This is a genomic window from Paenibacillus rubinfantis (genome assembly GCF_001486505.1).
In the GTDB taxonomy this organism is placed as follows: domain Bacteria; phylum Bacillota; class Bacilli; order Paenibacillales; family Paenibacillaceae; genus Fontibacillus; species Fontibacillus rubinfantis.
Map to the genome: position 1 here is coordinate 75,795 of NZ_LN909066.1, position 56,758 is coordinate 132,552.

Here is a 56,758-nt window from a genome sequence, read left to right on the forward strand (position 1 = left end):
GTAATCCACATCTAAGGGTGTATAAGAGGCAGGCCTTGCGGCCCTGACGGCCCTACCGGGCCAGCCGTTCCCCGCGTTTCGCCCGGGCTTGGCGCTGGTCCGTCGGTACGGGCCAGGCGCTCCAGCCGCCGCAGCTCCTTACGATAGCGCTCCAGAAGGCATACCGCTCGCCGGAGCTGGTTCCGTAAAGGAGTCCTGCTCCCCTTCTTCCTCCGTCGGCGCTGTCCTTTAGCCGCACACCTCTTATTCCTTACGGCTGAAGCCCGCCGTTGAGGCAAGCGGATCGCCCCGCTTAGCCCGCCTTTTTCCATCCCCATCCGCCTCATCCTCCTAACCAACAGGTCCCGCTCTCGTACCTTCCTCTCGTAACTTATGATCAGCCTGCCGGGAGCGCATGGGCTAATCCCCCACCGAAACCCGTCCTAAAATTCCATGTTCAACAGAGGCTGTACGCCGTTTCTAATAACGCATTTTCAACATTAAATATGTTGTATCGAATCTCTCGATACCATCCAAGAATAGGAGGTGAAGATATGCCTGTAATTAAACCCGTGTTTACGGCCGTGGCTTCGGCTCCAGTCTCCTCCGGAGGCGCCGTCACAACGACGGTAACGCCGGCGGTCACTCGTTACTTCGCCACCTTGACAGCGGACATGATCGGCGGTACTGAAACCACCATCCCGGCCGCCAGCTTCGTGGACGACGCCGATGCCGCGATTACGGACCTGCCGGAGCTCACCGGAAGTGATTACTTTAACGTGTACATTAACGGCGTGATTCAGCAGGCCTCTTTGTCGACTCTAACGACGGCGAGTCTGGTGCTGAGCACTGTGGAGTTAATCGCTGGAATCCCTGTCCAGCTTGAAGTCGGCAGCTTTGGCGGCGTTGCCTCCACCATCACAACCCAGCCGACAATCTCCGCGCCAACGATCACGATCATCACGTAATCGCATATTGACGAGCAATCCCCCCATCGCATAAAATGGTGCCAACGCAACAAGGCGATGGAGTTCGCCTGAACCGCTCGATCGAGCTGATGACTCCTACCAGATGTTCTGGTAGGAGTCTGTCTATTTTCAGGAGGTTGATCATCTTGAACATCCTTGCACTCATTCTTGGAGGCTTTTTGGGAACGATATTCCGTTACGGGCTTTCCCTCTGGATTCCGTCGGCGGGAGCCTTTCCTCTGTCGATCCTGCTCATCAATTGGGCTGGATGCCTGTTCCTCGGCTGGTTATTTACCGTCGCTGGCATCCGAAAGCTCAACCCAAGCGTACGCATTGGCGCAGGAACGGGCTTTACCGGTGCGTTTACGACATTCTCGACCTTCACGGTGCAAACCGTAGACGCCATACATACCGGCCACCTTGCGTTAGCACTCGCCTACCTGTTGGCCAGCCTGATCGGCGGTCTCTTGATGGCTTGGGTCGGCGTGGCTTTGGGCCATAAGACGTGCTCTTCTAAGGCGGGTGAACCCGTATGATCGGCATCGTTGGATTAGGCGGCGTTATCGGCACGCTTCTGCGTTATTATTTGGGACAATGGGTATCGTCCCGTGCGGCCCTGAGCGGCACGCGATTTCCCTGGGGAACTTGGATTATCAATCTCAGCGGCTCCCTGCTGCTTGGTGTCTTATCCGGACTCCATGCGCGGGGCTCCCTGCCTGACTGGACCTGGTTGATGTTAGGGACCGGATTCTGCGGGGCGTATACGACCTTCTCCACCTTTGGTTATGAGACAGTGACGCTCATCGGGAAGGGGCATAAAGTCCAAGCCATCCTATATGTGCTCACCTCGGCCTTTCTTGGTGTGGCCTTCGCTTGGTTAGGTGGCTGGCTGGCCGCCTAAATCCCATGCCTAACTCAGCGGGGACATATGCCCTAATAACGATCACCCGTACCGGCGTCTGCATACAATACAGCAAATCCGCAAACATGCGAGAAAAGGTGATTTCTTTTGGCCAGTTTTCGTAAAGCTTATTTGCTGAAACAGCGTATTGCCGGAAACATGCTAAAGAAGAACGGAGTCCATGGCGTTGGCGTTGGCTTGCGTGACCCCAGGCACCCCAAACGCGGCGCGGCGATCATCGTGTATGCCGATGCCTTGTCCACCGCCGCCTCCTCTAAAAAAAAAGCAACCTCAAAGCGCACCACCGCTCTGCCTCGCTATTTGAAGCCCCGAGCCGGGGTACCGTTTCGCGTCGTTCGATCTCCTCGCTTCTGCAAACGAGGCGGGAGCGGAAACGGCAGTAAGTTCACCCGCCGAATCCGACCGGTCGTGGCCGGATACAGCGTGGGCACGGCGGATTCCTCCGGCACCGTTGGTTTGATCGTGAGCAGTGATCCCTCCGGATGCAGCCGTCTCATCCTCAGCAACAACCACGTCCTTGTCGATAATAATACCCGACGTTTCTCGGCCACGCTCCAGCCGGGCGGCGCCGATGGAGGGACAGCCGCCCATGACCGGATCGGTCAGTTAGAACGTTTTACCAAGTTAAGCCAAAAACGTGCGAACTATCTGGATGCAGCTACCGCCAGACCTTTTAGACGTTCTTTACTGAAACCCGCTTACGCCGTCTTTGGTATCGTCCCCGGCCATGTCCGCACCTACAAAGTGGGGGACCAATTTAAGAAAGTTGGCCGGACGACAGGGGTTGTCACCGGTCAGGTGGAATCGATCCATACCGACGTCCAGGTCGATTACGGAGATTACGGCAATTTGGGAACGATCACCTTCAAGGACCAGAGCGTGATCCGCGGCAAACGGCCGGTTTCCCTGGAAGGCGACTCCGGTTCCGTATGGCTGACGAGGAAAGGCAATCTCGCGGCAGCGGTGAATTTTGCCGGGTCGGAGAACGGCATGCTGTCCATCTCTTATCCCATCGAGTGGTTTATGCAGGTCTTTGGCGCGCGTGTAGCTCGCCCCGGATCGAGGGGGCTGCAACGAGCCCAGCGAGGCAAAAATGGCAAATACATGTGTATTCGGCCATTGCCTGCGAAGCTGGTCAAATCCCTTCGCCCGATTACCGCTCCCTCCCGTCCTCTCCGTCAGCGTCCATAATCAAAAAGCTCCCTAAGGGGAATCCTTAGGGAGCTTACGATGTTATTCCATAAAATCCTTCAGCCGCTTACTGCGGCTTGGATGCCGCAATTTGCGCAGCGCCTTGGCTTCAATTTGGCGGATCCGTTCCCGGGTGACGCCAAATTCCTTGCCGACCTCTTCCAAGGTCCGCGTCCGGCCGTCATCCATGCCGAAACGCAGCCGCAACACGTTCTCCTCACGCTCGGTCAGCGTATCCAATACTTCTTCCAATTGCTCCTTCAACAGCTCATACGCCGCGGCTTCCGCTGGGGCTGGAGCATCGTGATCCTCGATGAAATCACCTAAGTTCGAATCGTTCTCTTCCCCGATCGGTGTTTCCAGTGAGACCGGTTCTTGTGCGATCTTCATGATCTCCCGTACCTTATCCGGTGTCAGATCCATCTCCTTGGCGATTTCCTCCGGAGTTGGTTCACGTCCGATTTCCTGAAGCAGTTGCCGAGAGATGCGGATCAGCTTGTTGATGGTTTCCACCATATGCACCGGAATGCGGATCGTTCTAGCCTGGTCGGCGATCGCCCGGGTGATGGCTTGGCGAATCCACCATGTGGCGTAGGTACTGAACTTAAATCCTTTTGAATAATCGAACTTCTCCACCGCTTTGATAAGGCCCATGTTGCCTTCCTGAATCAAGTCCAGAAAGACCATCCCGCGCCCGACATAACGGCGAGCGATACTCACAACCAGACGGAGGTTCGCTTCAGCAAGACGGCGCTTGGCTTCCTCGTCGCCGTTCTCGATACGTTGCGCAAGTTGGATTTCCTCTTCAGCGGATAACAGAGGCACCCGTCCGATTTCTTTCAAATACATTCTTACCGGGTCGTCGATCTTAATTCCTGGCGGTAACGTCAGATCATCGGTGTATTCCATTTCGTTATGCTTCAAGTCCTCTGTCATCTTCCAGACCCCCACCCTAAAAAATGAAAAAATTGCGAAAACCATTCTATATCTCTAAGACCTGTATATCCATTTGACAAATGATTGGTATTATGCTATTATTGAGGAGATTATTGCGTGAATGCTTGATGAGTGGCTATCCGTCATTTTACCACAGTTTATTAGGTTATACAAGTTTTATTTTTTTATTATGTTCATGGAACGAGACGCTGATCCCCGAGGATCAGCGTTTTTTGCGTTCCTCTATTCTTCTTATTCGACGGAGGCTACTCCCGATCCTCCCAAGCCCGCAATAATGCCCCTTGAAAAATTTCCAAAGGCTGAGCTCCGGACACTGCATACTTGCCCCGAAGCACGAAGAAGGGTACACCGCGGATCCCCAGCCGTCTTGCCTCATTTTCATCCTCGCGGACCGCGTCGGCATACGCATTTTGCTCCAGTATCTCCCGAACGGCAGAGCCTTCCAGGCCCACCTCTTCGGCTAAACGCACTAATGTTTCCCGTTCACCGATGTGCTGGGAATCCGTAAAATAAGCCTTGAACAAACGCTCATTCATTTCCTTGGCTTTCCCCTGTTCCCCGGCATAGTGCGCCAACCGATGGGCATCAAATGTATTTGTCGGCACGATCGTATCAAAGTGATACGTCAGCCCTTCCGCTTGAGCCTGCTGAGCCACATTATGATTCGACTCCTGCGCCTGCTGCAAGCTGAGGCCGTATTTGACCGCCAACAGTTCATGGATACTCGATTCCGTATCCTTAGGGGCTCCTGGATCCAACTCAAAGCTGCGGTATACGATTTCGATTTCATTCCGGTGATCAAATAATTCCAACGCCTTCTCCAAACGGCGCTTGCCGATGTAACAAAACGGACAGACAAAATCCGACCATATCTCGATTTTCAAGTTAAACTCCTCCTTTTGCCAAAAGCTCCTTTACCGGATTAGTCCCCATTCACGAGCCTGCTCCTCAGTAAGGATAAATTGTTCCTTCTCCCAAACCTCGTCCTCTTTCGTCAAACCAAACGCAGCGCTGACTTGCGGCCAGATGCCCTTTTCCACCGCTTCACATTGCGTAATGATAATTTTCACCTCGGGCCCTTCCCTCCGAATCCAAGTTTGTCACTTAAGATTACCCGAATGAATCAGCTTCAAACGTTTCCGCGAACGGTTACCTCATCCCAATCTATATGGAAATTCTATGCGTTTATGCAGCGCTTCATTTTGCAAGATGTGACTTGCCCGTCCAAGGCGGCTATAATAAACGGGAAGGATATCTTTTCCATAAGAGGTGATTGGAATGAAAATTACTTATTGGGGACACTCCTGCATCCAGATTGACACGGGAAAGCATCGGCTCATCATCGATCCTTATCTTACCGAGAACCCGTTGGCCGCAGCTGCAGCCGATGACATTCAAGCCGATTATGTCCTTCTGACCCACGGCCACTCCGACCATATCGCCGATGCGGAAAGCATCGCCCGGCGGAACAACGCGCCGATCCTCGCCATCGTCGAGCTGGCGGACTTCTTCGCCGGCGCCGGCCTGCAAACCGTAGGCATGAACCTCGGCGGATCCCGTACGTTCCCCTTTGGGAAAATAAAATGGGTACCAGCGCTTCACAGCTCGTCCGTAAACCAGGATGGCGTGAACCTGTATCTTGGCGTGGCGGCGGGCATTCTGCTCGACTTGGACGGATTTACGGTGTACCATGCCGGGGATACCGCTTTGTTCAGCGATATGAAGCTGGTAAGCTCCCGGCGTCCGGTCGATTTGGCCTTTCTGCCGATCGGCGACCATTTTACGATGGGACCGGAGGATGCGCTGACCGCAGCCGAATGGATCGGTGCCAAGCACGTTGTTCCCGTGCACTACAATACGTTTGACGCCATCGCTCAAGACGGCGAACAATTCGCGGCTGAGCTTAAGCGCATCGGCATTCAAGGCCACGCCCTGAAGCCGGGGGATTCCCTAGATAGCTTCTAGGCAATAAACGAATGAATGACAGCAAATTGTTGCACTTTGCAACAATTTGCTGTTTTTTAATCCGCCAGTTCTTTCCCTCGCGTCTCCGTCCCTAACCAGAACACGGCGATAGCACCGATTAGAATCGTCACGAAAAACATCCAGAAGATGCCACCAATAGCGAATTCCCGCGCAACCATCATTCCGACCAGATACGGGGCAATAATCCCGCCAACTCGGCCAAACGAAGCCGCCAGGCCAACGCCGGTCGAACGCACCCGGGTTGGGTACAATTCCGGCGTATAGGCGTACATGCCGCCCCAAGCTCCAAGATTAAAGAAGGACAAGCAGATCCCCGCCGCGATCAGCATACCTTCGCTGGTGGCGTTCCCAAACCAAGCGGCACTTGCCGCGGTCAGCAGCAAGTACAACACCAGCACGAATTTCCGGCCAAACTTCTCAATGAAATAAGCAGCCGTGAAGTACCCCGGCAACTGCGCCAACGTCATGATCAGCACATACTCGAAGCTTTTGACCAGGCTGAAACCTTTCAGCACCATCACCGAAGGCAGCCACAAGAACATGCCGTAGTACGAGAAAACGACCGTAAACCACAAAATCCAAAGCATCACGGTCGAGCGGCGATGCGGGGCCGCCCACACCGACTTGAACCTTTCGCCAAAGGAAGGCCCTTGCTCTTTCCCCCGCCCGGCTTGCTCCTTAAACCGAACCGGGTCCTGGATCGACTTGCGCAAATACAAGGCGTATAACGCAGGCACGGCGCCGATAATAAATGCCGCTTGCCATCCATAATCCGGGATGACGAAATAGGAGATCAGTGCAGAGGCAATCCAGCCTGCGGCCCAGAAGCTCTCCAGCAAAACAACGGCTCGCCCGCGTTCCCGGGCCGGCACCGATTCGGATACCAGCGTGGAAGCGACCGGCAATTCTCCACCTAGCCCAAAGCCGGCAATAAACCGCAGGATGCACAGCACTGCAAAGCTCGTCGCGGCGGCCGACAAGCCGCTGGCAACGGAGAAAATCAGCAAGGTCCACAGCAATACCGATTTGCGGCCAAACTTGTCCGCCATATAACCGGCGATCGCTGCACCAAACGCCATCCCCACCGAATTAATCGCCGTAAAAAAACCGGTCTGCTGCGGCGTTAAGCTCCACTCCACCGCTAGGGCAGCGGCAATAAACGAAATGATCCCAACATCCATCGCGTCAAACATCCAGCTGAGTCCGGCACTAAACAGCAGTTTCCGCCGTGTTGAAGCGGGTTTTCCAGATACGGCCTGTTCCTGAGCGTTCAAACGTTTCGCCCCCAATCCAAACTTGTTCTCTCTGTAGCTTAACCAACATCACGGTTGATCCATGCTAGGGCGTCATACCGCTATTGTTCTTGGATATCGTGCGGTTCCGAAGGACAAAAGCGATTCCCAGCAGGAGCAGAAACACCGCATAGGAAAAGATCAGATCTCGCAGGTTCATCCGCGGAAAAACGATCGATGCGCTTAAGATACCAAACAGCCAAATACTCGACAGATTTCCAACCAAATTGGACCAAGTGTAGGCTCGGAGCTTCAGATTGGAAATCGCCGACATAAACGATATCAGATTATTAGGCATGATCGGAACCGTGCGAAGAAAAATGACCGCCCAAACGCCATAGCGGTCCAGCCCTTTTTGCCATTTTTCGTATTTTTGCAGTTTCCCCATCCACCTGCGGTTGAACCAGTCCGCAAAGAAATACCTGCACATCAGGTACACAACCATCCCCGCCGCTGTTCCGGCAATCCAACTCGCCAGTAAACCGTTCATGATCCCAAGCACGGAAATATGCAGCATGACGATGGTGGCAAACGGAAAAAATCCAAAGATCCCCTGCACGACGGCGAGAGGGATCGTAAGCAGGAGGATGGAGTAACCGCCTAGTTGGGTGGTCTCCATAAACCAATCCGTGATTTGTTTGATCCATTCGTTCAACTGATTCGTTCCCCATTCCCCAAATGCATTTTACGCCTCGACCCGTTTTCCCAGGATCACAAGATCCCGTTCCACACCGTCCAAAATGGCCACGCGGGGCAGATGCGCCCAACGTTCAAAGCCAAATTTGCCAAGCAGCTTGAGACTCGGTTCGTTGTGACCAAACACGAAACCAAGCAGGGTATGGACCCCGATGGTTGGACAAGTGGCAATCGCTTGGTTGACTAGGAGCGCACCGATCCCGCGAGAACGGTAAGCTTCGGTGATATATATGCTGATCTCCGCGGTGCCGTTGTAGGCCGGGCGTCCGTAAAATGACTGGAAGCTCAGCCAGGCGATCACACTCCCCTCGGATTTCATGACCCAAAGCGGCCGGAAATTAGGGGAATGCTCGTCAAACCATGCTCGTCTTGCTTCGACGGTCACCGGCTCCAAATCTGCCGTAACCATACGGCTGGCAATCGTTTCATTATAAATCGCGACGATAGCTGGCAAATCCTCGAGGGTCGCATTTTCAATCGTATAATCGAATTGTTCCGTCATATGTACCTGCTCTCGTTCCCTAGATGATTTGATTGTACAGTTTGATTACGCTAAAATGCATGCCTTCGTGATACGTCGTAAAGTTAATTAACTGCCCTACAGTTTCAAGCCGGTAGCCGCTGGAAGTGGTATAAGGCTCCACCGATACCTCAAGCTGACCGGAAAGCGCGGCCTTCACCTGTTTTGGCTGCTCCTCCAGCACCTTCAAAAGCTCGCTCCATTGCGGACTTTCCGAGGTCCAATTCAGCGGAGACGTCCCGTTGGCGAACAGCTCTTGATAGATCGCCGGAAGCTCGGAGCTCCTCCCTGTATAGTTGTAAGCATATTTATCCAGAACCAAAGCTAGATGTCCCATGTTCCATAAAATATGATTGCGAAAACCTGCGGGAATCACCGTCGCCTTCGCTTCCGGAATCGATCCTACCAGCTTCAGGGTTTGGGAGCGAACGAATTCCAGTTGCCGCCAAATAAATTGTTCCATGAGCCTTCCCTCCTAGTCCGTTTCATGTTTGATTTGAACATAGTGTTCCACGGTTGGGAACGGGTCGTAAAAATGATGAAGCAGCGCTTTCCATTCCTGGTATTCAGGAGACTGACGGAAACCGACCTCATGTGCCGTAATCGACTGCCATTTCACTAGAAGAATATATTTGTTCTCCGTCTCCACGCACTTGTGGAGCTCATGTCCAAGATAACCATTCATCCGGCTGATAATCTTGGAAGCCTTGCGGAAGTGGCTTTCGAAATCATTGATCATTCCTGGCTTTACCTGCAGCTGTGCGACTTCAAGAATCATCCTCAGCATCCCCTCCGTTCAACTGATTATAGCACGGTCTTAACGCTTTATGAATCCAAATTGCGGCAATTGAGCCTTCCCCCATCGCTACACTGACTTGTTCGGCATGCAGCCCGAGGTCCCCCGCCGCCCAAACGCCGGGCACGCTTGTTTGCTTCGTACGAGGATCGGTTTCCACATGCCGATTGCCGGACAGGGTGGCTCCTAACTGAGCGGCTAACCCGGAATGAACCTCGTTTCCGCCAAATGCAATAAACCCTCGTTCAGCAGCAAAGCTTCGGCCATCCTTCAGCATCACGCTACGGATATCGCCTTCCGATTGCTGAACCTCGGCGATTTCCCCCTCCTCATAACGAATTCCCCGTTCCGCCATTTGCTGCAGCAGCTGCGGTGCGACGTCTGACCGTTCATGATTAATATAAGTTAATTCTCTTGTACGCTCCGCCAATAGCAAGGCCATCTCTGCGCCGGGACGTCCTGCGCCCATCAGGACGGTTTTCCGACCTTGAATTTCATACCCGTCGCAATCCGGACAGACGTACACACTTAGTCCCAGCGTTGGGATCATGCCGGGGACTTCGGGAAAACGATCCAGTACGCCGGTCGCTAAAAGCAACGTTTTGGCCGTGTATTTGTCTCCGCTGGATGTGCTCACTTGAAACCGGCCCTCCAGCTTTACAGCACTCGTGACCCTAGCCAAGATAAACTCCACGCCGTAGGATTCCGCTTGCCTTCTTCCCCGACTGCGCAGCTCCTCGCCGGATACGCCTTCCGGAAAGCCAAGCAGGTTATGATATTGCCGGCACAACGTAGATCGCCCATAACCGGCATCAATGACCAGGACCTGATGAACCGAATAACGTCCCAGCTGGATGGCCGCTTGCAATCCGGCTATTCCGCCTCCGACGATCAAGCAATCGTAAATTTTCGATGATGTCATTTGGGTGCCCCTCTTTCCGCGTCATAGGTGGTTCCATCTTCAAATGAAGATGGTGAATAGCAGTATCCCCGTCAGGAGAGATTAAGCCAAAGAAACAAGGAGGTGTTGGTCTTGAATAAATTTCTCGTCAAAATCCTCGGCAACGGGGTGATCGTTATCGCTATGCTGATGATCTTAAGTAACGCCTCATTCATTTCGGCGCTGTTGACAGCCTTAGCGTTGTCCATTCTAGCCTATTTATTCGGGGATCTCTTCGTCCTTCCACGAACGAACAATACCATTGCGACCCTCGTGGACGCTTTGCTTGTCTTCGTTTTCCTTTGGGCGATCGCCGCTAACGCGGAATGGACGTTATCCTTCGGCGAAATGCTGGCGATTACGCTGGTTGTAGGCGTATTTGAATGGTTCTTGCACAGCTGGATGCTGCGCGACGGCATACGCCGGGACAGCAGTGTGCGGGTACGCGATTCACGGTAATCCCGTCACGAAAAAAAAGCGCGAGTTCGGGTCTCCCCTACTCGCGCTTTGCGTTCATGATATGCCGTGCAATTTAACTGCCCAGCATCACGCGGTCATCGGACAGCTTATGTCCGCTGATGCGTTCGAACTCACCAAGCAGCCGTTCCATCGTCAGGTCACGTTTTTTCGTATCGTCCACATCGAGAATGATCCGGCCGCCGTCCATCATGATCAGGCGGTTCCCCAGCCGGATGGCCTGCTCCATATTGTGGGTGACCATCAATGTGGTTAGCTTCAGCTCACTGACGATCTCCTGCGTCAGCCTCGTCACCAGCTCGGCCCGGGCCGGGTCTAATGCGGCGGTGTGTTCATCGAGCAGCAGCACCTGCGGCTCGGTGAACGTCGCCATCAGCAAGCTAAGCGCCTGGCGCTCCCCGCCGGACAACGTACCGACCTTGGCCCGGAGGCGATTCTCCAAGCCGATTCCTAGCCGGCGCAATTGCTCCTGGAACATCCCTCGGCGTTTGGCGTTCACGCCTAGCGCAAATCCGCGCTGTTTCCCGCGGGAGAAGGCCATAGCCAGGTTCTCCTCAATCGTCATATGCGGGGCGGTTCCGGCCATTGGGTCTTGGAACACGCGGCCGATCCACTTACTGCGACGATGTTCCGGGAGATGGCCGATGTCCACGCCGCCAAGGCGAACCTCGCCGGAGTCCGGCTTGATCACGCCGGAGATCATGTTCATCAGCGTGGATTTGCCTGCACCGTTACTGCCGATCACCGTAACGAAATCGCCGGGGCGCAGATGCAGGTTGACGTCGATCAGCGCGATTTTCTCGTCCGGTGTGCCAGGGTGAAACAGCTTGGAGACCTGCGTTAATTTCAACATCAGAACCCACCCCCTGCACTCTTTTGCCCGGGGTTTTGTGCGATTTCTAACGCTCGCTTGCGGGCGATCGATTTCTGCTTCATGTTTCTTTGCACGGTCGGAAGCACCAAGGCGATGATGACGATTAAGGCGGTAATCAACTTCAAATCCGTTTGCTCCAACCATTCAATTCGCAGCGCCAACGCCACAACGACCCGGTAGACGATCGAGCCGAGCACCGCCGCCAGCGTGGCCCAAAAGACCGTCCGCGCCCCAAAGATCGCTTCCCCGATAATGACGGAAGCCAACCCGATGACGATCATCCCGATCCCCGACGAAATGTCGGCAAAACCGGACTGCTGGGCGATTAATGCCCCGGACAAAGCGACAAGCCCGTTGGACAAACTGAGTCCGAGAATGATGGTATAGTCCGTGTTGGCACCAAAGCTGCGGATCATTCGTTTATTGTCGCCGGTAGCGCGCAGCGCCAGCCCGAGCTCGGTACGGAAGAACAAATCGAGCAGCAGCTTGATAGCGATGACGACAATCGGCATAAACACCAACGGAGATACCGAGCTAAACATCGTGGTTTCTCCAAGCAAGCCCACATTGGGCTTACCCATGATCCGCATGTTAATAGAATAAAGCGCGATCATCATCAGGATCCCGGACAACAATCCGTTAATTCGTCCTTTAGTATGGATGAGACCGGTGATAGCCCCGGCGGCCAGCCCGCCGAGGAACGCCGCGATCGTGGCGATCCACGGGGAGCTCCCCCCCGTGATCATCACGGCGGCGATGGCGCCGCCGGTCGTAAAACTGCCGTCCACAGTCAGATCCGGAAAATCGAGAATGCGGAACGTAATATAGACGCCAAGCGCCATAAGCGCGTACAACAGGCCGGATTCCAGCGCCCCGAGCAGCGAGTTCAACATGATGAGTACCTCCTCGAGAATTTAGGAGCGAATGCTGCCTATTCGATCAGATTGTTGGCCTTATCTGTAATTTGGTCCTTCATGGCGTCCGTCACTTCAATCCCTTGCTCGGCCGCCGCTTTCAGGTTCATGATCAAGTCGAGCTTATCCGGTACGGTGACTTTCAGATCGCCGACCTTTTTCCCGTTCTTCAGCACGTCCACTGCCATTTGTCCTACTTGGTAGCCATGATCATAATATTTGAAGCCAACCGTAGCAAAAGCGCCCTTCTCCACCGTATCCCGATCGCTCGAGAAGAATGGAAGATCGTTTTCGTTCGCCACCTGGATCACGGTGCTGACCGCTTCAACGACCATGTTGTCCAGCGTAATGTACAACGCATCGACCCGGCCAACCAGCGATTCGGCCGCTTGCTTTACTTCCGATGTATTGGTCACCGAGGCTTTAACCAATTTGATGCCGTGGGCGTCCAGCGCTTTCTCGGCATGGTTCGCCATAACGATCGCATTGGGTTCGCCTTGGTTGATGACCAGTCCGACTGATTTCACGTCTTTGAAATTCGCGGCAATGAAGTCCATCAGCTTGGTAATCGCCTCCGGATTCGTATCGGAAGCACCTGAGATGTTTCCGCCCGGATGCTCCAAATTGTCTACCAATTTAGCATCCACCGGATCCGTAACCGCCGCAAACAGGATTGGCGAGTTCTTCACCTGCTGTGCAACGGCTTGTGCCGGAGGCGTAGCGATCGCGAGGACGAGGTCGTACTTCTCGCCGGCGATTTTTTGCGCAATAGTTGTGTTATTGGTTGGATCCCCCTGCGCGTTGTTGTAATCCAGCTCCAGGTTGTCGCCTTCGACGATGCCAGCGTCCTTCAAAGCCGCCAGGAACCCTTCACGCGTTGCATCCAAGGAAGGATGCTCCACGATTTGCGAAATTGCGATTTTGTAGGAATCCTTCGCGGTCTCCGCCCCATTTCCAGCTCCTGCGGAATTTTCTGTTCCCGTGCCGCCGGCATTTCCTCCATTTGCGGCATTGCCGTTCCCGTTCGTGTTGTTGCCGCAAGCGACAACGCCCACCAACAACAGTGACATGGCAAGTAAAACTCCCAGCTTCTTCTTCATATTTCGTTTCCCCTTTCTCTCTCATGAAATGATAAATGATGACCCAGCGAGGTTGGAGCGGTAAAGCATGATCCGATTAACGCTTTTGTCGATAAAAGGATTAAAGTGTCAATGGACAACCATTCGTCCAACGTGGACACGAAGTATTATTCCTATATTAAATGGTGGTCAATTATCCGTCAACAAAAAAGAGCCGATCTATGCAAGACCGGTTTCCCAGGCTTGCTCAGGCAGCTCTTTATCAACTTCGAGTCATTTTTTGGCATCCATATAAATATGTTTGGCCTCGATCGCTTGAGGGGTGACGTCCAGCACGCCAAAGCTGTATTTCGGTTCCCGCCGCTTGTCGGTTGGCGATCCGGGGTTGAACCACAAGACGCCTCCGCTTTCGGCTAGATAGGGCTTATGGGAGTGACCGAACAACACGGCATCCACCGGCTTGTCGGTAAAGACGCGTTTGGCGTTATCCACGGCTCCATGTCCGCCACCGGGAAGATGGCCATGGGTCAGCCCAATTCGCCTTCCCCCCAGCTCCAGGATCTTGTGCTGACCGAATCGGCGGATGATATCCACCGGGTCATTGTTGCCCGCCACACCGTCGACCGGAGCCAATGCTGCTAGCTGTTCATAGACGTCCATCGTCACCCAATCCCCCAGGTGGAGAATCAGATCACAGGTTTTCAACGTTTGCCGCAGCTTTGCGGGCAGCTCCGCCCCACGGCGCGGCATATGCGTATCCGACACAACTCCGATGCGCATAGGCCGTTACCTCACTGGCGAAGCAGCCATACGCACATAGGTGTGCCGCCGCCCGCGGATCGCGATCGATAACGCTTGAATGTTCTCCGGGACGGCCATTCCGGCGAAACCGGCGTCTCCGATATGGAATACATCGGCCCCTGCCCGCTTGGCGCTGAGCGCAATCTCCCGAACCGTTGCTTCGTCCGCGCCTTCTTGACTCGTACCGATCGCCGCCAAAGTTAAAGCGCCCTTGGCTTTGACCTCTGGGATGATCTGAGCCAGCTCTTCCTCGCGTACGCCGGGAACCGTCCCTGGGGCAGGCAACAGGACAACGTCCGCGCCGGCTTCGGCGAATCCGACCGCTGCCTCGCGGTCAAGGACGCTGCCGCGAGTGCCAGCACCGTGCATTTTGCCTGCCAGAATCAAACCGCCGAATTCTCGTTTGGCCAAGGTAATTGCCTGAAGGATGCGTTCATGGGTCACCCCGGTTTTCGGGTTGCCCGTCAAGCAGATGAAGTCGCAGCCCAGTCGTTTGGCTTCCGCTAAACTCCGTGCGGTAGCCTGCCGTCCTTCGGGCAGCTGGTTCAGTGACTCCACCGCTTCGGCGGATTCATCAACCGGCTCCAGGTTGATACCGATCGGCAGCCCCGTCAACCGTTTTAGTTCGGCGATCGGATTTCGCGCCTCTGGCTTCTGTTCCTTGCCGCCGACTTCCGGCGTAAACAAATCTCGCGCATCGATCCCGCGAACCTGCGGATGAAACACGTCAAAAACGTTCAACAGAATCATGTCCGCGCCAAAGGCCTTCGCCAACTCTGCGTTGGTTAGCTCCGGCAACAGCGGCTGTGACGTGACCACCGTCTCCGCGATCACGGTACGTCCTTCCGCCGCCAACATCGCTCCCTTCAAGGCTTCGCGATCCATTCGCCGGAAATCCGATGCCCGGCAGTCCAATATCCGTTTCATACCCTAACCCTCCGTTCAACGATGAAATGATACCCTTACTGTGTTCAGTGTAGCATGCAAGGAAACCGCAGACTACGCCATTTTCACGAAGATGAAGTTCGTTTTAAATAGACTCTTGCTTCATAAGGACGCAGCCGCAAGTGGCCTAAATCCTCATGTTCCTGCGGGGCATAGTTAGAGATCAGGAGTTCGATATCCCGCGGTTTCATGACCTCCTCCGGCCATTCAAATATCGGCTCATCGGCACTAAAGTTTAAAATCACCAACAATCGGCTAGCGTTTAATGAACGGGTAAATACGTATATCTCCGGATGATCGGGAAGCAACAGCTCATATTCACCATAAACGATCACGGCATGCTGCTTTCTTAATCGAATCAGCTCTTTATAGTAGTGATAGATCGAGTCCGGGTTTCGGCGTGCTTCCTCAACGTTGATTCGATCGTAATTCGGGTTGATACCGATCCAGGGGGCTTCGGCGGTGGTAAATCCAGCCTGTGGCCCGTTATCCCATTGCATGGGGGTTCGCGCGTTATCGCGGCTTTTGAGATGGATCGCTCGCAGGATATCGGACTCCGGGACGCCGTTTCGTTGTTGCTCTTCATAGTAGTTCAGCGTCTCTACATCACGAAAATCGTTGATCGAGGTGAACGCGGCGTTGGTCATTCCGATTTCCTCTCCCTGATAGATGTACGGTGTCCCCTCCAGCATATGCAGGAAGGTGGCCAGCATTTTGGCCGATGGGACTCGGTATGCCTCCGAATCGTTACCAAATCGCGAAACCGAACGGGGTTGATCGTGATTGCCTAAATAGTTGGCATTCCAGCCCCGGCCGTGCAGCACCGTCTGCCAGCGGGTGATGACCTCCTTCAAGTCCGTCAGCTTCCACGGAACGATGTCCCATTTGCCGCTGCCCGCTGAACCGGCATCCAGAAACATATGCTCGAATTGGAACGTCATATTGAGCTCGCGGCGGTCATCCCCCACATAATCCAACGCCTGCTCGGGGCCTAGCCCGGACGTTTCGCCTACCGTCATAATATCGTAGGAGAACAACACGTTGTCATACAGGTTTTGCAGGAGGGTATGTACGTCATCGAGGTTGGAGAACAGCTCGTAAGCCCGTACCGTCGGCATCTGCTGCGGATTGTGCGCGTCCGGCAGCCCTTTCGCCTTGGCGATATGCGCGATGGCATCGAACCTGAAGCCGTCCACGCCTTTTTGGAGCCACCACTGAACCATATCGTGCATTTCGCGGATCACGACCGGATTTTCCCAGTTCAAATCGGGTTGATGTTTGGAATACAAGTGCAGGTAATATTCGCCAGTCCGTTCGTCGTACTCCCAAACCGAGCCGCTAAAATACGACTCCCAGTTGTTTGGCGGACCGCCGTTTTTACCCTCCCGCCAGATGTAATAGTCCCGCTTGGGATTGTCCTTGGACTGCCGGGATTCCAGAAACCAAGGATGCTCGTCCGAGGTGTGGTTCAGCACCAGGTCCATCATCAGCTTCATTCCCCGCGCATGCAGACCCTCCAGCAGCTCCTCGAAATCCTCCATCGTACCGAAGGCGGGATCAATTTTGCAATAGTCGCTGATATCATAGCCGTTATCATGCCCGGGCGATTGATAGATGGGACACACCCAAATCACGTCGATCCCAAGGTCCTGCAAATCATCCAACTTGGACAGAATGCCGCGCAGGTCTCCCACGCCGTCTCCGTTCGAATCCTTGAAGCTGATCGGATAGATTTGGTACACGACGCTTTCCTTCCACCAAGTCCGCTTCATGACCGCCGCCCTTTCACTTTTTTCCTTTAGCTATTTGCACCCGGCTGGATTTGTATTACAAAAAAAAAGCCTGGGCACCTAAGTTCCCAAGCCTCTTGATATGCTAAGCGTACTGCTCCACAGCCTGCACGTATTTGCGATGCACTTCCGCCCGTTCCGATTCCAGCCTGCGTTTAGCCGTTTCCAGCCCTCGCTGCACTTCGCTTACCGCCGTAGTTTGGTTCCGGACTTGATCCAAGCTGTTGTTGATTCGCCCCTGCACCAGCCAATCCGAGAAAAAGTCATCAAAAAAATAGTCAGAAAATCTCAGCAAGCCGCTGATATTCAAATTCGTCGATAGGCTCGCTCCAATGTCCTTAAGCTCCCGATCAAAGCGTTGCAAGCTTTGCCGCGCGGCATGAAGATGGCTCATCGCCTCGTCGATCCGCCCGTGCTTGATATGCGTCGACAACATCCCGCCGCCCAGCATATCGTAAGTCCCCCAGTTTTTCGCGGATCGTAGATCTTCCTCAGCTGCGTTTAAATCGTGAAGGGCTGATTGTCCCGCGCGCACCGCTTCATCGACCTCTTTAAGCTCCACGGTCAGGACGGCTTCACGCTCGGCCAACTCCCGCAGTTCTTCGTTCTCCTCCAGAATTTGCCGTTCCTTGGCTTGAAAAACACGCTCGTATTCGTGCTGCCAAGAACCGAGCTCCAACAGCCTCCGCTCGATCTCGGAGATTTGCCGCTCCATATCCCGGACTGCGGATTCGGCGGCATCATATTTCACTTTCGCCTCCAACACTTCCCGCTGCTCCCGATCCAGCTTCTCAGCCTTGTTGCCAAGTACGGTAGCCAGCAAATTGGAAAGCGACATCGCCGACAGTTTGCGCACATCCTCTTCCTCAGCAGCCAGCTTCTTCTGCCAACGATTCCTTTCTTCCTGCAAGCCGGACAACTCCTGTTGGAGCGATTTAAGACGGTGTTGCCATTTCTCCTGGTTCCGGCCTTTTTCCTTCAGCTCTGCCATACGGGCGTTAAGATCCTCGAACAAGCTTGGTTCCTCCTTCACCGCCGGAAAAGCCTACCCGGCTTCAGTGGTTTCACTACCATGTTCTACGTTGTTCGATACGATTATGTTTCAGAGCGTCTGATCCCATGCCTTTGCTCCGTTCGCCTCGGCACTCTTCACGATCTCCTCGCACAGCCGGTGGGTTTCCAGCGCGTCTTGCCGCGAAATGACCGGCTCCTTCCCTTCGCGAACACAGGTGATAAAATGATCGATGATCTGCACGAATCCCCGCCGAGACAACACCGGATCCCAGTCCTTGAAGGTCCACCGTTTGGCTTCGCCTCCGGCAAAATGTTCCGTTGTGTTCAGCCCGTCCACCCGCCACTTCTGGCCGGGGCACATCACCTCGAGGATCTCATCGTTCGTCCCCGAGTCACGATTCATGATGCCGATGCAGGTAAAGCCGTCGCCTTCCAGCTGGAGCGTAACATGATACAGCTTCCCATCCTGCACGCGGGTCGATACATGGAAATTCCGGACTTCACTCGGAGCCAAATACCGCAGAGTATCCACCACGTGGATATAATCGTCCAGCACGAAGCGGCGGGCGTAGTCCGGCGAAGGGGTACGGTTCTTCTGCAACAGCACCAGACGGCGATCCGGCTGTTCCTTCAAGGCTGCATTCATCGGGGCGAAACGGCGATTAAAGCCGGTCATGAGCAGCACACCTTTCTGTTCCGCCAGTTCACTGAGGCGTTTGGATTCCTCGTATTGGTAAGCGATCGGTTTATCCACGTAGACGTGAACTCCATTCTCGATCAGTTGCTCTACTATGGCCGGATGAGACTCCGTCGCCGAGTGGACGAACGCCGCATCCATACCGGCTTTCACCAGCTCATCCACGCTGCCCGCCGTTTCGGAGACGCGGTATTTTGCCGCCAACTTGGACAACGTCTCTTGATTTCGTGTACTAAAAACGAGGTCGATATCCTCCCTTGCCGTAATAACCGGCAAATACGCTTTTTGCGCGATATCGCCGAGTCCGATGATTCCGATGCGCATTATTTTAACCTCCTGGGGGTACATATCATGAATTTATGAAGTGAAGTGTCTATTGTTCCCTTTCATTTTGGCATAGGTGAGGGACGATGTAAATTTACCGTAGCCAAAAGAAAGCCCCCATTCAAATCATGGGGGCCATTGCGGCTGATCGATTAAACGAAGGAAGGTTTTCTTAGGTCTACGTCTCCCGTGAGAACCTTCACGTACTCCTTATCTCCACCTTCAACGGAAGGACCAATATACAGAATGCCTTTGGGGCGGCTGGCATGAAGCTTACGTCCCTTTGTGCTCTTGGCATCCATCATCATTGACGGGGACCGACGCTTTGAAGCTTTGGAAACCGGGATCGCGCCCTGCCGGAGTTTCATGTTATCTCGCTTCATACAGAATCCCCTCCAAGGATATAATGAATGGTTCGTAAGAGTTCATTGTTATTGGATACGATGATACCTAACTGCGCCTCGGTCAGGTTATGCCTGCCGGAAAAATGAACTGACAGCACATGTTCTCTACCTAAAGGATAGCATAGGATGTATACCTGTTCAACTTCAAGTCGGTTAAAGAAAGCCCATTTTGAGGTTAAATACGCATCTAACACGTAAATCGGCTGCTGACCGGACTCCACGCGTTCTTGGTTCTCCCGAAAGGTGAAAAACCTGCCCTTTCCGACGTTCCCGCCAACTTGCCCAATCCCGTCATCCCCCTGTGTCCTCCAAAGTGCAGCGCCGGTAACCAAGTACCCTGTAGGCGGCAGGATAGACGTCCGAATGGCTTCGCTCAGTGAGTTATAACGCTCCTGCTCGTTGGGGACGGAGATATTCTTATTATATGTCCAAAAAAGATGTAGGATCCGGCGTTTACGCTCCAGTTCCATTTCCATTCTCGCCATTTCATCGTGCGGGTCTGGGTAACATCCTTCGGCCTGAATCGCTTTGATAAGGGAGCGGCACGCTACGGCTACCGCCGCTTCATCATTCCCGTCCGTTCGCATCTCATAGTTCAGTAAAGTCAAGCCCTGGAGGTCGGATAAGAGATGATAATCTGAGATTTTCTCCCCTTGGATCAGACCTTCATTCTCTCTTACCTCTTGCGGGATAATTGCAAACACTCGCCTACGCCCCAATCTCCCCCAAAACAACCCCATCTCAAAAAGCGTATTGTCCCGGGTGATCAAAACAAATTTTCCTCGATACCTGGCGACATCATCCGGTGCAAATATAAAAACTCCAAAGTCATTCCTGCGGAGTTGTTTCTCAAGCGATTCGATCGTGTAGTCATTGCCTTCGAAGGCGCCGGCATACCATGGAGTGACCTGGGCATATCGGTTGATCTGAGCTTGGATCCCGTTCGCGATGGCGATCGCTTCTCTAGAAGATCCAATAAAGACATTCGGCTTTATTCCGTCCACAGCTCCACAGCTCCTTGAAAAACGATTCAACTTTTTCCTAATTATACCACTTCGATCTGTTTTGAGCATCTCTATTTAACACCCGCCGGGTCTTGTGCTTACGCTCCGTTTACAACAAAATGATATGATGAGGAAAAAACGCCGTCTGGCGCATGTAGATACATGGAAAGGAGCTCACAGCTTGCAGTCCGATCAAGTCATGGAACAACCGAACCCGGGGCGGCTCCGCCGCATCTTCGAGATTTTTACCGTCTCCACCAAGCTGGGATTAACCTCCTTCGGCGGACCGATCGCCCACCTAGGCTATTTTCATGAGGAATATGTGAACAAACGCAAATGGGTCGGAGAACAAAAATATGCCGAACTGGTCGCGTTATGCCAATTCCTGCCGGGACCGGCCAGCAGCCAGGTCGGCATGGGCATCGGCCTGTACCGCGGCGGTATAGCCGGTGCATTAGCGGCTTGGGCCGGTTTCACACTTCCCTCCGCCGTGGCGCTTGTGCTGTTCGCCCTGCTGCTGCAAGGGACGGCGCTCGCCGACAGCGGTTGGCTGCACGGCCTGAAGCTCACGGCGGTCGCCATCGTCGCTCAGGCGGTGTGGAGCATGGGCGTGAAGCTTGCCGCCGGGCGCAGCCGAGCGACCATCGCCGCCTTGGCTGCGGCCGCCACCTTGCTCTGGCCAAGCGGCCTGACACAGGTGCTGATCATCGCGGCGTCCGCGCTGACCGGCTTATGGCTGTACCGCAGCAGCCCAGCCCCAGGTGCTTCGCCTGCACACCCCGGCGAGGAGCCGCAAAGCGGCATCCGCCTCCGCCGTTCCTGGGCTGTCGCAAGCCTCGCTGCCTTCGTTGGTTTGCTTGGGCTGCTGCCATTGGTCAGCCGGTGGTGGCCGAACCTCGGGCTTCAGCTCTTCGACGTCTTCTACCGAGCGGGGGCGCTCGTCTTCGGCGGCGGTCATGTCGTGCTGCCGCTGCTGCAAAGTGAAGTTGTTCCTCGCGGTTGGATCGGCGAGGCCGACTTCCTGTCCGGCTATGGTGCAGCCCAAGCCGTACCGGGTCCATTGTTTACGTTCGCCTCCTATCTAGGGGCGTCCATTCACGGCGTTACAGGTGCTATACTGGCCACGATAGCCATCTTTCTGCCCGCGTTTCTGCTGGTCGTTGGGGTACTTCCCTTCTGGCACCAGCTCCGCGAAATTCCTAAGGTGCAATACGCTCTACAGGGTGTTAACGCCGCGGTTGTAGGCATCTTGCTGGCGGCCTTGTACGATCCGATCTGGGTGTCCTCTATTCAGGAAACCGGCGACTTTATCGTAGCCATGTTATTATTCGTCATGCTGGTGTTCTGGAAGCTGCCGCCATGGGCAGTAGTTGTGGCCGGAGCAGCCGGAGGTGCCTTTCTCGGTTGGATCGGATCAATCGGATGATACTTGCCTGCGCCGCCTTAAGGCTCGTAAATCATCTTCCGCGTCATCCCGCCGTCGACCACCACATGCGCGCCGGTCACGAACGTATTGTCCGGGTGAGTCAAATACAGGCAAGCCCGGGCGATATCCGCCGGCGTTCCGACCCGTCCCGCCGGATGCTGCTTATGGTCGATCTCGCGCAAAGCGCCGTAATCGCCGGTCTCAATCCATCCCGGGCTGACGCAATTCACGCGGATGCCATCCGGACCCAACGATACGGCCAGCGCATGCGTGATCGACACGATAGCCCCTTTGGATGCGGCATACGCCTCCGAACCCGGTTCGGACATGATCGACCGCGTTGAGGAGATGTTTACGATCGATCCGCCGCGACCGTTTTCCTTCACTCGTTTCGCCATCTCACGGGAAGCCAGAAACACACTTCGCACATTCGTGTTCAGGACATCGTCCCATTCCTCCACCGTGAGCTCATAGGTCGGTTTAAACCGGGATACGCCCGCATTGTTGATGAGAATGTCGATCCGCCCCAGCTCTCGCTCGGCCGTTTCCATCAAGCGAACGATATCCGCTTCCTTCCGCACATCACAAGGCAAGAATAGGGCTCGGCCCCCTGCCTCACGAATCGCCTCCGCCGCTGCTCTACCCGTTTCCTCATTTAGCTCCGCCATTACGACAGATGCGCCTTCCCGGGCATAAGCTTCAGCCACGCCGCGGCCGATCCCTTGACCCGCTCCCGTGACGATCACAGTCTGATTTGCAAAAATCATCTTTCGAACCTCACTCCTTCAGTTCGCTTGCCGCAATGTGCCGAACTAACTCCGGCAGCCACTCGTCCAGCGCTTCGAATCGGTACCCAGTTTCACGCGCTTTCGTATTGTCCATCACCCACGACGTTGGGATGCCAAACGGAGATTGATGCTCCGGAGCCGTTTCACGCTCAATCAAAGCCGTTTTGCCGGTGACGCTCTCAATTAGGCGAAGGATCCCGCCGATGGTAATCTCCCCATCCGAGCAGGCGTTAATCGGTCCTGTAAGCCTGGTTTCTCCCAGCCAAGCCAGAAACTTTGCCGTTTCCGCCGAAGTGATAAACGAGATCGCTGCATCCAGGTTCGGCACGCCGATCGGCAGCCCTTGCTGCACATGCTCAACGTGGAAATGCAGCCGGCGCGTATAATCATCTGGCCCCAGGACAATCGGAATCCGCAGTGCACTCACCGGAAAATCAGCTTCTTGGAACAAGGCCGCTTCGGCCAGCCGTTTCCCTTCCCCATAATCAAAGGCCTGCTTATCGCCCAGCTTCAGCTCATAACCGTAAGGATCAAAATCCGCTTCGGCCAACGGTACTTTGCCCAACTTATAGACGGATAAGGTAGAGGTCAAGATATAATGCCCGACTCGCCCTTGGAAAGCCCGCACCGCAGCAAGCGCTTCGTTCGGCGAAAAACAAATGTTATCGTATACGATATCCCAAGGTCCGGCCGCTGCCGCCTCACGCAGCGAGTTCTCGTCCGTACGGTCCAGCCGGAGCTGCGTGACCGGCGCTTCGAACCTTACCTCCATTTGTCCGCGAGTCGCTGCCGTGACATCATGTCGACCGGATCCCGCTAACCGATTGACCAATCTTTTGCCGAAATAACGCGAGCCGCCAAGCACCAATATTTTTGCCATATCCTTCTCTCCCTCCATCACAACGAAAATATTCCTCTTAACGGGTCGTAAACGTGCTTTTCATCAGGGACAAGGCGCTGAGCATTCCAAAGAAAAACAATTGTGGATCCCTCACGATCTCGAAATATCCTACAATATAAATCTGTTTGACATAAATCGTAATGATCGGATAGATCAGCAGCAGGAAGCTGGGTACAAAGACGAACGCAAACAGCGGACGGTGGAACTTCCGCCGGTTCGGGAACCCGTTTAGGAAGCTCAAATAGAGACCAAACGCTAAACCGTACACGATCTGACCTATTAAACTGTATTCCATTTGATAGAAGGTTTGCGTCTTGTGATTCATCATGTCGGTGAACTGCTTCCCGTAATACATCAACACCAGTGCTCCAAGCATCCAGACGAAATAATAGAAATAACCTTTCGAATTCTTCATGTATTCTACTCTCCCTATGAATGGATCAATACCAACAACAATCAAATTTTACCACGAAACGCGGGAGAGCAGCAGGAAGTTTTGTTGGCGGGAGCGACTGAACTTGAAATCCTAACGGACTTCACGGACCTTATTTAGTTGATTTCGTGCTTGTAAAAAAACTAACGGACCCCAAGGACGTTATTTCCCTTTGTTTTGCCTCAAAAGAAGCAAATCAAGGGATATAAGGTCCCTGGAGTCCGTTACCACTCGTTTACATGCGTTCTAGCTCAAATAAGGTCATCTGAGTCCGTTATATCTGACGAGGGGTCATCAGATCATCTCCAACCGAGGCCAGCGGCTAAGCCAGGCTTTGCCATCTACCCGTTCCCGGAACGCACCATGATCGTGAAAATACGGACCTTGGCGAACTTGGAGCAACAAAAGGTCGTCCAGCCCCAATGGCGCGATCAGCTCGACCTCCCCCACTGCGTTTAGGCGCGCCCCAACCGCCGTCGCGGTTTCGGGCCAATGCCGCATCGCGTCCTCGACCGAAAGGTATGGCGCCGTACCGTTGCGTAAATGCATACGCGCCTGATTTTTCGCGGACCAATTCAGCCGAGGATTATGTTCACACAACCAGGCGTCGTAGGCTTTCTCCGCTTCTTCCTCCAGGCACGCCAGATCATAATACAGAACGTCCACATCGTGAAGCGGCGTCCGTTCGGTATAGCCATGCAGCATATCCCAAACAAAGTTGCGGATATATCCGGCGGCGATGCAGCCCTGAGGCAGCCCCAGCTCTGCAACGAGCCGCAGATCGGCCATCATGTCAGGCTGCCTCTGGATTGCCTCGCGTAAATCGGCTGCCCCCGCAATCGTAAGCATCTTCAACTCCCCGCCTCCTGCTGCTTTAATGCCTCATCCTTCGGCAACAATACCGCAAGCAGACCGATCAGCGGCAGTAAAGAGCAGACCTGCATGATAAACAGAATGCCGGCCTGGTCGGCAAAGTTCCCCAGCACGGCGGAACCTAACCCGCCAAGGCCAAACGACAAGCCAAAGAACAGGCCCGAGACCAGCCCCACTTTGCCCGGCACTAGCTCCTGTGCATAGACAACGATGATTGAAAAGGCCGAGGACATAATAAAGCCGGCAATGACAACCAGCACGCCCGACCAGAACAAGTTCGCGTAGGGCAACAGCAGCGAAAATGGCGCTGTCCCAAGAATGGATACCCAGATGATGTTGCGCCGGCCGTAACGATCCGCCATCGGCCCGCCAAAAAAGGTGCCGACCGCCGCCGCAGCCAAAAAGGCAAAGATGTACCATTGGGCCGTCTCCTTCGCGACACCGTAATGGTCCATGAGGAAAAACGAATAAAACGTCGAAATGCTAATCGAATAGACGTTTTTGGAGAACAGGAGCAGGACCAGCACGGTGATCGCCAGAATGACTTTGCCCCGGCTGAGGCTGCTCTTTGGACGAGCGGCTGCGCCTGAATCCGCTGAACCTGCGACCCGGGGCTTGCGCGGCTTTAGATCCTGCCCGCCGTACCATTTTGCCACGAAAAATTGAATGACAATCGCAGCGACCGCCGCCAAGGCGAACCAGGCCACACTGGTCTGACCCAAAGGGATAAAAATCAAAGCGGACATAATTGGCCCTAGTGAAGCGCCGAGGTTCCCGCCAACTTGAAAGATGGACTGCGCCAGCCCGCGTCTCGGACCTGCCGCCAAATAAGCGACGCGCGACGACTCCGGATGAAACACCGACGATCCTAGCCCGATCGAAGTCACCGCCAACAGGATGAAGGGATAACTTGGGGCAAAGGCCAGCATCACGATGCCTGCGAGCGTAAAGCAAACCCCCAGCGGCAGGATATACGGCCGGGGACGAACATCGGAGTACAAACCAACCAAGGGCTGAAAGACGGAAGCCGTCATGTTCATGGCGAACGAAATCCAGCCGATTTGGCCATAGGATAACAGGAGCGATTCACGCAAAACCGGAAACAAGGCGGGAATCGCCGATTGCATCGTGTCGTTTAACAAATGCACGGTGCTGATCGCAAAAAGGATCGGGTAGACCGTTAATGCAGGATTTGCCGCTTTGACGGCAGTTGACTGGTTCATCTTGACCTCACTTCATCTACATTGGAATGATGTTTCGATTATTTCGGAATGTTTTTATCCGGATCTGACCCAAAGCGCTGATTGCGGTTTAACTCGTCGATCGCCTGAATGTCCTCCGCGCTCAATTCGAAATCAAAAACATCGGCATTTTCGATGATCCGCGCTTCACGCACTGATTTCGGAATCGTCACTACGCCAAGCTGCAAATCCCAGCGTAAAATGACCTGAGCAACGGTCTTGCCATATTTGGCGGCAATGCCTTGCAAAATCTCATGCTCGAGCAAATTACCTTGGCCCAGCGGCGACCAGGCTTCTAACTGAATGCCTTTCTCCAGGCAGTAGCGGAGCAAGTCCTTCTGGGTCAAGTAAGGATGGAACTCAACTTGGTTGACGGCAGGCACAATCTTCGCTTCGGACAACAAATCCTCCAAATGATGGATCTGGAAGTTGCTAACCCCAATCGCGCGGACTTTGCCTTCGGCATACACTTTTTCGAGCGCCCGCCACGTGTCCTTGTATTTCCCCTTCACCGGCCAATGCACCAGGAACAAGTCCAAATAGTCGAGCCCCAAGCGCTTCAGACTGTCATCAAAAGACTTCAATGTGGTCTCATACCCCTGATCCGAATTCCAAACCTTCGACGTAATAAACAGGTCTTCCCTTCGGAGACCGTTCTCCTTCAGCGCCTCCCGGACGCCTTGACCCACGCCTTCCTCATTGCGGTAAGCGGAAGCGGTGTCAATACTGCGGTACCCGGCGCGGATCGCGGCCTTTACGGCCTGCACGACTTCATCGCCTTCTTTGGCTAAATAGACGCCGAGTCCAAGCCAGGGCATGTGAACTTCATTGTTTAGCGTAACGGTTTCCTGCAAATGATTAGGCAAAGTTGACATCAGACGAGTCCTCCTTTGATTCAGGCGATTTCTGGTAATATCCTACCTCAAAAGCGCCGGGATGAACAGAGAACAAACGTAAAAGGCCGCCCGAAGGCAGCCTCACGAGAATAAAATATAGATAATCAGGCCGTTTCCCGAGACCGGCGCAGCTTTTGCCTCGCGCGGTACAACAGGATTTTGAAATGGGATAACGTGATACCCATAAGATCCGCCGACTCCTGATAGGAGAAGCCATGCACGTCATACAGGAGCACCGCATGCTGCTGATTTGGTTGGAGCAAAGACAGCTGTGCGTAGAGCTCCCGGCGGTTTTCCTCACCAAGCACGGATTTCTCCGGCGTATCATCACTCGGATAACGGTGGAAAAATTCATTTTCATACGAGGACGACCGGCTTTCCTTCCGCAGCAAGTCGATATAAGCGTTATGGGCAACGCGAAGCAACCAGGCTTTAGCCCTTTTTCCCTCCGCTTCGTGCAGGTGGATCAGTGCCCGACAAAAGGTCTCCTGCATCAAGTCCTCAGCGATATGCGAGTTGCGGCACATACTATACAAATATCGAAATACGTCATTTTTATATTCGCGGTAAAGCAAATCCATAGAACGAGACTTCATGATTGATTCCTCACTTTCTCCCGACTTTCAGGCAAGGCTGTCTTTATCTTCGCCTTACTTAATCCATTATGCCGAATAGAGTTTGCGTCCCGACTAAGAAATTGTTAAGTTTTCCTTAAGAATTTACTGCGTTTTCCTTAAACAAAAAGACGCCTTTCGGCGCCTGCTGCAAATCTGGATGAAAATTACGCACCGTCCCGGTGTAGACGGACGATAAACGAAGTGCGATACTCGTTGCTTTCCACCGAGATCCCACCTTGATGCAAAACGACGATATGCTTGGCGATCGCCAGGCCGATGCCCGAACCGCCCGTTTGGGAAGCACGCGACTTCTCAACGCGGTAGAATCGATCGAACAGGTGCGGCAAGTCCGCCGTTGGAATCGGGTCGCCGTAATTCACGACCTCCGTCACGATCTCATCGCCTTCCTGCCAGCCGCGAATGTCCAAATACTTGCCGTCGTGCCCATACCGGATCGCATTGGTGATCAGGTTCTCATAGACCCGGCGAAGCTTGTCCCCGTCCGCCTGAACGTACAGCGGTCCCTGCAGGTACAGCCGGCACTCCATGCCATTCTCCTGCAGCTGCCAGCCGAAGTGAGCGGCCATCTGATGGAGCATCTCCGCGAGATTAATCCGCGTGATCTGCAGCTTCATCTCTTTGTTTTGCATCCGGGTATATTCGAACAAGTCCTGCAGAAGCTGCTTCAATCGAAGCGACTCCTCGTAGGCCATGTTGACGTAGTAGCGCAGCTCAACCTCGTCGCGGTAACGGTCTTGCTCGATCAGTCCCAAATATCCGGTAATCGAAGTGAGCGGCGTACGCAAATCATGGGACACGTTGGTGATGAGTTCATTTTTCGTCTGCTCCGCCCGGCGTTCGTCTTCAATGGAAGTTCGCAGCCTTTCGATCATCCGGTTGATGTCGGTGGCCAGCTGACCTAGTTGGCCCACGTTCTCCACAGGAATTTTCCGGGTGGAGCCTACTTCGATTTTATGTACTTCCTCAATCAGTTGCTCCAGGTATCGCTTCTCTTGGCGACGGAGGCTCCGCCGGTAAAAATACAACGCAAACAACATGAGAATCGGTACACCGGTCAAATAATACGCTTCCGGGAAACCGATATTCTGATTAATCCACACCACCAAGGAGTATACCGTTGTGCTCGGGAAGAAAAAGAAGAACAACCGCGCCACCAAAATGAGCAAAAACAACGCAATTAACGAAGCGACGATCGTCCAAAACAACCAGGCCAAGAAACGCAGGCTAGCTTTCAAGTTTGTAGCCGACCCCCCACACGGTACGGATCAGCTTCTCCCCGTCCATTTCCTTCTCCAGCTTGTCCCGGAGACGGCTGATGTGCACCGTTACGGAATTGCTGCTGTCTAGATATTTATCCTTCCAGATCAGCTCGAAGATCTCCTCGGAACCAAACACTCGCCCGGGATGGCTGGCCAGCAGATGCAGAATACCAAATTCGATGGGCGTCAGCTTCAACGGGTTCCCGTCGACGGTCGCTGTATGCGTCTCTTTGTCGATTGAAAGCGAGGCGATCCGGATGATGTGCTCCTGCGGCGGCTGCGGGGCTCCCGGCGGCTGTGCCGCGTAGGAGGAGCGGCGAAGCAGCGATTTGACACGGGCGACCAGCTCCAGCGGATTAAACGGCTTCACCATATAATCATCCGCTCCGGTCATCAACCCGGTTATCTTGTCCATATCCCCGTCTTTCGCGCTTAGCATTAAGATCGGCGTTGTGTGTGTTTCGCGGATTTTCATGCAGACGGAGATGCCGTCAAGCCCGGGGAGCATCACGTCAAGAATCACCAAATCCACCTCATCCTGATCGGTGATTTCCAGCGCCCGCAAGCCGTCCTCCGCCTTCAGCACTTCATAACCTTCATTCGTTAAATATATTTCGATCAGTTTTGCTATTTTATCATCATCATCGACAATCAAAATACGTTTACTCATTAACCGAATCATCCTTTATTTGAGCTGGTTAGACACGAGTACAGTTACATCATACCATGTCTTCTGCCCCCAGATACAAATAAAAGGTTACAATTTCCCCCGGTTATGGTTTCCAGCGGAAGGGGATCGCGACCTTGAAACTCGAACCCTTCCCAGGCTCAGAGGTCACGGTAATCTCTCCTTCATGAATGTCCACGATTTTTTTGACGATCGACAGTCCCAGCCCGCTGCCCCCGCTGCTGCGCGTACGAGATTTGTCGGCTTTGTAGAAACGCTCAAAGATATGAACCCGTTCCGATTCCGACATCCCCATCCCGTTATCCGTCACCGTGACCACCGCCCGATCCGCCTCAGAGGTCAGGGAAACCGCAATCTCCCCGCCTTCCGGTGTAAACTTGATGCTGTTGTGCAGCAAATTCATCCATACTTGGCTGAGCAGGTCCTCGGCACCTTCCACCTCCAGGCTGCTTACCTCCAGCTGAATCTGGATGTTTTTAGCAAGCCACTGAGGTTCGCAGGCCAGCACCACATGTTGCAGTTGACGGTCAAGCCGAAACCGATTCGTTTGCAGCGAGCCCCGGTCCGCCTCGAGGGAGGAGAGCTTCAATAGATTATCGCTCATCTGCGATAAGCGGCGGCTTTCCGACTCGATAATCTCCAGGTAATGGTTGCGTTTCTCCGGAGACAAGTCCGGTCTACGCAAGGCTCTGGCAAACCCGCGGATCGAAGTCAACGGCGATTGGATTTCGTGCGACACGTTGGAAATAAAGTCCTGCCGCATCGTTTCCATTTGCCCCAAAGCCCCAGCCATTTCGTTAATGCTGTTTACGATGGTTTCAAACTCCCGCATCCGCTCGAAACCAACGATCCGAACCGTGAAATCCCCTTTTGCGATACGGCGAATCCCGTCGATAATAATATTCAGCGTCTTCAGTTGATGAGGTCGGAACAGGAGGGATAGCAGCAAAACGAGCAGGAAAGAGATCACAACCCCAAGCATCACATTTATCAGATCGATGATATAAGCGGAGAAAGGAGGCTCAGCGATTCGGTAAATCGCCGAGGTGATCCAACGGGCAGCCGACCAGGTCGCGCCAAAACTAACGAGGATGACCAGCACCTGACCGATGCGGAGTAAAAACTTGACTAATTTCCTCCAAAAGGTCAAGGTTCACCCACCTCCAACCGATAGCCAAGACCGCGGATCGTACGGATTTTGAAACCAAAGGTTTCCTCGGGAAACCGCTCGCGCAACCGATTGATATGCACATCCAACGTACGCTCATTCCCCTCGAAATCGTATCCCCAAATTTCCTCGATCAACTGCTCACGGGTGAGGGTTCGCCCGGCATGGCTGCCCAGCTTAAACAGCAACTCGAACTCCTTAAGCGGCAATGTGATGCTGCCTTGACCGCTGTCTACTTCAAATGTTTTGCGGTTCATCCGCAGGGCGCCGATCGTCACGGTTTGCGAGATCGACACCTGATACCGCTTGAGCAGCGCCTTCACCCGGGCGACAAGCTCTGCGGGTTCAAACGGTTTGACGAGGTAATCGTCCGTACCCAACTCAAACCCCTTGACCACCTGTCGGGTTTCCCCCTTTGCCGTTACCATCAGCAACGGCATGTCATAATATCGGCGCAGCTCCCGGCAGAGGTCCCAGCCGTCCATCTCCGGCATCATGATGTCCAAAATGACCATGTCCACCTTTTCCGTTTCCACCAGAGTGAGCGCCTCGCGTCCATTCTCAGCTTCCAACACCTGGTCCATGCCAGCCTCCTCCAGGAACAAGCGAACCAGCTCCCGAATATGCTGATCATCGTCAACCACGAGAATTTTAGCCACGATCCTTCCCTTCTTCCTCGTTCGTGAACTCCTCCGTCAAATCACTAGCTGCGGCAATGTGCAATTGCTGCGAGGCAAACTCGCGGTACATCGCGTGCTGGTGCAGTAACTGCTCATGCGATCCCCGCCCCGTTACTTTTCCTTTCTCGATAAAAATCAGCTGATCCGCCCCAACGACAGTGGAGAGCCGGTGCGCGATAACAATGGTCGTCCGGCCGTGCATCAGATTTTTCAGCGCTTTCTGCACGACAATTTCCGACCGGCTGTCCAAGCTGGAGGTCGCTTCGTCCAGCATCAGGATTTTGGGGTCGCGCAGGAGAGCCCGCGCAATGGCGATCCGTTGACGCTGTCCGCCGGACAGCTTAACCCCGCGTTCACCGACATCGGTATCGAACCCGTTGGGCAGCTCGGCGATAAATCCGTCGGCGTATGCCATCTCCGCCGCTCTTTTCAGCTCCGCTTCGCTGACTTCGCGCTCGATGCCATAGCGGAGATTCTCGCGGATCGTTCCGGCGATGATCGGGCTTTCCTGGGAGACGTAACCAATCATGCCGCGCCAGGAGCGAAGCGAAAACGAATCGACCGGCTCGTCACCCAGCCGGATGCTGCCTTGCTGCGGCACGTAAAACCGCTCCAGCAATGAGAATAACGTCGTTTTGCCGCCACCGCTGGGTCCAACAACCGCCGTAACCGTCCCCGGCTCCATCGTAAAGGACACCTCCCGCAGGACCGGCTCGTCCGGTTTATACCCAAAGGTTACGCCGTCCACGATCAACGGACGATCGGCTTTTGTAATCTCTTCTCCTTGCCCAAAAGGCTCCTCCTCGGCATCCAGCGTCTGGAGAATCCGCTCCGTAGCCCCTTTTGCTTTCTGCAGCTGGGTGAAAAACGTCGTTAGCTGCGTCATTGGCATCACAATTTGAACAAGATATAGAATAAACGCCACCAGTTCACCGGCGGTCAACCCACCGCTCGCCACCTGCATCCCGCCGTAACCAATCACCACGACGAGCAGCATCATCATAACGAAGGCCATAAACGGACTGATCCAGGCCATCACTTTGCCTTCTCGTACACCAAAAGACAGCAGCTTACCGATGGCTTGGCTGCCGCTTTCGTATTCCTGCCGCTCCGCGTTGGACGATTTAACCAGCCTGATTTCCGACAGCACCTGGCTTAAGACCGCCGTAAAGGATGCCGTCTCGTCCTGCATGGCCAGCGAGATTTTATACATCGTCCGGCCGAGCGGCACGAGAATCAAAGCGGCCAACGGAATCACCGCAAGCATCACCAAGGTCATTTTCCAATTCAAATAAAACAGGACGACCACCGCGCCAAGAATCGAAATAATTCCGCTGATAAAGCCGGCGACTTGCTCGGAAATTAACGATTTGATGATCCCGGTGTCGTTGGTCATCCGGCTGACCGACTCCCCGGTCCGATGGTTGTCAAAATAGGACACCGGCAACCGGAGCAGCTTCTTCCACAAACGGTCCCGCAAACTGGCGACCATACGTTGTCCGGTATAGTTCAGCAGAAAGATCGATAAACCCGAAGCGACGGACATCCCGATAAACGCGGCCCCGATCCAAACGATTTGCATCCCGCTGATCGAGGACAGCGAAAAGCCGTCAACGAGATTCTTCGTGAACATTGGGATCACGAGGCTGACCAACGTCGACAGCAGGCTAAGAACGATCGCAACGGCAAACAGCGGCAGCGGCGGCTTCGTTTCCCGCAGCAGACGAAAAAACGCCTTTGAGCTAGCTCCGTTTTTACTCACGTTAGGCTCTCTATCCATTACATTAGATTTCATCCTTGGCATGTGTTTCTCTTCCCTTTCCTCTCGATCTCAAACAAGATAAGCCGGACAGTCCGGCTCTAGGAAAAAGACTACTTTCGGAATGTAAACTGAAGTTAAACGAGCGTAGCTTAAACGGCCAAAACTAAAGGTTCTCCACTTCGACACTGATCACATGGTCAATCTTCCGGAGAAAATGGTACAGCTCCGTCGTATACTCCTTCTCCGAGGCGGTAATTACCATATCTACCCGCTGACGGCCTTCCTCCAGGTCTTTGATTTTTAGCCGCCGAATCCGGTGCTGGTTCGCCTTTGCTTTCCGCCCCTTGTCGTCCTTGCGCTCGATAATACGGATCAACTCCGTTACGTTCCCGTGATCCTCCATGACAATTTTGATCGATACGTCACGCTGGTTCAGCTTGTAAGGGCCAATCCACTTGATCACATAGGGAATAAAATTAACCGAGAGGATCAGCAAAATGACCGTCAGCCCCGCTTCCAAATAAAATCCGGTACCGATCGCGATCCCTATCCCCGAGGCGGCCCAAATCATCGCTGCAGAAGTAAGGCCGGATATCCCCTCATTACTCCGGCGCAAGATCGCCCCGGCTCCCAGAAAACCAATCCCGCTGACGATTTGCGCGGCTAGCCGCATCGGATCCATGTTTGGATGATCCGGCCCGGCGAATTTGGCGAAAGCCTCGATCGATACGATCGTGACCAGACAGCTGGCGATACAGATGACCATACTTGTTTTGATTCCCAGCGGCTTCTGCTTCAATTGCCGATCAATCCCGATAAACAGCCCAAACAATAGGGCCAGACAAAGTTTCACAACGACTTCCAATTCGGTGTTCATGATGCGTCGCAACTCCTTCAATTATATATGGTGAGTATAATTGTATTCGGCAGGCTGACGCAAATGGATTAATTCCGATCAGGAAGGAATAAAAGCAAACAAGCCTGAACCGTCTCGAATGCGGCTCAGGCTTGTTTTATGATCTAGGATCAGGTAAATTAGAATTTCGCAGCCAATTCGGCAGCGCGTTTTACGCCGTCTTGGATAATTTCCTCGGCGCGGTCTTGAAATTGATTATGCCCTTCGACCACAACGGCTTCCGGATCGTTGATGCCCCAGAAGGCCAGGGTGTTCTTTACATAGTTCAGAGACATTTCCAGCGCGGTCATTGGGCCTTCGGAATAGACGCCGCCGCGCGCTTGCAGCAATGCGACCTTCTTGCCGCCAACCAGGCCAACCGGACCTTGCTCGGTATACTTAAACGTCTTACCGGCTTGGTTCAAGTAGAACAGATAGGTCAACAGCTGTGCTGGAATCGTGAAGTTCCACAGCGGGAAGGCAAATACGACTTTATCAGCTTGCAAAAATTGCTCCAGGTAAGCGTTAGCTACATCCGCGGCTTTTTGCTCCTCCGGCGTAGTTGGAATCCCTTTGCCGACTTTGAACAGCCCGTTCAGCATATCCAGATCGTAGTATGGCAGGTTCGCCTCGAACAGGTTCAACTCGGTGACAACATCCTCAGGATGGGTCTCCTTATAGGTTTGCAGGAAGCTTTCATACAGCTTCACGGTAGCGGATTGATCCGCCGGACGGTTATTGGCTTTCACGAATAATACTTGAGACATTTACGGTTTCCCTCCACTAATCTTTTTATCTCTTTCTTTTTCTCAGTAACTATTTATTATTCTGTTACTTATCTAACAATAGTTATCATAACGGCTAACTAATACTTTGTCAATTACAGTTCCTAATTTTTTTTCAGTGAAAAAACTCACCTTTATCTGCCTTTGTTTCCCGCCCATATCTCCGTCGAACCTGCTCAGCTGCCGCGGTCATTTGCCGTAAGGCTGCGACGGTTTCCTCTTGCCCACGGGTTTTCAAACCACAATCGGGGTTAATCCAAAAGAGCTCCGGATCCAGCACCTGCAGGGCCCGATCAATCAATGAAACCATCTCCGCTTCGGTTGGTACACGCGGACTATGGATGTCGTATACCCCCAATCCGATGCCCAGCGGGTACGTATGCTCCTCAAAGCTATGCACCAGCTCGCCGTGACTACGCGAGGTCTCTATGGAAATGACGTCGGCATCCAGCGCACGGATCTCGTCAAGGATATCGTCAAATTCGCAGTAGCACATATGTGTATGAATTTGCGTCGTGTCGCGAACGGTTGAAGTGGTCACACGGAACGCCTTCACCGCCCACTCCAAATAGTTCGCCCCATCCTTTGGCTTAAGCGGCAGACCCTCGCGCATCGCAGGCTCGTCAACCTGAATCATCTCAATCCCTGCCTGTTCCAGCGCTTCGACTTCCTTTCGCAAAGCCAGGGCGATCTGATAAGCCACTTGTTCCCGCGGGAGATCGCTGCGAACAAACGACCAGTTTAGAATCGTGATCGGACCCGTCAGCATCCCTTTCACCGGTTTGGCCGTCAGGCTTTGCGCATAGGCGGTTTCCTTGACAGTCATCGGTCCGGCAAACTCGACATCTCCGTAAATCAGCGGCGGCTTCACGCAACGCGTGCCGTAGGACTGTACCCACCCCCCTTGCGTGAACGCAAACCCCGGAAGCTTCTCGCCGAAAAATTCCACCATATCGGTACGCTCAAATTCACCGTGAACCAATACGTCTAGCCCAAGCTCCTCCTGGATCTCGACCCATTTGCGGATTTCCGCTTGGATGAACGCCGCGTATTTCTGCGGGCTCCACTCGCCTTTGCGCCATTTCTGCCGAGCAGCTCGCACTTCAGCGGTCTGCGGGAAGCTGCCGATCGTCGTTGTTGGCAGGAACGGCAGCCGCCATTGGGCCTGCTGCTTGCGACGCCGTTCGGCGAACTCACTGCTCCGCTCAGCCGGTGCCGCTGCGGCCCGCTTCGCCTCCTCCCGCACCGCAGCACGGTTGCGGGCGGGATCCGCCGCCAGCCCGCAGCACGGTTGCGGGCGGGATCCGCCGCCAGCGCAGCAAGCGCTTGGCGATTCTCCGCGAACCTCGCCGGTTCCGGCCCGTCCCCGCTTGCCGCCCGGCACAAGCTTGTCAACTCCTCCAGCTTCTGCTCGGCAAAGGCCAATGCCTCGCGTAGTACCGGGGCCAAACGCTCCTCTCCAGCAGCCGAAACTGGGACATGCAGCAAGCTGCAGGAGGGTTGCACGATCAGGTCGTTCTCTCCGGTCAAGCCGTGAATCTCCTTCAGCAATTTCAACCCTTCGTCCAAATCCGTACGCCAAATGTTCCGCCCGTCGATCACACCTGCCCCTAGCGTTTTACCAGCGGGAATGCCATGACGCCGTAACGCTTCCAGGTTGCCGTTCCGGCCGTGTACAAGATCCAGCCCCAAGCCATGTACCGGCAGCTTCACGAGATCTTCGTACCGTTCTACAGCGTCGAAATAGGTTTGCAGCATGAACTGCAGCCCTGGAACCTCCCGGACAATCGTCCGGTAAATGAAGTCAAGCCGCCGAACCTCCTCATCGCTAACCGAGACAACCAATGCCGGTTCGTCGATTTGAACCCAAGCGACACCCGCCGCTTCCAGCTCCCTCAGCACTTGGACATATAAAGGCAGCAGCTTTTCGATCCAGGCATCCACTTCGTCCGCTGTTTTCCCTTTGGACAATTTCATGAATGTGAACAACCCCAACAACACCGGTCGGCCGCTAATTCCCAGCTCCTGTTTGGCTTCTAAGAAGGCCTTGAGCGGACGGTTGATCGTCAACCGCGGCGTTTGGGTCCCGAGCTCAGGCACGATATAGTGGTAGTTGGTGTTAAACCATTTCGTCATCTCGCTAGCCGTTGCTTGATCGTTGCCGCGAGCGATCGCGTAATACAAATCCAGCGACAGCTTGTCTCCGGTCCAGCCAAACCTCTCCGGCACCAGTCCAAACATCGTCGCCGTATCCAGGACGTGATCGTAATAGGTAAAATCGCCAACCGGGATCACGTCTACCCCTCGATCCCGCTGCAAACGCAGATGGTCCAGCCGAATCTCCGTCAATCGTTCGTGGAGCTCCTGCTCCGTGATTTTCTCCGCCCAATACGCTTCGATTTGTTTCTTCCATTCCCGTTGTCCGCCGATTCTCGGATACCCCAGATTTCCGCTTTTGATGTTCCCCATGTTAATGATTTCCTCCCCATCATTAGTAGATTTCAAGATAGATTCAAAACACTCGATCTGAAAACGCAAAAAAGCCCTCGATAGCAACATGGCTAAAGAGGACCTTCGATGAATGGTTCGATGGCTAGCATCTTTAACACCTCCCTATCTCCCGTAGGTACAGCAGTGCCGTCGAAATAGGCAGGTCTCCTGGCTTCGGCATCATCGCCGGATGTGGCCTTCCCGGTGATCCGATCACCAGTGGCATTTCTAAACATCCGACTCCTCCGTTACAGTGGCGGGACCGCGCCGGCGTTACACCGGACTTCCCTTTTAAGCTCCGGCCATCCAAGGCCGGAACACCTATTTCCGCTATATTCGGTTGGAATATACCTAACATCTTACTTCAAGTCCCTAACGAATACAATACCAAACAGATCGGAATTTAAATATTTATCGACAGTATCATCTACAACCCTATCGACAACATTTTCGACAAGTTTCATGTGATACATATCACAATTCACCTCTTCAACCCATCGTACGATGAAATCAATCAAATGAATCCACAAGCTTACCCATTAAATAGAGAAAGAGGAAGGACTCATGAAATCGCGGAACATCCTGAAGTGGTTGTTGCTTAGTTTATCGGGTCTGGTCATGGTCGCCGCCGCCTGGTTTGCGTTTCCTTCGGAGAAGCCCCCAGTCGATGAGGTCACCCCGCAAGAGGAAGCGCCGCATCTCCATCAACCGCCCGTCGAGCCGGTCATTCATCGCGAGGGAAATTCCGTACGCATCGAAATGACCGCACAGCGGACCGACCTGGAGATCTCCGAAGGCGTCACCTACTCGGCCTGGACGTTTAACGGGACGGCACCTGGTCCGGTATTACGTGTAAAGCAAGGGGATCAGCTGGAGTTTACGCTAAAAAATCTGGACCCCGAAATGCCGCATTCCATGGATTTCCATGCGGTCCATGCCGCTCCAAGCCAGAAGTTTATCGAGGTCATGCCGGATGAACAAGGTACGTTTACTTATCCTGCTGACACGCCCGGCGTATTCATGTACCATTGCGGAGCAAGTCCGGTGCTGCTTCATGTGGCCAACGGAATGTACGGGATGATCATCGTTGAACCCAAGGACGGTTACCCTACGGACGCGGATATCGACCAGCAATATACGATCGTCCAAAGCGAATGGTATACAGAGAACGATTTGGACGCTTTTCAGCATGGCGATCCGGAGTATGTCGTGTTTAACGGCGATGATTTCACGCTAAAAGAACACCCCTTGCTCGCCAAAGTCGGCGATAAGGTACGGCTTTATGTCATCAATGCAGGGCCAAACCACGTTTCTTCGTTCCATGTGGTGGGGACCACCTTTGATCAGGTCTATCTGGACGGTAATCCGAACAATGAGCTGAACGGGATGCAGACCGTCTTGCTGCCGGCCGGCGGCGGTGCGGTCGTTGAGTTTACCGTCACGGAGGAAGGCGATTATCCAATCCTAACCCATCAGCTCAATGACGCCTATCTGGGGGCCACCGCGATCCTGCGCGTAACGAAGGACGGACTGGACAACGGAGCTCCGGCGATGAGCCATTAAGGAACAAACCTGTATATCGCATTCTGATGAAAGAAGAGGTGACGCTTTATGCATCCACAAGACGCCAAGGTTGTTGAACTGGACGTTCGGGAGCAGCTTCGAAACAAATTGGAGCCGTTCCAACTGATCATGGATACCGTAAAAACACTGGAGAAAGACGAAATTTTCGTGCTGCACGCCACTTTCAAGCCTACTCCCTTGCTTGGTTTCCTTAAAATGAAGGGCCTTGTAGGTAAATCGGTCATGCATGACAAAGAGCATTGGATCACCACGTTTGTCCATAAGAAAAATAAAGCATGGTTGGATGGCGTCGATACGGCAAAAGAGGAAGCAGAGACACCCACCGCTTCCAACGAGCCGGCCGCCGGCAACAACATCATCCACCTCGATAACCGCGGGCTCGAACCGCCGCAGCCGATGGTGCGGACGTTAGCCGCGCTGGACCGCTGCAAACCGGGCGACGAGGTGCATATTCACAACGACCGGGTCCCGGTGTTTTTGATCGAGGAATTAAACAGCTTGGGCTGCACCTATACGGTAGAAGAACAACCGGACGGCACAGCCAAAGTCCAAATCCGCAAGCCTTAAGGAGGTGAACCTGATGCCGGCCATGTCCCGCCTGCCCTTTCTTTTTATCGTTACTGGAATCTTCGGATTTGTCCTATTTCACGCCACTTCCCTGATGTCGCTCACGGGCTGGATCGGGGATGACATCCGCGGCCCGGCCGGCTGGTTCCAGGTCCACCTCTTTGTGCTGGGCTGGGCAACCATGCTGGCGATGGGCGCCATCTACCAGCTTATCAACGTGATTTTGCAGTCGAACATCTACAGCGAACGTCTTGGGTACGTTCATTACGCCCTGTTTACCGTAGGACTGTTTGGTCTGCTGTTTGGCTTCATCCAAGGCGATACGTACTGGATCGGCGGCTTCGCGACGCTCGCTTTCTCGGGAATCGTCTTGTTCGTCTGGAACATGGCTGTCACCCTGCTGCGGGCCAGATCCTGGAACGCCATCACAATCAGCACTTCCTGCGCGGTGTTTTACCTGCTGCTCACCGGTTTATCCGGAATGGCGATGGGGATTAACTTTGCCACCGGCCTTTATAATGATCTGCATGAAAATCTGTTTGGCACACATATCTGGCTCGGCACGCTTGGCTGGTTTGGTCTTCTGATTACCGGGTTCAGCTATAAGTTATTGCCAATGTTTTACTTGTCCCATGATTATCCGAACCGACTGGAATACGTCGTTTTGGCGTTATGGAACGCAGGGGTTCTGCTGGGGGCAACCTCCTTCCTGTTTGGATTGCCGACGGGCTATAAAGTGGCAGCATTACTGCTGATCGTCTCGGCTGTTCTTTGCTATAACATTCATCTGCTGGAGATCCGCAGCAAACGGCATAAACGAAGCCCGGGGGTGGGCATTGAGTGGACGGTAACCGGGAGTCAAATCTTCGCCATCTTTGCCGTAACCTTTGCGGTGCGGGCGCTGGTATCGCCCGAGCAGCTGCTGGACACGCATACCGTACTCACAGCCGGCTGGGTATATCTTAGCTGCTGGGTTTCGTTTACGGTGCTTGGCTATGTATCCAAAATCGTACCGTTCCTGTGGTGGACCCACAAATACGGCAAACAGGTGGGACGCCCGGGAACCCCTGTGCTGGCGGACTTGCTGGATGAGCGGAAAGCCCATCTCGGGTTGACCTTGATCCTCTGCGCCAATTTAACCGTCCTCGTTGGCCTGGTGATCGGCTGGCCGATCGTTATCGCCGTTGGCGGTGTCGCATTATCCATCGTTTCGGTGGCCTATATCGCATTGATCGCTTTGGTGTTTGCTCATTAACAAAAATACAAATGGAGGTTGGTTGCCATGAATAAAATTGATCAAATCCGCGAAAGCCTGCGCGAGGTTTATGACCCTGAGTTAGGTGTAAACATCGTAGATCTCGGGCTGGTTTACGACATTCGGGAAGAAGAAGACCAAGTCTACATTCAGATGACCTTAACAACGCCGGGCTGTCCTATGCACGATACCATTGTTGGCGGCGTTCGCTGGGTGCTTAACGATCAACTGGGGATCCAAAATCCGGAGATCGACATTGTCTGGGAGCCGCGCTGGTCACCGGAACACATGTCGGAGGCAGCCAAGGAACAGTTAGGATACTTTTAATATAGATTGAGTTATCAAAAAAGCTGGCGGCTTCATCTTCAGATGAGCCGTCAGCTTTTTATTTTACAATAAAGGTGCCTTTCATTTCCTTGTGGTTCTTGCCGCAGGAGATGTTGCAGGCGAACTCAAAGGTCCCCGCTTGGTCTGCCGTAAAAGTCATGGTTTTCCCTCCGCGGACTTCCTTGTTGTATCCTTTAATCTTCAGCGAATGCATGCCCTGCGTATTTATCAGCGTAATCTGTACCGTGTCACCCTTCTTGACTTTGATTTCCGTCAAGTCATATCCCGACGGGCTGGCATGAACGGTAAACGCCTTCACCGGCCCTTTCGCTTCCGCTGCCGGCTCCGATCCGCCAATATAGCGCCCCGGGGCATCGGCACATGCCGATAGCAGAAGCATCCCGCCAAGCAAGCAGGCAACCGCACCTAGACGGTGATTCATCAGCTTCTCCCCCTTCTTGAACTAAGAACTAATCTCAGTTTAGAACGGGCCGCGCATACGTCTTGTGATTTCCATCACAACACCATCACACTGATCATCTTAAATCCTCTCCATAGCTCAATCCCGTTGCTCAATCCACCCTTGCTCTAACGCATAACGCGTCAATTGCACCCGGTTTTCCAAATGCAGCTTCTGCAGAATGTTTTTGAGATGGTTTTTTACCGTCTGGTCGGAAATATGCAGCACCCCGGCAATCTCCCGATTGGTCATCCCCTCCGCTACCCAGCCGAGGATCTCCCGTTCGCGGGCGGTTAACGGGGGTTGCTCGCCGCTGGCTTTCTTGTTCACCGGAAACTCCTGCAAAATACGCAGAGCCAGTTCACTGGACAACGGTGCCTCATCGCTGGCGATCGCCCTTAAATACTCCAGCCATGTCCCGGGCTCCAGGTTTTTGAGCAAATAACCTTGGGCCCCCTGCTTCAATGCTTCAAACAAATGGGCGGCGTCATCCGACACCGTGATCAAGACAATCTTCACGTAGGGGTAACGCAGTTTGATTTCGCGGGTTGTCTCTAAACCGTCCTTACCGGGCATGCGAATATCCATCAAAATCAAATCAGGCATCCACCGCTCCGTCTGTGCGATCGCCTCGTTGCCACTTTCCGCGTACGCGACGATTTCAAAGCTTTCGTCCTCGGCCAAAATCTCCCCAATCGCCTCCCGGGCATGCGGATGATCGTCTACAACCAGTACCCGAACCTTCATCTCGAATCGCCACCTCCCCGAATTGCAATCGTCGTCTCCCCTGGCCGGGAAGCTACTTCCAACACCCAGCCCATCTCGTTTGCCCGCTCCCGCATAATTCGCAAGCCGTAGCGGCCTGAATAGGTGGTATCGTCCTGCACAAAGCCGCATCCATGATCGGTGATCCTTACGGTGAAGTCCTGTGCATCTCCAAATGCCGAGATCTCGACGTCTTTCACGCTCGCATGCTTGGCCGCATTGATCACCGCTTCCCGCAGGCAGGACACCAGCTCCATCTTCGCTTTTGCCGACCAATCCGCTTCGTCCAGCTGCCAGTCCAACCGCAAAGCGAGCTGCTGCTCCGCGGCGATTCGCCGTACGATCGCCGACATCGAGGCTTCATCCGCTTCGCCTTCCCTGGAGCTCGGCGGGATCCGAAGATCGGAAATCGCCTCTCGCACATACCGGTTCACTTCATGAATCGATTTGCGCAGTTCGTTCCAGTCGTATGAGCTGCCAGCCGTCTGCTGCTGACGTTCAGCCCGATCCACCTTCACGGAGAGCAGGAACAAGGATTGCGCGATCCCGTCATGCAGCTCGCGGGCCAACTGCTCCCGTTGCTCCAGACGAGCCTTCAGCGCCCGTTCCCGCTGTAGCTCCTCCTGCATTCGTTCCAGGTAAGCAAACCAGCGGTAAAGCAAGGTAATGCTTACCGCAAATAAAAGGATCGGCGTCAAGACATTACCCAGCTCCATCGACACATACGGCATGAGGAATTGGTGGCGGACCACCTCCCACACCCCAACGACCAACGTCGGAACGATTAAGATCAACCATTTTGTAAATTTGTAGGACATCGTTTATCCCCTTCAGTCCGATTTCCATCGACTTAACTTTACATAACTCGAGGCCCGGCTGACAAGGCTTAGACAAAATTTTGAATCCTTTCGCAGGATTTAGACGTAATATAAAAAAGCAAGGCGGAAGTGCCATTCCGCCCTGCTTTGTATCACGTGCGTTGCCTTACAGCAATTTTTTGATGTCATCCTTGATCGCTTCGGATTGCGGTCCGAACACGACTTGGACTGCGCCTTTGCCGAGTCTCATGACGCCCGATGCGCCCAGCTGTTTTAAAGCGGCATCGTTGACCTGTTTATCGTCCTTGACGACGAGGCGAAGGCGGGTAATGCACGCATCCACGGACTCAATATTGTCCGGTCCGCCGATGTTGGCCAGGATTTTGGCCGAACGGTTGTCGGCTGCTGACTTCCCTGTTCCGGAAGGAGCTTCCTCGACCACTTCAGCAATATCCTCCGCATCTTCACGACCAGGTGTTTTCAAATTCAACTTGACGATCATGAAGCGGAAAATCACGTAGTAAACGACCGCCGTAACAAGACCAATCGGAATGAGCAACAGCGGTTTGGTTGAGATTTGATAGTTGATCGCATAATCGATGAAACCAGCGGAGAAACCGAAGCCCAGTTTCATGCCGACCGCGTAAGTAACATATGCTGCGATCCCCGACAGGACAGCGTGAACAGCATAAAGCAGCGGAGCCACAAACATAAAGGCAAATTCCAACGGCTCTGTAATCCCTGTCAGGAACGAAGCCAGGGCAGCCCCCAGAAAGATGGAGCTAACCATTTTGCGTCTTTCCGGTCTAGCTGTATGAATAATCGCGAAGGCTGCAGCCGGAAGACCAAACATCATGATCGGGAAGAAGCCGGTCATGAACATACCTGCCGTCTTGTCACCAGCGAAGAACCGGTACAAGTCGCCGTGAATGACGTCCCCTGCGGCATTGGTAAAGTCTCCGATTTGGAACCATACGATCGAGTTGATAATGTGGTGAAGACCAAACGGAATCAGCAAACGGTTGGCAATGATATGAATAGCCGAACCAATGCCGCCCAAGCCGGTAACCCAATCGCCAAAGATATCCAGGGCGGTTTGAACCGGTCCCCAAATTAAACCAAAAATCAAACCAACAATAACCATCGTTACCGCGGTAACCATCGGAACAAAACGTTTGCCGCCAAAGAAGCCTAACCAATCCGGCAGCTTGATATTATGGTACCGTTTGTAAAGATAAGCCGAAATACAACCTACGATAATCCCGCCTAGAACTCCCATATCCAGTTTGGTGTCGGCGGATTGCATAAGTCCTGGGAAAATGCCGGGTACTCTACCAAGCACGTTCAGCAAAATCAGATGACCGATCACGGCAGATAAGGCGGCTACCGCGTCTCCGGCCAAACCAATGGCCACACCAACAGCAAAAATGAGCGGTAGATTGTCGAAGATCGTTCCCCCGCCCGCTGCCAGGAACGGAGCGATATACGTATTGAGGAATCCCCCTACCCCATCTCCCAGGTGAAAATCCTTGATGTAGTCGATGCTGCCGAACCTGAGCAGAATCGCCGCTGCAGGCAATGTAGCAACCGGCAGCATCAATGACTTACCGATTTTCTGGAGAAAAGCTAGCATGCATAAACCATCCTTTCCTTACTACCTAAATTTTTTATTGTAAAACCGCCTTCAAAATGACGTTTCCGCCTGCCGTCACAGGACCGGTGAGGGTTTCTACGCTGCTCGTCACTTCCCCGGCGTTTGTTACTATGATTGGCGAAATCACCGGATAACCCGCCTCACGAATGGCTGGAAGATCAAATTCAATCAACAGCTGCCCCGCTTTAACCTTGTCACCCACAGCCACATGGGCGGTAAAACCCTCGCCTTTGAGCGACACGGTGTTAATCCCGAGATGGAACAGAAACTGCAACCCAGACGAATGCTCCATCATCACCGCATGGTTGCTTTTGATGACATGAACGATTTTGCCGTCAAACGGCGCGACTAGTCTTCCTTCACTAGGTTCGACCGCCAATCCCGGTCCCATATGACCTCCGGCAAAAGCTTCATCCGGAACTTGCGCTAACGGTACGGCCTCTCCAGTGAGCGGCGACAGGATCTCCAAAACCTTACTCTCGGTGTTTTTCTTTCTCCATTTGGAAAACATGTGACTCTCCTCCTAAAGTTACTACCTATATTCTGGCAACTTGACGAGAACTCTATGCTTCTTCCCGAAGGGCCAGCGGAAACGGGCGCAAAAAAATAAGAGCCAAGAAAAGAAGCCTATCTGATGTAGGTCTGCTTTCCTTGGCTCATGCCCATTTTAGATCAACGGTAACACGCCAAAAGTCATTTGGTTTTCGGTTATGTGACTATAATAATTCAAGCTATCCCTAGCGTCAATAGAAAAATTGAAAGCGTTCACGTAATGTCAGGAATTCGCAATCCTCATCCTTACTGCGCTTGGAATAAAGCCGGTACTTTATCCGGTTCCCACCCCGGCAGCGACGTGTGGGCTTGAATCACTTTATAGGTTACTCCGTTATACGTCACAAGTTGATTTACAGTATAGGGCGTGTAAGGAGCCCACGCCACCGGCCCGGTTCCGGTCGAATCCGTCGTGACGGTCACTTCATTGCTGGCGGACGAGAGATTCCCTGCTGCGTCTTTTGCCTTCACGGTAAACGTATACGACGTAGATGGCGTGAGTCCGCTGATCGTAGCCGTTGTCCCTGTTACCGCTGTGACGAGCTGACCGCCGTTGTATACCTCGTAACCGGTCACGCCGACGTTATCGGTCGATGCGCTCCAGCTCAAGCTGACGCTGGACGAAGTTTTCGCCGTTACCATCACATTGCCCGGTGCAGTTGGAGCAACGGTGTCGCCGGGGTTGGTTCCCGGCTCGGTTGTGACCGTCAGCGGTGCGCTGGCCGGTGAGACATTCCCCGCAACGTCCCGTGCAACAACCGTGAAGCTGTAAGCCGTGGCGGGGGCAAGATTGCTGATCACGGCCGTCGTTCCGGTTACGCTGGCCGCTTGCGTTCCGTCCCGGAATATATCATAACGAACTACGCCTACGTTATCCGAGGAAGGCTGCCAGGTTAACGTCACAGAATTGGACGTTTTGGAGGTTGCGGTTACCCCGGTTGGCGTTGACGGAGCAATCGTATCACCTGGAGGGGTTACGCCTCCGCCTAAATCGTTTCTCAGCTTGGTTTGCAGCGTCTTATTCCGGTCACCGCTCAGTTCCCAGAACATCGCGCCCGCGAGGCCGCGGTTCTTGATGTAATCGGTTTTGAAACCAAGGGATTGCGGATCATCGTAGGTGATAAACCGTCGGTTTGAAGCGTTGTACAAGAACGGAACCTTGGCCGTGTCGTTCCAATATCGGGTATACCCGTTCTTATTGATATAATTCGCTTCCAAGTCGTTGAAGTCAAAAGAACCAGCTTCCCAGGTTCCAACATTTGATACGCCGCTGGCGCTTTGGTATTGCCCGTTGTTTGCATTGTTCACGCCATCCCAGCCGCGGCCGTAGAACGGGATACCCAACACCAATTTGTTCGCCGGAACGCCGGCGTTTAAGTGGCCTTGCACCGCGGTATCGGCATTAAAGTCCGCAGCGCTGGGCACGCCGGCATTGCCTGCGGCCGGATCGTAGTAGAGCGGTGCATTGTGGGCCGTGATTTGCTGCCACCCGCCGTTGAAGTCGTAAGTCATAATATTGATCCAGTCAACGATGGATGCGATATTGCCAAGCTCCGTATTGTTGACGAAAGCAGGTGAAGCCCCCGAAGCGATCGTCAGCAAATATCTTTTGCCGTCCGCAGCTCCAGCTGCATCCAGCTTATTGCGGATTTCCTGGAGCAGCTTCGTATAGTTCTGCTTATCCTCCGGACGGTAGCTGTTCCCGGGCAATCCGCCCGCAACCGGATACTCCCAGTCCAAATCGACACCGTCGAAATTAAACTTGCGTAGGAAATCGACGGCCGAGTTGGCGAACGTCTCGCGAGTGACTTGGCTGGCGGCCACGTCGCTGAAACGGTTCGACCAGGTCCACCCGCCAACCGAGATGATCGTCTTCAGATGCGGATTGGCCTGCTTCAATTTGTTCAGCTGATGGATATTACCGGCGATTGGTTGATCCCAGGTGTCGCCGGGAAATTGCTTGCCGGTATCGATCCAGGGATCACCTAAGACGATCGTCCCGTTGGGCACGTTAATCGTCTGACCCTTCTCGTCTTGGGTCGGCCAGGTGACCGGGTTCGGCCCGGCCGGGTCGGGATTGCCGTGACGGCCGTCCCAGGCGATGTCGGCGAAAGCATAATTGATATGCGTGATTTTGGAAGCGTCGATATCATAGACATTAAAATTCCGGCCATATGCCCCCCATGACGGGTAATAGGCAACAATTTTATAAGCGTCGGCCGCTTGTGCGGATTTCGGCTGAAGCAGTCCACCCGGAAGCAGCAGAGATAAGGCGAGACAGGTCAGTGTAAACAGCTTCCACTTCTTGGCGAAACTTCGGGTTCTCATCGAATGCATCACTTAAATCCCTCTCTTTCAATCGAAGTTGGATTGGAATAAAGCTAGCAGCAAGAACTAGGATAGAGATGACGTTGTCATCAGCAATTCACCTTTCCTCTTGATTTACCAAATGGACTCTTGGCTTGGTCTAGGACTTACTTCTGCTGGCAGCCGATCACCTCCCGCAAAAAATAAACAAGCGTTATCTAAGCGGTAAGCCTCCAAAGCTAGTCCTGGCGCCAAAAGGAAATCTTTGGAATACTTACAAATCTATTAAATCATAATAGATTTGGCGATTAAAGGATAAATTTCTATTATTTAATCGAAATAGAGATTGAAAAACGCAAAAAAACGCGGCGATCTTGAGAAGATCGCCGCGTCTACGGGCGTGGCCTAACGCAGGGTTAGATCAATATATTCGATTTTTCATATACATTTTGTTGTGAAACGTAGAAATGGGAAAATGTATTCGATATTTCATATAGATATTGGGCTTCTGGCTCCCCGCAGCCCAAATCTGTATGAAAATTCACATATATTTCCGGCACAAAGGCCTAAAACCGCTGCATGTATTCGATTTTTCGTATACCCTCACGGATCAAGCCCGCCGTCACGTCCACATCCAAACTAACTTATCGTTGTCCGTCCGGCCGCACCCTTCGGGTTGCCGTTGCCTGCAGCGGGTCTTCAGGCCAGTAATGTTTCGGGTAACGCCCCTTCAGATCCTTTTTCACCTCAAAATACGTGTGCTGCCAAAAACTGCGCAGATCCGAAGTCACCTGAACTGGCCGGCTGGCTGGAGACAGCAAATGCAGTGTGATCGGCACCCGACCGAAACCGATTCGCGGCGTTTCCATCATGCCGAACACTTCCTGCAAGCGCACAGCGGCATAAGGAGCTTGAGGCCCGTCGTAATGAACCTGGATTTTGGAGCCGCTGGGGACAAGCAGGTGTGTTGGAGCTTCCGCACTTAACTCCTGCTGCTGCGACCAGGTCAACAGGTTCTCCAGCATGTTATATAGCGACAACGCCTGCAGGTCCGCCCGCTTGCGGACACCGGACAAATATGGCGCCAGCCAAGTCTCCGCCGTCGCTGCCAGCGTTTCGTCGGAAACATCCGGCCAGTCGGAATCGAGGTGGTACAGGAACATCATCCGCTCCTGCAACTTGCGGGCCTTCTCCGTCCACGGCAGGATGGCAACGCCTTTGACAGCTACCGCATCTAGCAGCGCTTGCGTGATCTGCTCAGGGCCCGGCGCCGGATCCGGCTGCTCTCGCAGCACAATTGCGCCGAAGGTGCGGCGGATTCTTGCCCGAACCGTGCCGGAAGCGTCATCCCATTCCGCGCTTCGCTCCTCGGTGATATCCGCCGCATGGTGGCGATACATCTCTTCTTCCTCCAGAGGCGCCGCCAGCAGGATTCGCCCTTCTGCCCCCTCATCGTCGACCTCGGCAATCGCGAGGAACGCCGACTGGCCAAGCGAATCCTTGTGGAGCAGCTGAGCCCCCCGCCCGTTCCGCATCAGATATCGCCCGTCGGGACGACGGGCTGCGATCCGATCCGGATAAGCGAAGGAGACGAGCAGGCCGCAGCAGCGGTCAAGGTCCGAGGAGACGGAGACTCCCGCCGCACGAGCGGGCGGAGTCAGGTCGGAGCGGACCGGCGCGGGCGACGGCGTTGGATCGGCGGGCGCGGCGGATCTCCCGCGCGCCGGGCAAGAACACCAGCACGCTGCCGTCATGCGCCGCCAACGCACGGAGAACCGCGTGCTGAACCGTGCGTTCCAGCGGCTCCTTAGGCGCTCCCGGCGCATACACCGTCTCCACCGGGAACATCCGTCCCCGGCTTTGCACAACCGGCGCGTCGTCCAGCAAGTCAGAGATCGGACGGGCATCCAGCGTCGCCGACATCACCAGCAGCCGCAAGTCGTCACGGAGCAACTGACGGCTTTGCCAAGCCAACGCTAGTCCCAGATCAGCATGCAGGCTGCGCTCATGAAATTCATCAAAAATAACCAACCCGGTTCCGAGCAACGCCGGGTCCTGCTGCAACATCCGCGTGAGAATCCCTTCGGTCACGACCGTAATCCGCGTTTTAGCCGACACCCGGCTATCCCCCCGCATCCGGTATCCGACCGTCTCGCCAACCGCTTCGCCAAGCTGGGACGCCATATACACGGCGGCGGCCCGGGCCGCTAACCGACGTGGTTCCAGCAGCAACATCCGCTGCCCCGCCATCCAGGGTTCTTCGAGCAATGATAACGGGACCCGCGTCGTTTTGCCCGCCCCGGGCTCCGCAAGCAGCACAGCGGTTCCCGCTGCACCAAGCGCTGTTTTCAGTTCAGGGATCACTTCATCAATAGGTAAAGGAAGCTTTGTCATGATTCTCTCCTTACGGGTTACACTATGAAAACATTTTACCATAGGGAGCAAGTCCCGCGAGCCCAACTGAAGGAGCGAAAAAGCGGACGAACGTGCCCTTTATGAGGTGGTGCGTGCACCGTTTACCGTTGACAACAAAGGCTGCAAAGCGGTCATCAGACTTGAGAGGGATCGGAGGAAAAACATGATGTTCAAGCTGTTCGTTATCTTGCTGCTTATCGCCTTAACCGCCCTATTCGTGATCCTTGAAGCCTCGCTTCGCGCCCTGCACCCGCGGACCATCGAAGCTTGGGAGCGTGAAGGCCGGCGCGGCGCCGCCGCGCTCCGGGGCCTGTCGGAACGGCTCGACCGTGCTTTGTCAACCTGTCAACTGGCCATCACGATCAACTCGCTGCTGCTGGGTTGGCTGGGCCAGCCGGCCGTACGCAGCCTGCTTGCGCCGCTGTTTGTCCGCCTGCCCTTATCGGCCTCGGTGGAGACCTTTTTCTCCTTTCTGATCGCCTTCGTGTCAATCACCTATCTGCATGTCGTACTCGCCGGATTAGTCCCGCAGGTGCTGGCGGCACAGCGCGGCGAAGCCGTTGTTTTGGCCTTTGCCCGGCCCCTGTTAGGGTTAAGCACCCTGCTGTCCCCTTTCCTTTGGCTGCTGAACCGTTCTTCCCGCCGCATCGTCTCGCTGTTAGGCCTGAAACCCGCGGCGGACTGGAACGACGCGCATAGCGAGGAGGAGCTGCGGATTCTGCTGAGCGAAAGCCTGGAAAGCGGTCAGATCAACAAAAGCGAGTATCGCTTCATGAGCCGGATCTTCGCTTTTGACGAACTGCTCGCCAAGGATATCATGGTTCCGAGAACCGACATGGTTTGCTTGGATGCAGCCAAGTCGCGCGAGGAGAATTTGCAAATCATTCGCCGGGAGCAATACACGAGATTTCCCGTGATCCGCCAAAATAAAGACGATATAATCGGCGTCATTAATACGAAAGCGTTGTTTCTCGCCCCCGAGAATCAGGCGGACGCTCCCTTAGCTTCCCTGGTCCGGCCTGTGATGACCGTCTCGGAGAACATCCCCCTCCCGGCTCTGCTGACCAAAATGCAGAAGGAACGTTCGCATATCGCCGTGCTGATCGACGAATACGGCGGAACCAGCGGCATGGTGACGATCGAGGACATTTTGGAGGAAATCGTTGGAGACATTCGGGACGAGTTTGATGCGGAGGAAGAGCAGGAAATTACCGAAGTTGCGGCGAATCACCTGATCGTCGACGGCAAGGTTTCGGTTTCCTTAATTAACGATCTGCTGGGCGCCGAATTGGAGGAGGAAGATGCGGATACGATCGGCGGCTGGATTTATGGACAAAACCTGGATATCGAGGAAGGAACTCAGCTGGTGTATGGGGATTTACAGTTTACCGTATTGGAACGCGAAGACAGCCGGATCCGCAAAATCGAAATCGAAAGGCGGCCAACGCCCGATTTCGGCAACCCCTTGAAACCGGAGAGCGGCACTATAGAACAAGAACCGGAAGCGCGATGGTAATAAACGAGGGGAAAGGGACCTCTGCCCTCCCCATTATTATGCCATGTTGCGATATATGCCAAAAACCGAATAGATTTTGCCGTTTTCGGCGGTTTCCTCGAAGTCTATATGAAAAATCAACCTTAATTGCGCTTTTCAAGCGATTAAGGGTAGAATTGATATGAAAAACCGAATACCATTCGGAAATAGTAGCCTCCAGCTCATATTCTATACGAAAAATCGAGTATATCGAGGCTAATGTTCAATATGAGATATACCCCGAGAATAACCAAGGAAGTGAAGCAACAATGAAACGCGGACGTTTTGCGCCTACCCCTTCCGGCGACATGCATTTGGGCAATGCCAAAATCGCGCTGCTATCCTGGCTGCAAATGCGTGCGGTTGGAGGGGTTTTTGTGCTGCGCATTGAAGATATCGACACCCAGCGTTCCAAACCGGAGATCACGGAGCGCATCCTCACCGATCTCCGTTGGCTGGGACTGGACTGGGATGAGGGGCCGGGGGCTTCTGAAGCTACCGGTCCGTATCTGCAGAGCCAACGCACCGGCTTGTATGAAGAAGCGTTGGCGAAACTGGAAGCGGACGGACGGCTGTACCCGTGCTTCTGCAGCCGCGCGGAGCTGCTGGCTGTAGCCGGTGCCCCACACGGCTTGTCCTCGGAAGGTGCACCTTATCCCGGCACCTGTCGCAGCTTAAGCCGGGAAGAGCGGCAACGACGAGCGCAGCACAAAGAGCCGTCGCTCCGGTTTGCGATCGGCTCCGAGTCCGTCGGCTTCGTTGACGGCATCGCCGGGACGCAGCTCTTCCCGCCGGGAAGCGGCGGCGATTTTGTAGTGCGCCGGGCGGACCATATGTACTCCTATCAACTGGCGGTGACCGTTGACGATGCCGCGATGGGCATCACCGATGTGCTGCGCGGCGATGATCTACTCGACTCCACGCCCCGTCAGCTCCATCTCTATGCCGCGCTAGGCTTGACGCCGCCGGCATTTGCCCACGCCCCGCTGATTCTGGGCGAGGATGGCCGGCGACTGGCGAAACGCCACGGCGACCTGGGTATCTCTGCCCTGCGCGCCGCAGGCACGAAGCCGGAAACGGTCATCGGCTGGCTCGCCTACATCAGCGGCCTGCTGGACCGTCCGGAAGCCGTATCCGCGACAGAGCTGATCCCCTACTTCCAGCTGGACCGGATTTCACGGGAGCCGTTTATTTTAACCGAAGCGATGGTGCGGCGTCTCCTTCCCGGCGCTTCACCGTCCTAAGCCATCGGCTCAGCCCAATGCCCCTTGGGATCTACTCCAGCTTTCGGCGGATCGCCTCTTCATACTGCCGGAACGCCGGATTCATCAGCAAGCCGCGCTCGTCGGCCAGCAGGCTCAGCCGCAGCTGGTGCTCCGACAAGCGCTTCTTTAACGCCTGCTTCTCCGGGCCCTCCTCGCAGGCGGCAAGCAGGTCGCTCAGCCGGACCATCTCCTGCTGCAGCTGGATTTCTTCCGGGACGTAGCCGGCGTTTTTCATCAGTTTATAAGCCATCCGCAAGTCCTCGGGAACTCCGGACAAATCCTCCACCTGCAGCGGCTTGCCCTTCCCGGGCAAATGGTCGAATTCCCCGCGCGCCATTGCTTCAGCGATTTTTTGATCTGCTAACCATGACAGCATCCTTTTCCCTCCTGCTCCGCAAGCAAGTGTTTTTCTGCCTTTATCATACCACAGTCATTAGAGTTTTGAGCTTCCGCGGATGCCCTTCCTAGTCTTTAAAAAAAGCAAAACGCCTCCGCAATTGCGAAAGCGTTCTTGAGGCAGACTTATAACAGCGACTCTGCTCCGTCAATGACGATTCGGGCGCCGGTGATATGGATCGCTTCGTCGGAGCCTAGAAAGGCGACCAGATCCGCGACGTTTTCCGGTTTGCCCGGGCCATCGGCCAAAGGCTGCGATCCTTCCGGATATTTGACCGGGATAACAATCTCCTCCAGCTCCTTGGATTTCTTCGTCGAAGCGTCGATATTGGTGGAGATCGCCCCAGGGCTGATGGCATTCACGCGGATTTTGAACTGGGCCAACTCCAACGCCAGCATTTTGGCGAACGCCACCTGTCCCGCTTTGGTTGTGCTGTATGCCGACATCCCAAAACCCGAGAAGGTATCGTTCCCGTTGATGGAGCTGGTGATGATGATGCTCCCGCCGCCTCGTTGTTTTAAATAGGGAACCGTATATTTTACGGTCAAGAACGTGCCCGTCAGATTGATGCTTAACGTCTTCTCCCAATCCTCAAAGCTTAAATCCTCAACCGGCGCCAGCTTGCCGTTGATGCCCGCATTGGCAAACACGACATCGATGCCGCCGAAATGCTCAGCGGCTTCGCGAACCGCCTGCTCGACCCGCTTCGGGTCCGCGACATCCACGTCATAGGCGCGGGCCGCCCCCTCGCGTATCGCGTTGATTTCCCGCGCCGCCTGCTCAGTACGCTCATCCAGTAGATCGAACAGCGCCACCTGCGCTCCTTCACTGGCCAGCTTCACGGCCGCCGCCTTGCCGATGCCGGAACCGGCTCCGGTGATGATCGCCGTTTTTCCCCGGTAACGTTCGCGGTTCGTCGTCTGATTGCTTGTCATGGCTTCACACTCCTGAGATGAGAATGGGTTCTTAAGTAAAAAGACTTCTCCTGCCTTTATCCAGATTACCCATTTCGGAGTGCTTTTTAGTCACAAAGGCGGTTATAAATCCCGGCGGGCAAAGATGTTGTTCGACACCCCAAACGAAATGACGACGGCCAGCGCGGCAACGCAAACGCCAAGGAGGCCCGCTATGGCCGGGTGCGCCGTCATGGCTTCCGACAGCCGGAGGGTATCTTCGCGGCTCAGCAGATCGGTTGCCAGTTGACTGCCGATCATCACCACAATGATCATCGCCACGTTTAAATATTGGGCGCCGTTTAAACCTAGCCAATAGTAAAGCGGGATGTAAATAGCCATAAACAGGATCTGGGTCAAGAGAATGCTGAGCAATTGTACCGGATGGATCGTCACTGCCTGGCCATGAACGAGATCAGCTCCTGCATTCAGCAACATGCAGAAGGCGAAGGCGACAAGCATCAAGGCAAAGGCGGACACGTATTTGGACAAAACCAGAAAACTCCGGCGTACCGGCAGATTGACCAGAAATTGCTGGCTGGGCAGCCGCATATCGGCGTTCAGCGCCAGAATCAGCACCATCCCCGGGAGCATACCGTAAAGAGGCGAGCTATCGGATTGCACGAACCCCGAAAACACCACCGCGTAGATGCACAATAGCCAGATATACCGTTGCAGCAGCAATAGATCTTTGCGTACCAAATGGATTAAACTAGACATGGGTTACCTTCCCTCCTTTAGCTGTAAAATACATAATCTCTTCCAGCGTAGGACGTTCCAGCAGCACATTATCTCCGAATAAAGCCTGGGCCTTCACCCGGTCCTTTGCCAACGCCTCGAAGCCAACGGCCGTTTCCCGAACGCCAACCAATTCCCGGCGGACGTCGGCATCCAACAGTTCTCCGCTTCCCTTAACAATGACGTAATGCTCCAGCACTTCATCCTTGCTGTCTGAGAAGACGAGCTCCCCTCGGTTCAGGAAAGTCACGTAATCAGCGACGCGATCCAAATCCGTTGTCAGATGTGTCGAGAACAAGATCGTATTATTTTCGTCCAAAATATACTCCGCCAGCAAATCAAGGAGCTCGCGGCGAAATACCGGATCCAGCCCAGCCGTTGGTTCGTCCATGATCAACAGCGTCGGATGATGCGCCAGCGCTAAGGCAATGGCAAATTTCATTTTCATCCCTTTGGAGCAATCCTTGATTTTTTTGCGTTTTGGCAGCTCGAACAACTCCATATATTGGGTAAACAAGGCTTCATCCCATCGTTCGTAAAAAGGAGCAACGATCCGTTTCATTTGCTCCATCGTCAAATACTCATAATAAATGTTCTCGTCGGAGATATAACCGATATACTGCTTGTAACTTCCTTCACTACCTGTGACAGGCTGACCTAACACGGAGATCCGCCCTTTCTCCAGCAGCACCATGCCCATAATCGTCTTGATCACGGTGCTTTTTCCGGCTCCATTAGGGCCGATTAACCCCGTAATGTACCCTTGCGGCACGGAAAAGCTTAAATTTCTCAAAGCAAAATTCCCGTAATTCTTCCCGAGTCCTTTCACTTCCAACGCGTTCATCCTCAGAACCCTCCTTCTTCGTGATTGAGCAGCTTCATCCACTCGATCAACTCATCGGTGGACATCGGGAGGCTTTTGGCTTCCTCCAGAACTTCCCGCAGCTTGCTTTCCAGCGCTCGGAGCCGCTGCTCCCGGATAAATTCCTGATTCCCGCCGGATACGAACGAACCTTTACCGACGACCGAATCGATTAAGCCTTCCTGCTCCAATTCGTTGTAGGCACGTTTGGTTGTGATAACGCTGATCTGCAATTCCTTCGCCAATTGGCGAATGGAGGGCAGGGCCGTCCCCGGGGCCAATTTCCCCTGCAGGATCGCGTCGCGGATTTGACTAACAATCTGCAGGTATATGGGTTCACCCGAGGAATGGGAAAGCAAAATATCCATGCTTCACCTTCTTGACTGGTTATTTTGTTAACAGTGTATATATACAATATATACATTATGAACGCTAAAATCAATGTCTTTGTGCAAAAAAACAGCTGTCCCTAACGAGACAACTGTTCTCAAGTCGATCTTATAAAGTGAAGTTACACGTCTTCAGCCGGCTGCCGGAACCATTTCAGCAAAATCTCCTGAAATTGCTGACGGGGCGTAGGCGTGGCGATCATCCAGTCTTCTTCGTCCTTCGCACTAAAACGGATTAGCCAGTTCATATGCGTGTTATTTATGAATTGCATCTGCTGCCTTTCCCAACGCTCGCCGCGGTTCGCATAGAAGCGAATCTCCCCCTGCGCGAGCGGCGCCTTCATACATCTCGCCAAGGCGATGCTGCCTTCCTCATCATCCGTCATGTCTGCCAAAAGGGCAGCCAGGCGATTTGCATCCATT

General features: G+C 53.9%; 59 protein-coding genes, 2 pseudogenes and 2 riboswitches (1 of these 63 running past the window's edge). Of the genes and pseudogenes, 13 read left to right on the forward strand and 48 right to left on the reverse strand.

Annotated features, from left to right (window positions below):
* Positions 1–52: 52 nt before the first annotated feature.
* Positions 53–238, reverse strand: coding sequence for a hypothetical protein (locus tag BN3277_RS25585; RefSeq protein WP_148501075.1), 186 nt, complete (start codon positions 236–238; stop codon positions 53–55).
* Positions 239–533: 295 nt separating this feature from the next.
* On the opposite strand from BN3277_RS25585, the gene BN3277_RS17860 reads away from it, so the two are divergent.
* The 4 genes from BN3277_RS17860 to BN3277_RS17875 all read left to right on the forward strand — a co-directional run bounded on the left by BN3277_RS17860 (position 534) and on the right by BN3277_RS17875 (position 3,060).
* Positions 534–947: a DUF4183 domain-containing protein gene (locus tag BN3277_RS17860; RefSeq protein WP_059045055.1), complete on the forward strand. Its 414-nt coding sequence runs from the start codon at positions 534–536 to the stop codon at positions 945–947.
* Positions 948–991: 44 nt separating this feature from the next.
* A riboswitch (Fluoride riboswitch) is annotated at positions 992–1,053 on the forward strand.
* A gap of 37 nt (positions 1,054–1,090) precedes the next feature.
* Positions 1,091–1,483, forward strand: coding sequence for a fluoride efflux transporter CrcB (crcB, locus tag BN3277_RS17865; protein WP_059047297.1), 393 nt, complete (start codon positions 1,091–1,093; stop codon positions 1,481–1,483).
* The gene (gene crcB, locus BN3277_RS17870) at positions 1,480–1,848 is read left to right on the forward strand and encodes a fluoride efflux transporter CrcB (protein WP_059045058.1); all 369 of its coding nucleotides are present in this window, start codon (positions 1,480–1,482) and stop codon (positions 1,846–1,848) included. The genes crcB (BN3277_RS17865) and crcB (BN3277_RS17870) overlap by 4 nt, the downstream gene beginning before the upstream one ends.
* A gap of 108 nt (positions 1,849–1,956) precedes the next feature.
* The gene (locus tag BN3277_RS17875; RefSeq protein ID WP_059045060.1) at positions 1,957–3,060 is read left to right on the forward strand and encodes a hypothetical protein; all 1,104 of its coding nucleotides are present in this window, start codon (positions 1,957–1,959) and stop codon (positions 3,058–3,060) included.
* A gap of 42 nt (positions 3,061–3,102) precedes the next feature.
* On the opposite strand, the gene rpoD is transcribed toward BN3277_RS17875, so the two are convergent.
* The 3 genes from rpoD to BN3277_RS25830 form a co-directional block, all read right to left on the reverse strand.
* The gene (gene rpoD / locus BN3277_RS17880) at positions 3,103–3,996 is read right to left on the reverse strand and encodes an RNA polymerase sigma factor RpoD (protein ID WP_059045062.1); all 894 of its coding nucleotides are present in this window, start codon (positions 3,994–3,996) and stop codon (positions 3,103–3,105) included.
* A gap of 266 nt (positions 3,997–4,262) precedes the next feature.
* Positions 4,263–4,901 carry a DsbA family oxidoreductase gene (locus tag BN3277_RS17885; RefSeq protein ID WP_059045064.1) on the reverse strand — a complete coding sequence of 213 codons (639 nt, stop codon included), beginning with the start codon at positions 4,899–4,901 and terminating at the stop codon, positions 4,263–4,265.
* A gap of 30 nt (positions 4,902–4,931) precedes the next feature.
* Complete coding sequence (locus BN3277_RS25830) at positions 4,932–5,087, reverse strand: hypothetical protein (RefSeq protein ID WP_187380103.1); 156 nt, start codon at positions 5,085–5,087, stop codon at positions 4,932–4,934.
* A gap of 208 nt (positions 5,088–5,295) precedes the next feature.
* Here BN3277_RS25830 and BN3277_RS17890 point away from each other — a divergent pair, with 208 nt between their 5' ends.
* Complete coding sequence (locus BN3277_RS17890; RefSeq protein WP_059045065.1) at positions 5,296–5,982, forward strand: metal-dependent hydrolase; 687 nt, start codon at positions 5,296–5,298, stop codon at positions 5,980–5,982.
* A gap of 56 nt (positions 5,983–6,038) precedes the next feature.
* Here the strand turns inward: BN3277_RS17890 and BN3277_RS17895 are convergent, their stop codons facing one another.
* The 6 genes from BN3277_RS17895 to BN3277_RS17920 all read right to left on the reverse strand — a co-directional run bounded on the left by BN3277_RS17895 (position 6,039) and on the right by BN3277_RS17920 (position 10,229).
* The gene (locus BN3277_RS17895; protein WP_059045067.1) at positions 6,039–7,277 is read right to left on the reverse strand and encodes an MFS transporter; all 1,239 of its coding nucleotides are present in this window, start codon (positions 7,275–7,277) and stop codon (positions 6,039–6,041) included.
* Between the two features lie 64 nt (positions 7,278–7,341).
* The gene (locus BN3277_RS17900; protein ID WP_059045070.1) at positions 7,342–7,950 is read right to left on the reverse strand and encodes a TVP38/TMEM64 family protein; all 609 of its coding nucleotides are present in this window, start codon (positions 7,948–7,950) and stop codon (positions 7,342–7,344) included.
* Positions 7,951–7,980: 30 nt separating this feature from the next.
* Entirely contained in the window at positions 7,981–8,493 is a 513-nt protein-coding gene (locus BN3277_RS17905) for a GNAT family N-acetyltransferase (protein ID WP_059045072.1), read from the reverse strand.
* A 19-nt stretch (positions 8,494–8,512) separates the two neighbouring features.
* The gene (locus tag BN3277_RS17910; protein WP_059045074.1) at positions 8,513–8,974 is read right to left on the reverse strand and encodes a DinB family protein; all 462 of its coding nucleotides are present in this window, start codon (positions 8,972–8,974) and stop codon (positions 8,513–8,515) included.
* 12 nt (positions 8,975–8,986) lie between these two features.
* Positions 8,987–9,289: an antibiotic biosynthesis monooxygenase family protein gene (locus BN3277_RS17915; RefSeq protein WP_059045076.1), complete on the reverse strand. Its 303-nt coding sequence runs from the start codon at positions 9,287–9,289 to the stop codon at positions 8,987–8,989.
* Entirely contained in the window at positions 9,279–10,229 is a 951-nt protein-coding gene (locus BN3277_RS17920) for an NAD(P)/FAD-dependent oxidoreductase (RefSeq protein ID WP_059045078.1), read from the reverse strand. Before BN3277_RS17920 ends, BN3277_RS17915 begins: the two co-directional genes overlap by 11 nt.
* A gap of 102 nt (positions 10,230–10,331) precedes the next feature.
* On the opposite strand from BN3277_RS17920, the gene BN3277_RS17925 reads away from it, so the two are divergent.
* Positions 10,332–10,706: a DUF2512 family protein gene (locus BN3277_RS17925; RefSeq protein ID WP_089153374.1), complete on the forward strand. Its 375-nt coding sequence runs from the start codon at positions 10,332–10,334 to the stop codon at positions 10,704–10,706.
* A gap of 73 nt (positions 10,707–10,779) precedes the next feature.
* Here BN3277_RS17925 and BN3277_RS17930 read toward each other — a convergent pair whose 3' ends face one another.
* The 10 genes from BN3277_RS17930 to BN3277_RS17975 form a co-directional block, all read right to left on the reverse strand.
* A complete protein-coding gene (locus BN3277_RS17930) occupies positions 10,780–11,577 on the reverse strand; it encodes an ABC transporter ATP-binding protein (RefSeq protein ID WP_059045080.1) in 798 nt (265 codons plus the stop codon).
* Positions 11,577–12,491 (reverse strand): ABC transporter permease, encoded by a 915-nt coding sequence (locus BN3277_RS17935; RefSeq protein ID WP_059045083.1) that lies wholly within the window; start codon positions 12,489–12,491, stop codon positions 11,577–11,579. The genes BN3277_RS17930 and BN3277_RS17935 overlap by 1 nt, the downstream gene beginning before the upstream one ends.
* A gap of 38 nt (positions 12,492–12,529) precedes the next feature.
* Entirely contained in the window at positions 12,530–13,612 is a 1,083-nt protein-coding gene (locus BN3277_RS17940; RefSeq protein ID WP_059045086.1) for an ABC transporter substrate-binding protein, read from the reverse strand.
* A 252-nt stretch (positions 13,613–13,864) separates the two neighbouring features.
* Positions 13,865–14,371: a metallophosphoesterase family protein gene (locus BN3277_RS17945; RefSeq protein WP_059045088.1), complete on the reverse strand. Its 507-nt coding sequence runs from the start codon at positions 14,369–14,371 to the stop codon at positions 13,865–13,867.
* A 6-nt stretch (positions 14,372–14,377) separates the two neighbouring features.
* Positions 14,378–15,319 (reverse strand): DUF7916 family protein, encoded by a 942-nt coding sequence (locus BN3277_RS17950; protein WP_059045090.1) that lies wholly within the window; start codon positions 15,317–15,319, stop codon positions 14,378–14,380.
* Between the two features lie 83 nt (positions 15,320–15,402).
* Complete coding sequence (locus BN3277_RS17955) at positions 15,403–17,109, reverse strand: glycoside hydrolase family 13 protein (RefSeq protein WP_059045093.1); 1,707 nt, start codon at positions 17,107–17,109, stop codon at positions 15,403–15,405.
* Between the two features lie 103 nt (positions 17,110–17,212).
* Positions 17,213–18,142, reverse strand: a complete 930-nt coding sequence (locus BN3277_RS17960; protein WP_059045095.1) for a coiled-coil domain-containing protein — start codon at positions 18,140–18,142, stop codon at positions 17,213–17,215.
* 87 nt (positions 18,143–18,229) lie between these two features.
* Entirely contained in the window at positions 18,230–19,162 is a 933-nt protein-coding gene (locus BN3277_RS17965) for a Gfo/Idh/MocA family protein (protein ID WP_059045097.1), read from the reverse strand.
* Positions 19,163–19,314: 152 nt separating this feature from the next.
* Positions 19,315–19,545, reverse strand: coding sequence for a hypothetical protein (locus BN3277_RS17970; protein ID WP_059045099.1), 231 nt, complete (start codon positions 19,543–19,545; stop codon positions 19,315–19,317).
* Positions 19,542–20,639 (reverse strand): TIR domain-containing protein, encoded by a 1,098-nt coding sequence (locus tag BN3277_RS17975; RefSeq protein WP_082691520.1) that lies wholly within the window; start codon positions 20,637–20,639, stop codon positions 19,542–19,544. The genes BN3277_RS17970 and BN3277_RS17975 overlap by 4 nt, the downstream gene beginning before the upstream one ends.
* 130 nt (positions 20,640–20,769) lie before the next feature.
* On the opposite strand from BN3277_RS17975, the gene chrA reads away from it, so the two are divergent.
* On the forward strand, positions 20,770–21,996 hold the full coding sequence (gene chrA / locus BN3277_RS17980; RefSeq protein ID WP_059047300.1) for a chromate efflux transporter: 1,227 nt from the start codon (positions 20,770–20,772) through the stop codon (positions 21,994–21,996).
* A gap of 17 nt (positions 21,997–22,013) precedes the next feature.
* Here the strand turns inward: chrA and BN3277_RS17985 are convergent, their stop codons facing one another.
* The 15 genes and pseudogenes from BN3277_RS17985 to metE all read right to left on the reverse strand — a co-directional run bounded on the left by BN3277_RS17985 (position 22,014) and on the right by metE (position 37,472).
* Positions 22,014–22,763 (reverse strand): SDR family NAD(P)-dependent oxidoreductase, encoded by a 750-nt coding sequence (locus tag BN3277_RS17985; protein ID WP_059045103.1) that lies wholly within the window; start codon positions 22,761–22,763, stop codon positions 22,014–22,016.
* A 10-nt stretch (positions 22,764–22,773) separates the two neighbouring features.
* On the reverse strand, positions 22,774–23,664 hold the full coding sequence (locus tag BN3277_RS17990) for an NAD-dependent epimerase/dehydratase family protein (RefSeq protein WP_059047302.1): 891 nt from the start codon (positions 23,662–23,664) through the stop codon (positions 22,774–22,776).
* Positions 23,665–23,701: 37 nt separating this feature from the next.
* On the reverse strand, positions 23,702–24,100 hold the full coding sequence (locus BN3277_RS17995) for a hypothetical protein (RefSeq protein WP_059045105.1): 399 nt from the start codon (positions 24,098–24,100) through the stop codon (positions 23,702–23,704).
* A gap of 312 nt (positions 24,101–24,412) precedes the next feature.
* Complete coding sequence (locus tag BN3277_RS18000) at positions 24,413–24,967, reverse strand: nucleotidyltransferase family protein (RefSeq protein ID WP_059047304.1); 555 nt, start codon at positions 24,965–24,967, stop codon at positions 24,413–24,415.
* Positions 24,968–24,969: 2 nt separating this feature from the next.
* Positions 24,970–26,214, reverse strand: coding sequence for an MFS transporter (locus BN3277_RS18005; protein WP_059045107.1), 1,245 nt, complete (start codon positions 26,212–26,214; stop codon positions 24,970–24,972).
* 38 nt (positions 26,215–26,252) lie between these two features.
* On the reverse strand, positions 26,253–27,098 hold the full coding sequence (locus BN3277_RS18010; RefSeq protein WP_089153390.1) for an aldo/keto reductase: 846 nt from the start codon (positions 27,096–27,098) through the stop codon (positions 26,253–26,255).
* 134 nt (positions 27,099–27,232) lie between these two features.
* Positions 27,233–27,724 (reverse strand): RNA polymerase sigma factor, encoded by a 492-nt coding sequence (locus BN3277_RS18015; protein WP_059045110.1) that lies wholly within the window; start codon positions 27,722–27,724, stop codon positions 27,233–27,235.
* A 185-nt stretch (positions 27,725–27,909) separates the two neighbouring features.
* Entirely contained in the window at positions 27,910–29,001 is a 1,092-nt protein-coding gene (locus BN3277_RS18020; protein WP_059045112.1) for a sensor histidine kinase, read from the reverse strand.
* A complete protein-coding gene (locus BN3277_RS18025) occupies positions 28,991–29,695 on the reverse strand; it encodes a response regulator transcription factor (RefSeq protein WP_059045114.1) in 705 nt (234 codons plus the stop codon). The genes BN3277_RS18020 and BN3277_RS18025 overlap by 11 nt, the downstream gene beginning before the upstream one ends.
* A gap of 103 nt (positions 29,696–29,798) precedes the next feature.
* Complete coding sequence (locus tag BN3277_RS18030; protein ID WP_059045116.1) at positions 29,799–30,863, reverse strand: sensor histidine kinase; 1,065 nt, start codon at positions 30,861–30,863, stop codon at positions 29,799–29,801.
* Positions 30,860–31,543 carry a response regulator transcription factor gene (locus BN3277_RS18035; protein WP_198342967.1) on the reverse strand — a complete coding sequence of 228 codons (684 nt, stop codon included), beginning with the start codon at positions 31,541–31,543 and terminating at the stop codon, positions 30,860–30,862. The genes BN3277_RS18030 and BN3277_RS18035 overlap by 4 nt, the downstream gene beginning before the upstream one ends.
* Positions 31,533–33,341, reverse strand: coding sequence for an ABC transporter ATP-binding protein (locus BN3277_RS18040; RefSeq protein ID WP_089153375.1), 1,809 nt, complete (start codon positions 33,339–33,341; stop codon positions 31,533–31,535). The genes BN3277_RS18035 and BN3277_RS18040 overlap by 11 nt, the downstream gene beginning before the upstream one ends.
* Positions 33,342–33,486: 145 nt before the next feature.
* Positions 33,487–34,200: an MgtC/SapB family protein gene (locus BN3277_RS18045; protein WP_059045120.1), complete on the reverse strand. Its 714-nt coding sequence runs from the start codon at positions 34,198–34,200 to the stop codon at positions 33,487–33,489.
* 158 nt (positions 34,201–34,358) lie between these two features.
* The gene (locus BN3277_RS18050; protein WP_059045122.1) at positions 34,359–34,985 is read right to left on the reverse strand and encodes an FMN-dependent NADH-azoreductase; all 627 of its coding nucleotides are present in this window, start codon (positions 34,983–34,985) and stop codon (positions 34,359–34,361) included.
* 133 nt (positions 34,986–35,118) lie between these two features.
* Positions 35,119–37,472 (reverse strand): annotated as a pseudogene (gene metE, locus BN3277_RS18055) (5-methyltetrahydropteroyltriglutamate--homocysteine S-methyltransferase).
* Positions 37,473–37,634: 162 nt separating this feature from the next.
* A riboswitch (cobalamin riboswitch) is annotated at positions 37,635–37,833 on the reverse strand.
* Between the two features lie 224 nt (positions 37,834–38,057).
* Here metE and BN3277_RS18060 point away from each other — a divergent pair.
* The 4 genes from BN3277_RS18060 to BN3277_RS18075 are packed head-to-tail and all read left to right on the forward strand — an operon-like array spanning position 38,058 to position 41,226.
* Positions 38,058–39,056: a multicopper oxidase domain-containing protein gene (locus BN3277_RS18060; protein ID WP_059045124.1), complete on the forward strand. Its 999-nt coding sequence runs from the start codon at positions 38,058–38,060 to the stop codon at positions 39,054–39,056.
* A gap of 48 nt (positions 39,057–39,104) precedes the next feature.
* A complete protein-coding gene (locus BN3277_RS18065; RefSeq protein WP_059045126.1) occupies positions 39,105–39,644 on the forward strand; it encodes a DUF2249 domain-containing protein in 540 nt (179 codons plus the stop codon).
* 13 nt (positions 39,645–39,657) lie between these two features.
* A complete protein-coding gene (locus tag BN3277_RS18070; protein ID WP_059045128.1) occupies positions 39,658–40,899 on the forward strand; it encodes a heme-copper oxidase family protein in 1,242 nt (413 codons plus the stop codon).
* Positions 40,900–40,926: 27 nt separating this feature from the next.
* Positions 40,927–41,226, forward strand: coding sequence for a metal-sulfur cluster assembly factor (locus BN3277_RS18075; protein ID WP_059045130.1), 300 nt, complete (start codon positions 40,927–40,929; stop codon positions 41,224–41,226).
* Between the two features lie 58 nt (positions 41,227–41,284).
* On the opposite strand, the gene BN3277_RS18080 is transcribed toward BN3277_RS18075, so the two are convergent.
* The 7 genes and pseudogenes from BN3277_RS18080 to BN3277_RS26475 all read right to left on the reverse strand — a co-directional run bounded on the left by BN3277_RS18080 (position 41,285) and on the right by BN3277_RS26475 (position 50,176).
* Positions 41,285–41,668 (reverse strand): cupredoxin domain-containing protein, encoded by a 384-nt coding sequence (locus tag BN3277_RS18080; protein WP_059045131.1) that lies wholly within the window; start codon positions 41,666–41,668, stop codon positions 41,285–41,287.
* 117 nt (positions 41,669–41,785) lie between these two features.
* Entirely contained in the window at positions 41,786–42,433 is a 648-nt protein-coding gene (locus BN3277_RS18085) for a response regulator (RefSeq protein WP_059045134.1), read from the reverse strand.
* Complete coding sequence (locus BN3277_RS18090; protein ID WP_059045136.1) at positions 42,430–43,269, reverse strand: sensor histidine kinase; 840 nt, start codon at positions 43,267–43,269, stop codon at positions 42,430–42,432. Before BN3277_RS18090 ends, BN3277_RS18085 begins: the two co-directional genes overlap by 4 nt.
* 166 nt (positions 43,270–43,435) lie before the next feature.
* Positions 43,436–44,902 (reverse strand): N-acetylglucosamine-specific PTS transporter subunit IIBC, encoded by a 1,467-nt coding sequence (nagE, locus tag BN3277_RS18095; RefSeq protein ID WP_059045137.1) that lies wholly within the window; start codon positions 44,900–44,902, stop codon positions 43,436–43,438.
* Positions 44,903–44,936: 34 nt separating this feature from the next.
* Positions 44,937–45,434 carry a PTS sugar transporter subunit IIA gene (locus BN3277_RS18100; RefSeq protein ID WP_059045138.1) on the reverse strand — a complete coding sequence of 166 codons (498 nt, stop codon included), beginning with the start codon at positions 45,432–45,434 and terminating at the stop codon, positions 44,937–44,939.
* A 287-nt stretch (positions 45,435–45,721) separates the two neighbouring features.
* Positions 45,722–47,812, reverse strand: coding sequence for a glycosyl hydrolase family 18 protein (locus BN3277_RS18105; RefSeq protein ID WP_059045140.1), 2,091 nt, complete (start codon positions 47,810–47,812; stop codon positions 45,722–45,724).
* A gap of 614 nt (positions 47,813–48,426) precedes the next feature.
* Positions 48,427–50,176 (reverse strand): annotated as a pseudogene (locus BN3277_RS26475) (ATP-dependent helicase C-terminal domain-containing protein).
* Between the two features lie 187 nt (positions 50,177–50,363).
* On the opposite strand from BN3277_RS26475, the gene BN3277_RS18120 reads away from it, so the two are divergent.
* Together BN3277_RS18120 and gluQRS are read left to right on the forward strand one after the other, a co-directional pair.
* Entirely contained in the window at positions 50,364–51,713 is a 1,350-nt protein-coding gene (locus BN3277_RS18120; RefSeq protein ID WP_082691600.1) for a hemolysin family protein, read from the forward strand.
* A 287-nt stretch (positions 51,714–52,000) separates the two neighbouring features.
* Positions 52,001–52,975 carry a tRNA glutamyl-Q(34) synthetase GluQRS gene (gene gluQRS, locus BN3277_RS18125; protein ID WP_059045147.1) on the forward strand — a complete coding sequence of 325 codons (975 nt, stop codon included), beginning with the start codon at positions 52,001–52,003 and terminating at the stop codon, positions 52,973–52,975.
* Between the two features lie 31 nt (positions 52,976–53,006).
* On the opposite strand, the gene BN3277_RS18130 is transcribed toward gluQRS, so the two are convergent.
* The 6 genes from BN3277_RS18130 to BN3277_RS18155 form a co-directional block, all read right to left on the reverse strand.
* Positions 53,007–53,372 (reverse strand): DnaJ family domain-containing protein, encoded by a 366-nt coding sequence (locus BN3277_RS18130; protein WP_059045149.1) that lies wholly within the window; start codon positions 53,370–53,372, stop codon positions 53,007–53,009.
* 146 nt (positions 53,373–53,518) lie between these two features.
* Positions 53,519–54,328, reverse strand: coding sequence for an SDR family oxidoreductase (locus tag BN3277_RS18135; RefSeq protein WP_059045151.1), 810 nt, complete (start codon positions 54,326–54,328; stop codon positions 53,519–53,521).
* A gap of 102 nt (positions 54,329–54,430) precedes the next feature.
* The gene (locus tag BN3277_RS18140; RefSeq protein ID WP_059045153.1) at positions 54,431–55,066 is read right to left on the reverse strand and encodes an ABC-2 transporter permease; all 636 of its coding nucleotides are present in this window, start codon (positions 55,064–55,066) and stop codon (positions 54,431–54,433) included.
* Positions 55,059–55,928: an ABC transporter ATP-binding protein gene (locus BN3277_RS18145; protein WP_059045155.1), complete on the reverse strand. Its 870-nt coding sequence runs from the start codon at positions 55,926–55,928 to the stop codon at positions 55,059–55,061. The genes BN3277_RS18140 and BN3277_RS18145 overlap by 8 nt, the downstream gene beginning before the upstream one ends.
* 2 nt (positions 55,929–55,930) lie before the next feature.
* Positions 55,931–56,314, reverse strand: coding sequence for a GntR family transcriptional regulator (locus BN3277_RS18150; RefSeq protein ID WP_059045157.1), 384 nt, complete (start codon positions 56,312–56,314; stop codon positions 55,931–55,933).
* Between the two features lie 143 nt (positions 56,315–56,457).
* A protein-coding gene (locus BN3277_RS18155) for a hypothetical protein (protein ID WP_059045160.1) crosses the window boundary here: on the reverse strand, positions 56,458–56,758 show its 3' end. 524 nt of this gene lie beyond the right edge of the window; the window shows 301 of its 825 coding nt (coding positions 525–825); its start codon lies beyond the right edge, outside the window; the stop codon is at positions 56,458–56,460.

Excerpts from the sequence above, each read along its gene's own strand:
- BN3277_RS18040 (WP_089153375.1), bottom strand. The coding sequence starts at position 33,341 with ATGGATAGAGAGCCTAACGTGAGTAAAAACGGAGCTAGCTCAAAGGCG.
- BN3277_RS18100 (WP_059045138.1), bottom strand. The coding sequence starts at position 45,434 with ATGTTTTCCAAATGGAGAAAGAAAAACACCGAGAGTAAGGTTTTGGAG.
- BN3277_RS17990 (WP_059047302.1), bottom strand. The coding sequence starts at position 23,664 with ATGGCAAAAATATTGGTGCTTGGCGGCTCGCGTTATTTCGGCAAAAGA.
- BN3277_RS17935 (WP_059045083.1), bottom strand. The coding sequence starts at position 12,491 with ATGTTGAACTCGCTGCTCGGGGCGCTGGAATCCGGCCTGTTGTACGCG.
- BN3277_RS18065 (WP_059045126.1), top strand. The coding sequence starts at position 39,105 with ATGCATCCACAAGACGCCAAGGTTGTTGAACTGGACGTTCGGGAGCAG.
- BN3277_RS17945 (WP_059045088.1), bottom strand. The coding sequence starts at position 14,371 with ATGCGCATCGGAGTTGTGTCGGATACGCATATGCCGCGCCGTGGGGCG.
- BN3277_RS18015 (WP_059045110.1), bottom strand. The coding sequence starts at position 27,724 with ATGAAGTCTCGTTCTATGGATTTGCTTTACCGCGAATATAAAAATGAC.
- BN3277_RS17975 (WP_082691520.1), bottom strand. The coding sequence starts at position 20,639 with ATGCTCAAAACAGATCGAAGTGGTATAATTAGGAAAAAGTTGAATCGT.
- BN3277_RS17995 (WP_059045105.1), bottom strand. The coding sequence starts at position 24,100 with ATGAAGAATTCGAAAGGTTATTTCTATTATTTCGTCTGGATGCTTGGA.
- BN3277_RS17965 (WP_059045097.1), bottom strand. The coding sequence starts at position 19,162 with ATGCGCATCGGAATCATCGGACTCGGCGATATCGCGCAAAAAGCGTAT.
- BN3277_RS18145 (WP_059045155.1), bottom strand. The coding sequence starts at position 55,928 with ATGAACGCGTTGGAAGTGAAAGGACTCGGGAAGAATTACGGGAATTTT.
- BN3277_RS17950 (WP_059045090.1), bottom strand. The coding sequence starts at position 15,319 with ATGAAACGGATATTGGACTGCCGGGCATCGGATTTCCGGCGAATGGAT.
- BN3277_RS18000 (WP_059047304.1), bottom strand. The coding sequence starts at position 24,967 with ATGCTTACGATTGCGGGGGCAGCCGATTTACGCGAGGCAATCCAGAGG.
- nagE (WP_059045137.1), bottom strand. The coding sequence starts at position 44,902 with ATGCTAGCTTTTCTCCAGAAAATCGGTAAGTCATTGATGCTGCCGGTT.
- BN3277_RS18080 (WP_059045131.1), bottom strand. The coding sequence starts at position 41,668 with ATGAATCACCGTCTAGGTGCGGTTGCCTGCTTGCTTGGCGGGATGCTT.
- BN3277_RS17970 (WP_059045099.1), bottom strand. The coding sequence starts at position 19,545 with ATGAAGCGAGATAACATGAAACTCCGGCAGGGCGCGATCCCGGTTTCC.
- BN3277_RS17920 (WP_059045078.1), bottom strand. The coding sequence starts at position 10,229 with ATGACATCATCGAAAATTTACGATTGCTTGATCGTCGGAGGCGGAATA.
- BN3277_RS17955 (WP_059045093.1), bottom strand. The coding sequence starts at position 17,109 with ATGAAGCGGACTTGGTGGAAGGAAAGCGTCGTGTACCAAATCTATCCG.
- crcB (WP_059045058.1), top strand. The coding sequence starts at position 1,480 with ATGATCGGCATCGTTGGATTAGGCGGCGTTATCGGCACGCTTCTGCGT.
- BN3277_RS18025 (WP_059045114.1), bottom strand. The coding sequence starts at position 29,695 with ATGAGTAAACGTATTTTGATTGTCGATGATGATGATAAAATAGCAAAA.
- BN3277_RS18045 (WP_059045120.1), bottom strand. The coding sequence starts at position 34,200 with ATGAACACCGAATTGGAAGTCGTTGTGAAACTTTGTCTGGCCCTATTG.
- BN3277_RS17905 (WP_059045072.1), bottom strand. The coding sequence starts at position 8,493 with ATGACGGAACAATTCGATTATACGATTGAAAATGCGACCCTCGAGGAT.
- BN3277_RS18150 (WP_059045157.1), bottom strand. The coding sequence starts at position 56,314 with ATGGATATTTTGCTTTCCCATTCCTCGGGTGAACCCATATACCTGCAG.
- BN3277_RS17915 (WP_059045076.1), bottom strand. The coding sequence starts at position 9,289 with ATGATTCTTGAAGTCGCACAGCTGCAGGTAAAGCCAGGAATGATCAAT.
- BN3277_RS17890 (WP_059045065.1), top strand. The coding sequence starts at position 5,296 with ATGAAAATTACTTATTGGGGACACTCCTGCATCCAGATTGACACGGGA.
- BN3277_RS18120 (WP_082691600.1), top strand. The coding sequence starts at position 50,364 with ATGTTCAAGCTGTTCGTTATCTTGCTGCTTATCGCCTTAACCGCCCTA.
- BN3277_RS18090 (WP_059045136.1), bottom strand. The coding sequence starts at position 43,269 with ATGTCCTACAAATTTACAAAATGGTTGATCTTAATCGTTCCGACGTTG.
- BN3277_RS18085 (WP_059045134.1), bottom strand. The coding sequence starts at position 42,433 with ATGAAGGTTCGGGTACTGGTTGTAGACGATCATCCGCATGCCCGGGAG.
- BN3277_RS18060 (WP_059045124.1), top strand. The coding sequence starts at position 38,058 with ATGAAATCGCGGAACATCCTGAAGTGGTTGTTGCTTAGTTTATCGGGT.
- BN3277_RS18070 (WP_059045128.1), top strand. The coding sequence starts at position 39,658 with ATGCCGGCCATGTCCCGCCTGCCCTTTCTTTTTATCGTTACTGGAATC.
- BN3277_RS18135 (WP_059045151.1), bottom strand. The coding sequence starts at position 54,328 with ATGACAAGCAATCAGACGACGAACCGCGAACGTTACCGGGGAAAAACG.
- BN3277_RS17940 (WP_059045086.1), bottom strand. The coding sequence starts at position 13,612 with ATGAAGAAGAAGCTGGGAGTTTTACTTGCCATGTCACTGTTGTTGGTG.
- BN3277_RS17930 (WP_059045080.1), bottom strand. The coding sequence starts at position 11,577 with ATGTTGAAATTAACGCAGGTCTCCAAGCTGTTTCACCCTGGCACACCG.
- BN3277_RS17860 (WP_059045055.1), top strand. The coding sequence starts at position 534 with ATGCCTGTAATTAAACCCGTGTTTACGGCCGTGGCTTCGGCTCCAGTC.
- BN3277_RS17985 (WP_059045103.1), bottom strand. The coding sequence starts at position 22,763 with ATGATTTTTGCAAATCAGACTGTGATCGTCACGGGAGCGGGTCAAGGG.
- BN3277_RS17910 (WP_059045074.1), bottom strand. The coding sequence starts at position 8,974 with ATGGAACAATTTATTTGGCGGCAACTGGAATTCGTTCGCTCCCAAACC.
- BN3277_RS18005 (WP_059045107.1), bottom strand. The coding sequence starts at position 26,214 with ATGAACCAGTCAACTGCCGTCAAAGCGGCAAATCCTGCATTAACGGTC.
- BN3277_RS18105 (WP_059045140.1), bottom strand. The coding sequence starts at position 47,812 with ATGCATTCGATGAGAACCCGAAGTTTCGCCAAGAAGTGGAAGCTGTTT.
- BN3277_RS18050 (WP_059045122.1), bottom strand. The coding sequence starts at position 34,985 with ATGTCTCAAGTATTATTCGTGAAAGCCAATAACCGTCCGGCGGATCAA.
- gluQRS (WP_059045147.1), top strand. The coding sequence starts at position 52,001 with ATGAAACGCGGACGTTTTGCGCCTACCCCTTCCGGCGACATGCATTTG.
- chrA (WP_059047300.1), top strand. The coding sequence starts at position 20,770 with ATGGAACAACCGAACCCGGGGCGGCTCCGCCGCATCTTCGAGATTTTT.
- BN3277_RS18075 (WP_059045130.1), top strand. The coding sequence starts at position 40,927 with ATGAATAAAATTGATCAAATCCGCGAAAGCCTGCGCGAGGTTTATGAC.
- BN3277_RS18130 (WP_059045149.1), bottom strand. The coding sequence starts at position 53,372 with ATGCTGTCATGGTTAGCAGATCAAAAAATCGCTGAAGCAATGGCGCGC.
- rpoD (WP_059045062.1), bottom strand. The coding sequence starts at position 3,996 with ATGACAGAGGACTTGAAGCATAACGAAATGGAATACACCGATGATCTG.
- BN3277_RS18140 (WP_059045153.1), bottom strand. The coding sequence starts at position 55,066 with ATGTCTAGTTTAATCCATTTGGTACGCAAAGATCTATTGCTGCTGCAA.